This window comes from Nocardia sp. NPDC060249 (assembly GCF_042728755.1).
GTDB lineage: Bacteria > Actinomycetota > Actinomycetes > Mycobacteriales > Mycobacteriaceae > Nocardia.
On sequence record NZ_JBHXAQ010000013.1, the window covers coordinates 1 to 56,981 of the forward strand.

50 protein-coding genes (1 of these 50 running past the window's edge) are annotated in these 56,981 nt (G+C 68.6%); 30 read left to right on the plus strand and 20 right to left on the minus strand.

Annotated elements, in window-relative coordinates; genetic code table 11:
- Window positions 1-261 precede the first annotated feature (261 nt).
- The 5 genes from ACFWFP_RS29695 to ACFWFP_RS29715 form a co-directional block, all read right to left on the minus strand.
- On the minus strand, window positions 262-1,584 hold the full coding sequence (locus ACFWFP_RS29695; protein ID WP_379300492.1) for a S1 family peptidase: 1,323 nt from the start codon (window positions 1,582-1,584) through the stop codon (window positions 262-264).
- A 91-nt stretch (window positions 1,585-1,675) separates the two neighbouring features.
- Window positions 1,676-3,037 (minus strand): S1 family peptidase, encoded by a 1,362-nt coding sequence (locus ACFWFP_RS29700; protein ID WP_379300494.1) that lies wholly within the window; start codon window positions 3,035-3,037, stop codon window positions 1,676-1,678.
- A 118-nt stretch (window positions 3,038-3,155) separates the two neighbouring features.
- Window positions 3,156-4,253, minus strand: coding sequence for a hypothetical protein (locus ACFWFP_RS29705; RefSeq protein ID WP_379300496.1), 1,098 nt, complete (start codon window positions 4,251-4,253; stop codon window positions 3,156-3,158).
- A 44-nt stretch (window positions 4,254-4,297) separates the two neighbouring features.
- Window positions 4,298-6,808, minus strand: coding sequence for a LuxR C-terminal-related transcriptional regulator (locus tag ACFWFP_RS29710; RefSeq protein ID WP_379300498.1), 2,511 nt, complete (start codon window positions 6,806-6,808; stop codon window positions 4,298-4,300).
- Window positions 6,801-8,606, minus strand: coding sequence for an Hsp70 family protein (locus ACFWFP_RS29715; protein ID WP_379300500.1), 1,806 nt, complete (start codon window positions 8,604-8,606; stop codon window positions 6,801-6,803). Before ACFWFP_RS29715 ends, ACFWFP_RS29710 begins: the two co-directional genes overlap by 8 nt.
- 292 nt (window positions 8,607-8,898) lie before the next feature.
- Between ACFWFP_RS29715 and ACFWFP_RS29720 the strand changes: the two genes are divergently transcribed.
- The 3 genes from ACFWFP_RS29720 to ACFWFP_RS29730 are packed head-to-tail and all read left to right on the plus strand — an operon-like array spanning window position 8,899 to window position 15,019.
- Window positions 8,899-11,598, plus strand: coding sequence for an IniB N-terminal domain-containing protein (locus ACFWFP_RS29720; protein ID WP_379300502.1), 2,700 nt, complete (start codon window positions 8,899-8,901; stop codon window positions 11,596-11,598).
- Window positions 11,599-11,615: 17 nt separating this feature from the next.
- Window positions 11,616-13,454, plus strand: a complete 1,839-nt coding sequence (locus tag ACFWFP_RS29725) for a dynamin family protein (protein WP_379300504.1) — start codon at window positions 11,616-11,618, stop codon at window positions 13,452-13,454.
- Window positions 13,451-15,019, plus strand: a complete 1,569-nt coding sequence (locus ACFWFP_RS29730; RefSeq protein ID WP_379300506.1) for a dynamin family protein — start codon at window positions 13,451-13,453, stop codon at window positions 15,017-15,019. The genes ACFWFP_RS29725 and ACFWFP_RS29730 overlap by 4 nt, the downstream gene beginning before the upstream one ends.
- Before the next feature lie 41 nt (window positions 15,020-15,060).
- Here the strand turns inward: ACFWFP_RS29730 and ACFWFP_RS29735 are convergent, their stop codons facing one another.
- The gene (locus ACFWFP_RS29735) at window positions 15,061-15,363 is read right to left on the minus strand and encodes a hypothetical protein (protein WP_379300508.1); all 303 of its coding nucleotides are present in this window, start codon (window positions 15,361-15,363) and stop codon (window positions 15,061-15,063) included.
- A 303-nt stretch (window positions 15,364-15,666) separates the two neighbouring features.
- Between ACFWFP_RS29735 and dnaK the strand changes: the two genes are divergently transcribed.
- The 5 genes from dnaK (at window position 15,667) to ACFWFP_RS29760 (ending at window position 21,506) form a co-directional block, all read left to right on the plus strand.
- Complete coding sequence (gene dnaK / locus ACFWFP_RS29740; protein ID WP_379300510.1) at window positions 15,667-17,532, plus strand: molecular chaperone DnaK; 1,866 nt, start codon at window positions 15,667-15,669, stop codon at window positions 17,530-17,532.
- Window positions 17,529-18,101: a nucleotide exchange factor GrpE gene (gene grpE / locus ACFWFP_RS29745; RefSeq protein ID WP_379300512.1), complete on the plus strand. Its 573-nt coding sequence runs from the start codon at window positions 17,529-17,531 to the stop codon at window positions 18,099-18,101. Before dnaK ends, grpE begins: the two co-directional genes overlap by 4 nt.
- 24 nt (window positions 18,102-18,125) lie before the next feature.
- Entirely contained in the window at window positions 18,126-19,319 is a 1,194-nt protein-coding gene (dnaJ, locus tag ACFWFP_RS29750) for a molecular chaperone DnaJ (RefSeq protein ID WP_379300514.1), read from the plus strand.
- Entirely contained in the window at window positions 19,319-19,720 is a 402-nt protein-coding gene (locus tag ACFWFP_RS29755) for a heat shock protein transcriptional repressor HspR (RefSeq protein ID WP_379300516.1), read from the plus strand. The genes dnaJ and ACFWFP_RS29755 overlap by 1 nt, the downstream gene beginning before the upstream one ends.
- A gap of 616 nt (window positions 19,721-20,336) precedes the next feature.
- Window positions 20,337-21,506, plus strand: a complete 1,170-nt coding sequence (locus ACFWFP_RS29760) for an FAD-binding oxidoreductase (RefSeq protein ID WP_379300518.1) — start codon at window positions 20,337-20,339, stop codon at window positions 21,504-21,506.
- Between the two features lie 32 nt (window positions 21,507-21,538).
- Here the strand turns inward: ACFWFP_RS29760 and ACFWFP_RS29765 are convergent, their stop codons facing one another.
- Window positions 21,539-22,297 (minus strand): FAD-binding oxidoreductase, encoded by a 759-nt coding sequence (locus ACFWFP_RS29765; protein WP_379300520.1) that lies wholly within the window; start codon window positions 22,295-22,297, stop codon window positions 21,539-21,541.
- Window positions 22,298-22,326: 29 nt separating this feature from the next.
- Window positions 22,327-23,484 carry an FAD-binding oxidoreductase gene (locus ACFWFP_RS29770; RefSeq protein WP_379300522.1) on the minus strand — a complete coding sequence of 386 codons (1,158 nt, stop codon included), beginning with the start codon at window positions 23,482-23,484 and terminating at the stop codon, window positions 22,327-22,329.
- 322 nt (window positions 23,485-23,806) lie between these two features.
- On the opposite strand from ACFWFP_RS29770, the gene ACFWFP_RS29775 reads away from it, so the two are divergent.
- The gene (locus tag ACFWFP_RS29775; protein WP_379300524.1) at window positions 23,807-24,703 is read left to right on the plus strand and encodes a hypothetical protein; all 897 of its coding nucleotides are present in this window, start codon (window positions 23,807-23,809) and stop codon (window positions 24,701-24,703) included.
- Between the two features lie 45 nt (window positions 24,704-24,748).
- Window positions 24,749-25,327, plus strand: coding sequence for a DapH/DapD/GlmU-related protein (locus tag ACFWFP_RS29780; protein WP_379300526.1), 579 nt, complete (start codon window positions 24,749-24,751; stop codon window positions 25,325-25,327).
- A gap of 43 nt (window positions 25,328-25,370) precedes the next feature.
- On the opposite strand, the gene ACFWFP_RS29785 is transcribed toward ACFWFP_RS29780, so the two are convergent.
- On the minus strand, window positions 25,371-25,736 hold the full coding sequence (locus tag ACFWFP_RS29785) for a hypothetical protein (RefSeq protein ID WP_379300528.1): 366 nt from the start codon (window positions 25,734-25,736) through the stop codon (window positions 25,371-25,373).
- Between the two features lie 88 nt (window positions 25,737-25,824).
- Between ACFWFP_RS29785 and ACFWFP_RS29790 the strand changes: the two genes are divergently transcribed.
- The 4 genes from ACFWFP_RS29790 to ACFWFP_RS29805 are packed head-to-tail and all read left to right on the plus strand — an operon-like array spanning window position 25,825 to window position 28,833.
- On the plus strand, window positions 25,825-26,352 hold the full coding sequence (locus ACFWFP_RS29790; protein ID WP_379300530.1) for a DUF3558 domain-containing protein: 528 nt from the start codon (window positions 25,825-25,827) through the stop codon (window positions 26,350-26,352).
- A 9-nt stretch (window positions 26,353-26,361) separates the two neighbouring features.
- Window positions 26,362-26,739, plus strand: coding sequence for a hypothetical protein (locus tag ACFWFP_RS29795; protein WP_379300532.1), 378 nt, complete (start codon window positions 26,362-26,364; stop codon window positions 26,737-26,739).
- Window positions 26,740-28,041, plus strand: a complete 1,302-nt coding sequence (locus tag ACFWFP_RS29800) for a hypothetical protein (protein ID WP_379300534.1) — start codon at window positions 26,740-26,742, stop codon at window positions 28,039-28,041. It abuts the gene before it with no gap.
- A gap of 33 nt (window positions 28,042-28,074) precedes the next feature.
- Window positions 28,075-28,833: an ESX secretion-associated protein EspG gene (locus ACFWFP_RS29805; protein WP_379300536.1), complete on the plus strand. Its 759-nt coding sequence runs from the start codon at window positions 28,075-28,077 to the stop codon at window positions 28,831-28,833.
- Window positions 28,834-28,848: 15 nt separating this feature from the next.
- On the opposite strand, the gene ACFWFP_RS29810 is transcribed toward ACFWFP_RS29805, so the two are convergent.
- A complete protein-coding gene (locus ACFWFP_RS29810) occupies window positions 28,849-29,289 on the minus strand; it encodes a hypothetical protein (RefSeq protein ID WP_379300538.1) in 441 nt (146 codons plus the stop codon).
- An 83-nt stretch (window positions 29,290-29,372) separates the two neighbouring features.
- Complete coding sequence (locus tag ACFWFP_RS29815) at window positions 29,373-31,496, minus strand: hypothetical protein (protein ID WP_379300540.1); 2,124 nt, start codon at window positions 31,494-31,496, stop codon at window positions 29,373-29,375.
- Window positions 31,497-31,728: 232 nt separating this feature from the next.
- On the opposite strand from ACFWFP_RS29815, the gene ACFWFP_RS29820 reads away from it, so the two are divergent.
- The gene (locus ACFWFP_RS29820; protein ID WP_379300542.1) at window positions 31,729-32,187 is read left to right on the plus strand and encodes a hypothetical protein; all 459 of its coding nucleotides are present in this window, start codon (window positions 31,729-31,731) and stop codon (window positions 32,185-32,187) included.
- A 45-nt stretch (window positions 32,188-32,232) separates the two neighbouring features.
- Window positions 32,233-33,831, plus strand: a complete 1,599-nt coding sequence (locus ACFWFP_RS29825; protein WP_379300544.1) for a hypothetical protein — start codon at window positions 32,233-32,235, stop codon at window positions 33,829-33,831.
- Window positions 33,832-34,053: 222 nt separating this feature from the next.
- Here ACFWFP_RS29825 and ACFWFP_RS29830 read toward each other — a convergent pair whose 3' ends face one another.
- From ACFWFP_RS29830 to ACFWFP_RS29840, 3 genes are all read right to left on the minus strand, one after another.
- Window positions 34,054-34,371, minus strand: coding sequence for a WXG100 family type VII secretion target (locus tag ACFWFP_RS29830; RefSeq protein WP_379300546.1), 318 nt, complete (start codon window positions 34,369-34,371; stop codon window positions 34,054-34,056).
- 123 nt (window positions 34,372-34,494) lie between these two features.
- The gene (locus ACFWFP_RS29835) at window positions 34,495-35,208 is read right to left on the minus strand and encodes a DUF6882 domain-containing protein (RefSeq protein WP_379300548.1); all 714 of its coding nucleotides are present in this window, start codon (window positions 35,206-35,208) and stop codon (window positions 34,495-34,497) included.
- A 24-nt stretch (window positions 35,209-35,232) separates the two neighbouring features.
- Window positions 35,233-36,222 carry an NADP-dependent oxidoreductase gene (locus ACFWFP_RS29840; RefSeq protein ID WP_379300550.1) on the minus strand — a complete coding sequence of 330 codons (990 nt, stop codon included), beginning with the start codon at window positions 36,220-36,222 and terminating at the stop codon, window positions 35,233-35,235.
- A gap of 210 nt (window positions 36,223-36,432) precedes the next feature.
- On the opposite strand from ACFWFP_RS29840, the gene clpB reads away from it, so the two are divergent.
- The 8 genes from clpB (at window position 36,433) to ACFWFP_RS29880 (ending at window position 45,479) form a co-directional block, all read left to right on the plus strand.
- Complete coding sequence (clpB, locus tag ACFWFP_RS29845) at window positions 36,433-39,006, plus strand: ATP-dependent chaperone ClpB (RefSeq protein ID WP_379300552.1); 2,574 nt, start codon at window positions 36,433-36,435, stop codon at window positions 39,004-39,006.
- 63 nt (window positions 39,007-39,069) lie between these two features.
- Window positions 39,070-39,882, plus strand: coding sequence for a DUF5666 domain-containing protein (locus tag ACFWFP_RS29850; RefSeq protein ID WP_379300554.1), 813 nt, complete (start codon window positions 39,070-39,072; stop codon window positions 39,880-39,882).
- Between the two features lie 68 nt (window positions 39,883-39,950).
- On the plus strand, window positions 39,951-41,081 hold the full coding sequence (locus ACFWFP_RS29855; protein WP_379300555.1) for a hypothetical protein: 1,131 nt from the start codon (window positions 39,951-39,953) through the stop codon (window positions 41,079-41,081).
- 53 nt (window positions 41,082-41,134) lie between these two features.
- A complete protein-coding gene (locus ACFWFP_RS29860) occupies window positions 41,135-41,941 on the plus strand; it encodes an SDR family NAD(P)-dependent oxidoreductase (protein ID WP_379300557.1) in 807 nt (268 codons plus the stop codon).
- Between the two features lie 5 nt (window positions 41,942-41,946).
- Complete coding sequence (gene pyrE, locus ACFWFP_RS29865) at window positions 41,947-42,510, plus strand: orotate phosphoribosyltransferase (RefSeq protein WP_379300712.1); 564 nt, start codon at window positions 41,947-41,949, stop codon at window positions 42,508-42,510.
- 69 nt (window positions 42,511-42,579) lie between these two features.
- Window positions 42,580-43,638: a beta-ketoacyl-ACP synthase III gene (locus ACFWFP_RS29870; RefSeq protein ID WP_379300559.1), complete on the plus strand. Its 1,059-nt coding sequence runs from the start codon at window positions 42,580-42,582 to the stop codon at window positions 43,636-43,638.
- A 1-nt stretch (window position 43,639) separates the two neighbouring features.
- Window positions 43,640-44,329: a lysoplasmalogenase family protein gene (locus ACFWFP_RS29875; protein ID WP_379300561.1), complete on the plus strand. Its 690-nt coding sequence runs from the start codon at window positions 43,640-43,642 to the stop codon at window positions 44,327-44,329.
- A gap of 103 nt (window positions 44,330-44,432) precedes the next feature.
- Window positions 44,433-45,479, plus strand: coding sequence for an alpha/beta fold hydrolase (locus tag ACFWFP_RS29880; RefSeq protein WP_379300563.1), 1,047 nt, complete (start codon window positions 44,433-44,435; stop codon window positions 45,477-45,479).
- On the opposite strand, the gene ACFWFP_RS29885 is transcribed toward ACFWFP_RS29880, so the two are convergent.
- Entirely contained in the window at window positions 45,463-45,909 is a 447-nt protein-coding gene (locus ACFWFP_RS29885; protein ID WP_379300565.1) for a hypothetical protein, read from the minus strand. The two genes, ACFWFP_RS29880 and ACFWFP_RS29885, sit on opposite strands and share 17 nt — an antisense overlap.
- 75 nt (window positions 45,910-45,984) lie before the next feature.
- On the opposite strand from ACFWFP_RS29885, the gene ACFWFP_RS29890 reads away from it, so the two are divergent.
- The 3 genes from ACFWFP_RS29890 (at window position 45,985) to ACFWFP_RS29900 (ending at window position 48,224) form a co-directional block, all read left to right on the plus strand.
- A complete protein-coding gene (locus ACFWFP_RS29890; RefSeq protein ID WP_379300567.1) occupies window positions 45,985-46,311 on the plus strand; it encodes a DUF4190 domain-containing protein in 327 nt (108 codons plus the stop codon).
- A gap of 24 nt (window positions 46,312-46,335) precedes the next feature.
- Entirely contained in the window at window positions 46,336-47,001 is a 666-nt protein-coding gene (locus ACFWFP_RS29895) for a TrmH family RNA methyltransferase (RefSeq protein WP_379300569.1), read from the plus strand.
- A gap of 131 nt (window positions 47,002-47,132) precedes the next feature.
- Window positions 47,133-48,224, plus strand: a complete 1,092-nt coding sequence (locus tag ACFWFP_RS29900; RefSeq protein ID WP_379300713.1) for a glycoside hydrolase family 76 protein — start codon at window positions 47,133-47,135, stop codon at window positions 48,222-48,224.
- A 1-nt stretch (window position 48,225) separates the two neighbouring features.
- Here ACFWFP_RS29900 and ACFWFP_RS29905 read toward each other — a convergent pair whose 3' ends face one another.
- Window positions 48,226-48,891: a DedA family protein gene (locus ACFWFP_RS29905; RefSeq protein WP_379300715.1), complete on the minus strand. Its 666-nt coding sequence runs from the start codon at window positions 48,889-48,891 to the stop codon at window positions 48,226-48,228.
- Between the two features lie 32 nt (window positions 48,892-48,923).
- Window positions 48,924-49,580 carry a DedA family protein gene (locus ACFWFP_RS29910; protein ID WP_379300717.1) on the minus strand — a complete coding sequence of 219 codons (657 nt, stop codon included), beginning with the start codon at window positions 49,578-49,580 and terminating at the stop codon, window positions 48,924-48,926.
- A gap of 212 nt (window positions 49,581-49,792) precedes the next feature.
- Here ACFWFP_RS29910 and fbaA point away from each other — a divergent pair, with 212 nt between their 5' ends.
- Window positions 49,793-50,830, plus strand: a complete 1,038-nt coding sequence (gene fbaA, locus ACFWFP_RS29915; protein ID WP_379300571.1) for a class II fructose-bisphosphate aldolase — start codon at window positions 49,793-49,795, stop codon at window positions 50,828-50,830.
- A gap of 30 nt (window positions 50,831-50,860) precedes the next feature.
- Window positions 50,861-51,979 (plus strand): BTAD domain-containing putative transcriptional regulator, encoded by a 1,119-nt coding sequence (locus ACFWFP_RS29920; RefSeq protein ID WP_378995878.1) that lies wholly within the window; start codon window positions 50,861-50,863, stop codon window positions 51,977-51,979.
- Window positions 51,980-52,038: 59 nt separating this feature from the next.
- On the opposite strand, the gene ACFWFP_RS29925 is transcribed toward ACFWFP_RS29920, so the two are convergent.
- The 3 genes from ACFWFP_RS29925 to ACFWFP_RS29935 all read right to left on the minus strand — a co-directional run bounded on the left by ACFWFP_RS29925 (window position 52,039) and on the right by ACFWFP_RS29935 (window position 55,924).
- Entirely contained in the window at window positions 52,039-53,097 is a 1,059-nt protein-coding gene (locus ACFWFP_RS29925; RefSeq protein WP_379300573.1) for a fused (3R)-hydroxyacyl-ACP dehydratase subunits HadA/HadB, read from the minus strand.
- Window positions 53,098-53,195: 98 nt separating this feature from the next.
- Window positions 53,196-54,512, minus strand: coding sequence for a hypothetical protein (locus ACFWFP_RS29930; RefSeq protein WP_379300575.1), 1,317 nt, complete (start codon window positions 54,510-54,512; stop codon window positions 53,196-53,198).
- 1,067 nt (window positions 54,513-55,579) lie between these two features.
- Complete coding sequence (locus ACFWFP_RS29935; protein ID WP_379300577.1) at window positions 55,580-55,924, minus strand: hypothetical protein; 345 nt, start codon at window positions 55,922-55,924, stop codon at window positions 55,580-55,582.
- 901 nt (window positions 55,925-56,825) lie between these two features.
- Between ACFWFP_RS29935 and ACFWFP_RS29940 the strand changes: the two genes are divergently transcribed.
- Window positions 56,826-56,981: the beginning of a DUF3151 domain-containing protein gene (locus ACFWFP_RS29940; protein ID WP_379300579.1), read on the plus strand. Its footprint extends 279 nt past the window's final position; 156 of the gene's 435 nt are visible here — the first part of the coding sequence; the start codon lies at window positions 56,826-56,828; its stop codon lies off the right edge, out of view.

Here is a 56,981-nt window from a genome sequence, read left to right on the forward strand (position 1 = left end):
CTCCTTCGTCGCCTACGCCCCGGCGCCTGACCGGCGGCCCGGCCGCGGACCGGCCACTTCGTGGCCGCCGCTCCCTAGGGGTCGCGGGTGCGGGGTTGGGAGTGCGGTCATGGCGGAACTGGGGTGTGCGGTGTGGCTGCGGTTGAGCTACTGGGCGACGCGTTGAAGGGTTGGGGGGGAGGTGGGGAGACAGACGAAAGGCCGGTAGCGGGAGTGCTACCGGCCTTTCTGGGCTGCTCTGTGCCTACATCATGGTGGTGATCAGTTGGTGCGGACCGACAGGCCGGGGTTGTCCGAGAGGACGACGGTCAGGGGCTGGGCGAACAGCTGGGGGGTGTCGCCGGTGATGGCGCCGATGATGTTCGGGATCTCGCAGATGGGGAAGTCCGCGACCGAGGACGCGCTGGAGATGCCGAGAGCCAGGCGGCCGGTGACGATGGCGCCGCCGGAGTCGCCGGGGAGGGCGCAGATGTTGGCCGAGAAGCTCTGGGTGAGCTGGCGGTCGCCGACCTGGACGGTCTGGTCGACACCGTTGATCACGCCGCAGCTGAAGCCGGTGCGGGCACCGGACTTGCAGACGGGGGCGCCGACCACGGGGGTGGCCACGCCGTCGACGGCGATGGGGGCCTGGCCGGGGATGCGGACCAGGTTGTTCTCGAAGCGGGCGCGCGCGTTGTCGTTGACGCGGATGATCGAGTAGTCCTGCTCGCCGAGCACCGACTTCTGGAAGGTGCCGAGCTGGGCGCCCGCGCGATCGCCGTTGACCTCGTACACGGCGGCGGCGTTGCCGGTGCCCGCCGACGGGATGTCGGGGTTGCAGTGGCCCGCCGAGATGTTGATGACGTTGCCCGAGCGGTCGGTGCCGTTGAAGCCGAGCGAGCAGCGCAGCGAGCTGCGGCCGATCACCGAGGCGTAGCCGTCGCCGCCTGCCAGCGCACCGTTGCCGTCACCGGCGACGGGGGTGGCGGTCAGGTCGACGCGCTCACCCGCCACCGGCGGTGCGGTGACGATGACGCGGGAAGGGTCGATGAAGCTGGGCAGCGGGAGGCCGGCCTGCTGCACGCGGACCGCGATCGAGTTGTTCACGGTGTCGACGACGACGCCACGCACCAGCGCGGAGATCTCCGGCGGTGCGGCGGCGAGCCAGTTCTCGAAGGCGGTCTTCTCGCCGCGCAGGGTGGACTCGCTCTTGGCGACGTTGCGGACCTCGAAACCGGCCGACTGCGCGGCTTCCCTGGCCTGGTCGGCGCCGGGGCCGTGCGACAGCGCGATGACGGCGTTGCCCTGGTCGCTCAGCCAGGAACCGGCGAAGACCTGCGGGAACTGACGCTGCGCGGTGGTGGAGAACGCGGCGACCTGCTGCGCGACATCGGCGCGGCGCAGGTACTCGTCGGGGGAGATCTTCAGATCCCGGGTGACCGCCTCGATGAGCTGGGCGGGCAGGTCTGCGGGCGCGGGCTGCGCGTCGGCAACCGCCATCGTGGGGCCGAACAGCAGAAACGCCGCCGAAGCGGCGATTATCGATTTCCGAGCTCTTCTCGAGCTTCGCGCGGACGGGGTACGACCCATACGTGGCAGGAGCATGGTCCGAACTATATGGGCTCGAGCGACTTATGCCTACTCGGACCGGGCAAGAGATTTCGCTCACCCGGTCCGGTCGGTGATTCTTCCCCGCTCAGCCCGCGTTGGGCTTGGTGCGCACCATGATTCCGCTGCCGAGACCGCCACCGGATGTCGCCTCGATGTCGGTCAGGATGGGCCGGATCGGGACGCCGAGCGACGCCGTGCCGCCGTAGGGGGCGAGCTGGGTGTTGGCCTCGGTGCAGTTGGGCGCGCCGGAGGCGTTCGAGCCGCTGGTGATGCCGAGGGCGAGCGTGCCGGACACGATGGCGCCGCCGCTGTCGCCGCCGAGGGTGCAGGCGGTGCTGGCGAAGCCGCGGATGGTCTTGCTGACGCCCGCTTCGGTGAACAGCTGGGTCTCCACGTGATCGGCCGAGACGAAGCCACAGGTGAAGGTGGAGGACTGGCCGGTCTTGCAGACCGGTGCGCCGGTGACGGGTTCGGCGGTGCCGGTGATCGTCAGGGTGGTGCCCTCGGCGCCGCGCACGCGAGGCTGATCCATGCCGGCGTTCACCGCGCGCTCGTTGAGCTTGATCACCGAGTAGTCCAGCGAGGCGGGGCCGCCGAGCACAGCGCGGGCGAAGGTGCCGACCTCGGGACTGTTGGGGATATCGCGCACGTTCGGGACGTAGACCGAGGCCGTGCCGCCGTTGTCGACGTTCGGGTTGCAGTGGCCCGCGGAGATGTTGAGGGCGTTGCCCGCGGCGTCGGTGCTGTTGAACCCGAACGAGCAGACGTCCACGCCGCGCAGGTCGGCGTCGTGCAGGTCCTTCTTCGCGGTGATGTAGGTGTCGCCGCCCATCGGCTTGTACTCCACCGGTCCGCCGCCGCCGGGCGAGAGCACCACCTTGATGGTGGCGATCAGGGTCGGCAGGTTGAGCATGTGGCCGGTGCCGGTGTTGGCCACGTTGAGCACCAGCTGGCTGTTGAGCGCGTCGATCGCGATCGAGCTGATCGGCGCGGAGATCGCGGGCGGCAGGCTCGCGATCCACTGACTCAGTTGCACCAGCGCGCCTTCCAGTCCACCGGCCGAGATCGGCGCGAGGTGGGTCTGGTAGCCGGCGGCGGTGACGAGTTTGCCCGCCTCGGCGTCGGTGGTGGCGACGACGGCCTTGCCCTCGGGCGTGAGCCAGGCACCGGCGAAGGTGTCGGGGTTCGCGGCGCGGAAGCCGGTCGCGTAGTCGCGCAACTGCTGGGCGCGCGCGGCACGATCGAGGTACTCGGTGGGGGTCATCCCGAGGTCACGCGACAGTGCGGTCACCAGTCCACCGGGTAGCGCATCGGCCGAAAGTTGCAGTGGCGCAACAGGTTCCGATGACGCGATGCCGGATCCGAGCAGGGGTGCGAGAAGAACAGTCGCGGCGAACCCGGCGGAGGCTGCCTTGACCGCGGCGCGACGCGCCACCAACTTGCGCATGAAATCCCTTCGTCGACAACCAGTGACCGAGAACACCGCCGGCGGCGATCATGTCGGTCAGCGCATCACTCTAGGGCACGCTCGCCCAGCTGGCGCGGTTACCGCCCGGCTGCTGGATTCAGCGCTGTCCCGGGATCGTGAGGGGCGCGGGGAGATAGCCCGGCGGGTAGGTCCCGAAGGGCGACCGGGGCCGGGTCGTGGTGGGGCTCGGCGTGGTCGTCGGTGGGGTGGTGGTCGGTTCCGGGGTGGTCGTCGGCGGCGCCTCGGTGGTGGTCGTCGGCTCCGGTTCGTCGGTCGTGGTGACCGGCGGGGGCGTGGTCGGCTCGACGACCGGCGGCGGAGGCGGCGCGGGCGCCGAGGTGGGGGACAGCGTTTCCGGGCCGGCCTCGGAAATCGCCGGCGGTGTGACGGTTCCGGAATCGCGGATCAGAACCGAGACCGCGACCCCGCCGAGCAGCAGTCCGATGAGGGCGGCGGCGGCGATCAGCAGTGGGGTCTTGTTGCGCGCGGGTCCGCGGGCGGGCGCCACCGCGGGCTCGGCGATCGGGGCGGGCGCGATCGGCGCCATCGCCTTCGTCGGCAGCGGCGAGACCGGCAGCGCCGCCGAATACGCCTGTGCGGTCACCGAGGGCGGCTGCAGCGCGGGCATCACATCGGTGGCGACCGTGGCGTTCTCGGTGACGATCGGGTCGGGCGGGGTCGCACCCGCCGGGGTCGCCAGCACCGCGACCAACGCGGCCTGGGCGGCGGCGTTGGCGAAGGTCTTGCCGGGATCGGCGCCGTCCTCGGGCTGGGGCAGCTCGTCCTCGCCGAGCAGGGCCACCGACTTCAAGCCCAGGTAGTCCAAAGCCTCGCGCACGCCGCGCACGACCTCGGTCGACCAGCCCGCGGGATGGGTGGCGTAGAACTCGGCCGGGCCGCTGAGGTGCTCGGTGGTGAGGTCGATCAGGCAGAACATGGCCGTCGCGAGGAGGTCTTCGGCGCGATAGGCCTCGCCGCCGTCGACATCGACACCGGCCGGATCACCGATCGCACGCACGAAACCGGCGATCGAGTGGGCATGCCCGGTGGGAGCCGGCCCGCCGAGGGCGGCGTCACCGTCGTCGGACATGTGCAGAACCGAAGCACGCTCGATCACCTGAACCGTGCCGTCCTCGGTAACCACCGCGGCGATGCATTCGTCATCGGCGATACGCAGGCCGACCCCAGTGGCCATCGGCGGAACACCCCTCACTTCGGCGTCGACATCGTGTGCGCGAGTCACACCAGCAGTTGGCCGTGTCCCATCGCGCGCAGCATTGACAGTAATTCCGATCGTGAGCGCGCGCCTAGTCGACGTCGGATCCGCGCGACGTGATGCTCCACGGTCTTCGCGGAAATGTACAGCCTCGCGCCGATCTCGCGATAGGTCAGACCGAGCAGGACCAGTTCGGCCACCTCGCGTTCGCGGTCGCTGAGCGCACCGGCCTCGCTGGTCAGGGGCGTGGGGCCGGCCGCGGGCGGCTGCGGTTGTGCGGTCGGTCGCAGCGGCTCGACCGGCTGGGCTTGTGTGCGTACCGACCGTGCGAGCTTGAGCAGGGCGGTCGCGGTGGTCGAGTCGCTTGCCGCGAGGGCGGCCTCGCTGGCCAGGCGGGCGGCGTCCCAGGTGAGGCCGAGTTCGGCCAGTGCCGAGACCGCGGCCTGCACATCAGCCGCGACCACTTGTCCACGCAGCACGAGCACCCAGGTGCGCCCGGCGTCGGCCAGCACGGTCGCCTGCCGGTCACCCGCTTCCGCCGCCGTCTTCAGCGCGTGGGCGTGCGGCAGCAGCGCGCGGGGCGACTCGTCGGCCAGCGCGGCCTGCACCCCGTACCAGTGGAACGAATTGGTCCACGCGGGTGCGCGGCCCAGTTTGCGGACCAGCGCCCTGGCGGCATCCACGAGCGGCTCGATCCGGCGCGCGTCTCCCAAGCGGATGCCGGCCAACCACAGCTCGCCGATCGGCAACAGGCTCAACAGGTCGGCTTCCAGCTCGTCGAACAGTGGGCAAGCCGCTTGCCACGCGCGAGCCAGGGCGGCGTGATCGCCGCCACGACGGGCCAGTCCCACGGTCAGGGCATGGGCGAGGAGCTGATCGCGAGGCGCGAGGGCGGGGATGTCGATCTCGGCGAGGATGTTCGCGGCGCGGCGTTCGTCGCCGCCGAGCAGTGCGGTCCAGGCCGTCAGCACCGGAAGCTGCCGGCCACCGCCCATGCCCGCCGCCCGGCGCAGCGCGTCGCCGGCGCGACGGGGCTCGCCGCTGCCGAGGCAGAGCAGCGTGGCGATCGAAACCGCGGAGCAGGGCAGGTAGCGATCCTCGCCGGTGTCGGTGTTGCCCGCCTGGATCAGGGCGGAAATCGCCGCGGCCGTGCCGGTTCCGTGCGGGTCGAGCGATTCGTCGAGCGCGCTCGCGATCAGCCGAGCGCCCGCGTCGGCCTCGGTCGGGGGCCAGTGCCGTGCCGCCGCGGACATGCGCGCGGCGCCTGCCTGTTCACCGGCCAGGGTCAGGACTATGGCCGCGGGTGCCCAGTCGGCGCCGATTCGCTCGGGTCCGAGCCAGTTGTACAGCGCGGCCGCACGGCTCACCAGTCCGCGGCGGATGAGCACGCTCGCGCAGATGCGCACCGCGGCGACGAGGTCGGGGCGTGCGACGTTCTCGGCGGTCAGCAGCGGTTCGGCCAGGCGGAGCGCGGTGTCGGTGTCACCCGCGTGCGCGGCGGCCTCGGCCCAGCGCAACGCGATCGATTCCACCGCGGCGCCCGCCGCGGCCGCCGCCGCGTAGCAGCGGGTCGCCTCGTCGGACTTCTCGGCCGCGCGACAGAGGAACTCGGCGAGCCGGGCATCGACGACGCCGGACTCGGCCAGGATCAGCGCGGTGCGATCGCGCAGCAGACCGGCGTCGAGGCGCGCGGTGAGCAGCCTGCGCTGCACCTCGACATAGCGCCGATCGCCGAGCAGCGTCCGCAGCGGACCGACGGCGGGCGCGAGGAGCAGGTCGGCATCGGTGACCAGGGCACCCGACCTGGCCCGGTCGATCAGCTCGTGGGCGGTGGTGGTGTCGACACCGAGCACCTCGGTGAGTTCGGTGGCGTCCAAGCCGGTGCCCGTCGCCGCGATGACCAGCGTTTCGAGCAACTCCGGCTCGACCGCTTCCAGCAGCGTCCGCGTCCAGACGGTGACAGCTTCGTCGACCGCTGCCCGGCAGGTCTCCAGCGACGCGGCATGGGCACCCTTCAACGCCGCGACGACACCGCCGGGGATTCCCGCCGTCAGCTGATGGATGTGCGATGCGAGCGGCTGGGACACGGCCACGCCGAGTTCCCTGGCGAACGCGGTGATGTGGGCACTTCCCAGTGCCCGAAGATCCACCGTGCGGCCGTTGCGGGCCACCGCGTCGGCCAGTGCGCGCAGCTGGGGATCGTGTGGCCGAGGCTGGGTGGTCAGCACGACGGAGCGTCGTCCGGTTTCGATTGCCTCGCAGAGCGCGCGAAGCTCGTCGTCGCTGTAGCTGTGGACATTGTCGGCGACGAGCACGGCCCGGTCGGGGACCCCGTTCTCGACGTCGTCGGCCGCGGATTCGAGGACCGGTATGCCGTGGCGACGCAGACGCGCGCGAACGGCGTCGAGCAGGAACGTCTTTCCGGTCCCGGCCCGGCCGCGGATCAAGAGCAGCACTGTCTGCTGGTCGGCGGTGTCGAGATCGCGGAAAACGGTTCGGGCATGCGGGAAGGTGTCGTGAGCGATCTCAGCCACCATTGCCTCCGAGGACCTTGCCGGGCAGTTGCGTACCTGATTCGAGGGTTTCGCCGACCGCGCCGCCCACGTCGTCGAGTAGGCCGCCGGGGTCGACCTTGATCGTGGGGACCTGCGGCCGGGTCGGTGCGGGAGCGGGCGCCGGTGCCGGAGCCGGGGCGGGTGCTGGTGCGGGGGCAGGCGCCGGAGCCGGGGCGGGTGCCGGGGACTGCCCCGCGGGCGGTGCCGGGGCCGGTTGCTGCTCGGCGGGGCCCGGCTGGCCGGCGGTCGCCGGTGTCCCGTCGGCGGGTGCTCCCGCGGTGGGTGCGCCGGGTGCCGGAGTTCCCGCCGCCGGCGTGCCGCCAGGAGCCCCGGCGTCGGTCGTGCCGACCGGGATCGCACCCGATGGCGCTGGTGTGCCGGCCGCGCCTGGCCTTGCCGGGTCGGTGACCACGGAGTTCGTGGCATTCGCTGTCCCGGCCGCGCCGCCCGTGCCGGTCGCCGCGGGGGCGCCGGGGACCGGTGGGGCGACGGAGGTCTCGGCGGGTCCGGTGGGTGAGAACTGGGTGGTGCCGCCGAGTGCGAGGGTGCCGGTGGCGAGCGCGGCCATGGTCAAGGCCGCCGCCGCGACGATCGCCGAGCGTTTGGCCGTGAACATCTTGGTCCGTACCGGCTCGGACGGTGGCAGCGTGAGTCCCTCCACGGCCGGTGCCGCGGCCGCCGAGGCCGGTGCTACCGGTAGGACCGGGATGGCCTCGGTGGGCACGCTGATCGCGGCGACGTCGAGGGCGATCTCGGCCGCGCCGCGGGCCGTGCAGGTCGCCGGGTCGGCGCAGGCGATCACCGGCAGGCCGAATTCGGTGGAGATCAGCTCGGCGACGAGGGGAATCGCGCCGCCGCCGCCGGTGAGCAGGACCCGGCCGACATCGCCGAGGGTGAGGTGGGCGCGGCGCACCGCGTCCTGGAGCAGGCTCATCGAGTCGAGCAGGGTCGGGCGCAGCAGATCTTCGAGTTCGCCCCGGGTCAACCGGACCTGTTCGGTGTGGACCGAGGGGCTGACCATGCCGACCGGAATCGCCGTTGCGGTAATTCTGGACAGTTCTTCTTTCGCAATTCTGCAGCGTTCCCGCAATGCCGACAATTCTTCTTCGACAACGGGATCGAATGGATCGATGTCGTTTCCGTTCAGAACATTTGCCAGCACATAGCGCATGGTCAGTAGATCGAATTCGGAACCGGCGATCGCGGTGCTGTGCGCCGGGGTGCCGAGCAGACCGGCCTGCTCGCCGGTGCGCAGGACCGACACGGTCGACCCGCTCGCGCCGAGGTCGTACACGACCAGCGCGCCGTCGTCGAGCTGTCCGTGCTCGATCTCGTATCGGCGCACGGCGGCCAGCGGCTCCGGCACCAGTGTCACCTCGGGCAGGCCCGAGCGCGCGAGCGCGGACCTGGCGGCCTCGACGGTGTGCTCCGGCCACCATGCCGGGTAGCACGCGACGGTGGTCGGCGCGTCGGTGGCGTCGCCGGAGAGTTCGGCGATCAGCGCACGGGTCGCAGCGGCGGCCAAATCGGCTGCGTCGTGGGCGGAACCGTCCGCTGCCAGCAGATCCACCGGATCGCCGACCCTGGACACGTAGTCGTCGACGACCACTCCGTGACGGTGACGCGTGGTGTCGGCGAAGCTCACCGATCCGTCAGCGCCGAGCATCAGTGCGCTGCGGTGGGTGACAACGGTGGCACCGGTCCCGTCGGCTGTCGTGGCCGCGGCGGCCGAATTCGCCGCTCCGACAGTGATGCCGAGCGCCAGACGCTCTGTCATTGGACAACCCCGTTCGCAGGACTTCCGGCGGGCCGGTAAACGCTTGTGTACAGCGAGATCGCCGATGGCAGCGTCCCACTCGATCTGTCGGTTGCTAGCGGGCAGCTGTTACTCGTGCCGGGGCAAGTACGGGGAAATTCCCCTAATCGGTGGCCGGCCCCTAATGGGGCATGCCCGGCGGGACTAGGTATTCGCCCCGTTATCTGTAACGGCGAACCCGCCTAGCGTGAAAGACATTCCAACGACAAACAGGTCGGGCATCACTGCCGATGATCTGGAGGAGCTGATCTCGATGACACCGAACGCGATTCTGGAGTTCATCCTCAATCTGCTGCGCGACCCGGAAGCCGCGGCGAGCTACTGCGCCAACCCGTGCCTCGCGCTGGCTGAGGCAGGCCTCGCGGTGACCCCGGAGGATATTTCCGCCGTCGCCCCGATGGTGGCGGAATCCGCGCTGGTCAGCGGCGGCTCTCAGCTGCAGGCGATCGTTGCCGCGGGCGCCGCGGCGAGCACGAGCGCGGCCCTGGCAGGCACGGCCACCGCTGCCGCCGCCGTGACGGCGGCCGCGGCAGCCGATGCCGAACTCGACCTCGGTCTCGACGTCGGCCTCGGCGCGGTGGCCTCCGTCGTCGCCGACGCCGCCGCCCAGGTAGGCGCTGGCCTCGATGTCGCACTCGGCGCCGTCACCGGCGCGAACGTCGATGTGAACGCCGGCCTCGGCACCGACCTGGCCGCCGATGTGACCGGCGCCCTCGGTGCCGGCCTCGGCCTGAACGGCGCGATCGACAGCGCCCTCGACCTCGGCGCGAACCTCGGCGGAGCGTTGACCGGCGCGGTCGGTGTCGGTGGTGACCTGGCTGCTGGTCTGGGTGGTGCTGTGAACGGTGTGGTCGGTGTTGGCGGGGACCTGGCCGCTGGTCTCGGCGGAGCGTTGACCGGAGCGGTCGGCGTAGGTGGTGACCTGGCTGCTGGTCTGGGTGGTGCTGTGAACGGTGCGGTGGGTGTTGGCGGGGACCTGGCCGCTGGTCTCGGTGGTGCCCTGAACGGTGCGGCCGGTGTTGGTGGTGATGTGGCTGCTGGTCTGGGTGGTGCTGTGGGTGTTGGTGGTGACCTGGCCGCTGGTCTCGGTGGTGCCCTGAACGGTGCGGCCGGTGTTGGTGGTGACGTGGCTGCTGGTCTGGGTGGTGCTGTGAACGGTGCGGTGGGTGTTGGTGGTGACGTGGCTGCCGGTCTGGGCGGCGCACTGAACGGCGCGGCCGGTGTCGGTGGAGACCTGGCTGCTGGTCTGGGTGGTGCGGTCGATGTGGGTGGAGACCTGGCTGCTGGTCTGGGTGGTGCGGTCGATGTGGGTGGCGATCTTGCCGCCGGGCTCGGTGGCGCGCTGAACGGCGCGGGCGGTCTCGGCGCGGATCTGGGTGCGGGTCTCGACACCACGCTGGCCGGTGGAGTCGGTGCCGGTCTCGACGGTGCCCTGACCGGTGCGGTCGGTGCGGGGGCGGACCTTGCCGCCGGTCTCGGCGGCGACCTGGCCGGCACGGTCGGCGCGGGCGCTGGTCTCGGTGCGGCGCTCACGGGTGCGGTCGGCGCCGGTGCCGAACTCGAGACCGGCCTGGATGCCGCGCTGGGCGGCGCGGCCGGTGCGGGTGTGGGTCTGGGCGGTGTGCTCACGGGTGCGGCAGGCGCGGGCGCGGATCTTGCCGCTGGGCTCGACGGTGCGGTGGGTGCCGGAGCCGGTCTCGGTGGCGCGTTGACCGGTGCGGCCGGTGCCGGTCTCGGTGGCGCGTTGTCCGGCGCGGGCGCTGGTCTCGACGGTGCGTTGGCCGCTGGTGGTGATATCGACGCCGGCCTGGATGGTGCGGCGGGTGTCACCGCTGGTCTGGGCGGTGGCCTCGAAGCCGGTCTGAGCGGTGCGACCACGGCCGCGGGAGGACTCGGTGCCGGCGTCGGCGGTGGGCTCGGTGCGGTCGCCAACGCGGGTGCGCAGGCTGCCGGTGGGCTCGGCGCCGCAGCCAACGTGGGTGCGCAGGCCGCCGGCGGGCTAGGCGTGGCCGCCACCACGTCGGCGATCACCGGTCTCGACGGTGTGGTCGGTGCGGGCGCGGACCTGGGCACCGGCCTCGAAACCGGGTTGGGTGGCGCCGTGTCGGCGGGTACCGATCTGACCGGTGGCTTCACGGGTGGGGCGGAGGCCGGCGCCGGACAGTTCACGACCGGTTTGGAATCAGCGCTGTCCACCACGTCGGGTATCGGGCTGACCACCGGTCTGCAAGGCGGCCTCGAGACCGCGACGACTGCCGGCACCGACGTGACCGCCTCGCTCACCTCGGGTGCGCAGGTGGGAGTGAACGGCGCCCTCGAGTCCGGTGTGGATCTGGCCGGTGGCGCCCACGCGGGCCTGACCGGTGTCGCCGACGCAGGCGCGGGGCTCGCGGGTTCCGCCGTAGGAGGCGCGCAGACCGGGCTGACCGGTGCCGTGGAGTCCGGGCTGACCGGTGCCGCACAGACCGGGCTGACCGGTGCCGTGGAGTCCGGGCTGACCGGTGCCGCGCAGACCGGGCTGACCGGTGCCGTGGAGACCGGATTGACCGGTTCCGCCACCGGCGTCGCCGAAACAGGAACCGGCCTCGAGACCGGCCTCGGCGACACGGGACTGTCGAGCGCGTTCACCGGCGGCACCCAGGTGGCGGGCGGCTTCACCTCCGCCGTCGACGGCACCGCGCAGGGCGGCGGCACCGCCGCGGTCGGTGGCCTCTCCGGCCAGACCACGGCGACCTCGACAACTCAGGTCGACGCTTCCGGCACCGTCGGCGCGACGACCCAGGGTGCGGTGACCACCGCGGCCGACACCTGGTCCGGCGTCGACGTCGCGAGCGCGTTCGGTTCGGGTCTGCACGGTTCCAGCCTCGGCGGTGCCGAGACGTCGCTGTTCGGTGAATCGAGCACCGCCGCCGACACCGGTGCCGACGTGCACACCGACGGACTGTTCCACTGAGCGAAACGGGCAAAGGGATGACGGTTCTCGCACCGACCGCGGTGCCGCTGACGACGGTGTTGTCCGACACCGTCGCGGCGGCCCACGCCGCGGGCCGTGACGACCTGGTCGGCCGCCTGGAGAAGGTGGCCGTGCGGGTGCGCGACCCGCGCCACCGGATCGTCGTCACCGGTCAGCTGGGTCAGGGCAAGAGCAGGTTCGTGAACGCGCTACTCGGGTTGGATGTGTGCCGGGTCGGCGACGACGCGACCACCGTGTTGCCCCTGCAGCTGTCCTACGGCGCGCAGCAGCGGGCGTACCTGGTGCTCACCGCGCCGGGTACCGACGAATCGCGGGTCGAGATCCCGTTCGACGAGATCGGCGCCGTCGATCCCCGCACGCCGCTGGCGCAGGGCAGACAGGTGGTGCGGATCGAGGCGGAGCTCCCCAGTCAGCTGCTGGCCGACGGCATCGTCCTGATCGACACCCCTGGCGTCGGCGGACACGGAAGTGCCTGCGCCGCGGGCGTGCTCGGCCTCGCGGCGGCCGCCGATGCCGTGCTCGTGCTCTCCGATGCCTCCACCGAGCTCACCGAACCCGAACTCACCTTCGTCCGGCAGATCCGTGAAATGTGTCCCGCGGTCGCCGTTCTGCTCACCAAGACCGACCTCTACCCGCATTGGCGTCAAGTGCTGGAGGCCGACCGAGCCCATCTGACGCGCGCGGAAACCGATGTCACCCTGATCCCGGTATCGGCGCTGCTGCGTGCGCACGCCCTGCGTTTGCAGGATGCGCAGCTGGGCCTGGAGTCCGGGTTCGGCGTGCTGTTCGGTTTCCTGCGCGATCGGGTCGTCGCCCGTGATCAGGCGGTCACTCGGCAGGCTGTGGCTCGTGAATTGCATTCGGCGGCGGAGCATCTGGCGCTGGCGCTGGGTAGCGAGCTGGTCGCGTTGCGCGATCCGGCCAGTGGCGCGGCGGCGGTCAACGAGTTGCAGTCGGCGCGTGCGGCGGCCGAGGAGTTGCAGCGGCGCACCGCGAGCTGGCAGCAGACCCTCACCGACGGCATCACCGACCTGGTCGGCGACGTGGACCACGACCTGCGCGAGCGCCTGCGCGGCGTCGCCCGCACGGGCCAGGAGTGGATAGACGAGAACGACCCGGGCAGGCATTGGGGCGCGATCACGGAATGGCTGACCGGCTCCGTCGACACCGCCCTCGGCGACAATCTTCTGCTGACCCACCGCAGAGCCGAACTGCTCGCCGAACGGATCGCGGGCCATTTCGCCGAGGTCGGCGCGGTCGATCTGCCGGAGGTGCACGCCGGGATGGACGATGAGAGCGTCCTGGTGAGCTCGGGTTCCTTGGCCGATCTCGAGCCGGATATCGGGTTCACGAGCAAGGTGCTGGTCGGTATGCGCGGTTCCTACGGCGGCGTGCTGATGATCGGCCTCGCCACGACCTTCGCGGGCCTGGCCATGCTGAACCCGATCTCGCTCGGCGCGGGTCTGATCGTCGGCGGCAAGGCCTATCGCGACGACAAGTCCGCCCGGCTGGCGCGCCGCCGCATCGAGGCGAACGGTGAGGTGCGCCGGTTCCTCGACGACGTGGCGTTCCAGGCCGCCAAGGACACCAAGGACCGGTTGCACCGTATCCACCGCGCGCTGCGCGACCACTTCGCCGGTGTGGCCGAGCGCAGTCTGCGTTCGATCGACGCTTCCCTGCGGGCCGCGCAGGAGGCGGCGGCGATGGCTGCCACACACCGCGCCGAGCGCACCGCAGTGCTGGAACGCCAACTTCACGCGGTCGCCGAGCTGCGTCGCTACGCGGAATCGATGCAGATCGAACCGAGACGGGCCGACGGTACGGTATCTGGGTGACCCACCGTTTCGACACCGCCGCGCCCGGCGACCGGACCACACCGAGGATCCTGGCCGAAGCGCACGAGCTGATCGGCGCGGCGGCGCGGGCGTTCGGCCGCGACGAGTACGTGCGCGCGCTGCTGGCCGAATGCGAGTACCGCTTGCGCGAGCCGCTGCGGGTCGCGCTGGCCGGTTCGATCAAGGCGGGCAAGTCGACGTTGCTGAACGCGCTGGTGGGTCAGGCTGTCGCCCCGACCGACGCCACCGAGTGCACCCGCGTCGTCACCTGGTATCGCGACGCCGCTACCCCCACGGTCACCGCGCACGCGGCCGACGGTTCGCGCGCGAATGTGATCGTGCGACGCGGCGGCGGCGCGCACGGACTGACCTTCGACCTGAACGGTCTGAGCTGGAATGCGCGCGGCCCCCGTGAGGTGGATCATCTCGAGGTCGGCTGGCCGTCGGCCGCGTTGTCGCAGACCACGATCATCGACACTCCCGGCACGTCGTCGCTGTCGCGTGAGGTGTCGATGCGCACCGCACGACTGCTCACTCCCGCTGAGGTCGAGGATGATTCGCGCGCCGCGCCGCTGTCGGTGTCCGGCGCCGACGCCGTCGTCTACCTGTTGCGCCGTCTCGATGCCGCCGATGTGCGTTTTCTCGAGCAGATCGGCGCGGGCGCCGGTGGCGCGGGGCCGCTCGGGGTGATCGGGGTGGTGTCGCGCGCCGACGAGATCGGCTCCGGCCGCATCGACGCGCTGCATTCGGCCCGCGATGTCGCCGCTCGGTTCGCCGACGAGCTGGAACGAACCGGCCTGTGCCAGGCGGTGATTCCGGTGGCCGGTCTGCTCGCCTTCGCCGCGGCGACCCTGCGACAGCCGGAGTTCGCGGCTTTCGAGGCGCTGTCCACGGTGCCCGCGGAGGACCTCGGGATCGCGTTGCTCTCGGCGGACCGTTTCGCCCGCGCCGATATCGCGCTGCCGGTCGCACCGGAACTGCGCGCACAGCTGGTGGATCGCTTCGGTCTGTTCGGTATTCGCATGGCCACCATGCTGATCCGGCTCGGTGCCCGCGATTCTTCCGCGCTGGCCGCGGAATTGGCGGCCCGCAGCGGCATCGAGGAACTCCGGTCGGTCTTGGAGGTCCAATTCGGCCAGCGCGCCGAGGAGTTGAAGGCGCATTCGGCGCTGAGCACGCTGGACCGGATCCTGGCCGCCTACCCCGGCACCGAAGCCGATCGCCTGCGTCCGCGTGTGCGTGCCCGGCTCGCCGATGTGCACGGTTTCACCGAACTCCGGCTGCTCGGCCGCTTGCGCACCGACGAATTGCCTTTGCCGCCACCGGTACTCGCCGACCTGTACCGCATTCTCGGCGGTGCGGGCGTGGCCGCGCATCTCCGCCTCGGGCTACCGGCGGAGTCCGGCCCGGATTCCGTGCGCGCCACGGCTTTCTCCGCCGTTCGCATCTGGCGGGCCCGAGCGGCCCATCCGCTCGCGGACCGAGCCACCGCCACCGCCTGCCGCGCCGCGGCCCGCAGTGCGGAGGGAATCCTGGCCGAACTCCCTGCACCGCGGGCCACCTAGCCGGTCGGAGGAACTGTTCGCACCCCTACCGGCAGGGTTGATCAGTCACCCAGCATCGGCACAACCTCCTCCGCGAGGTACTGCTCGATCCCGCGCCCGGCCCGCTCCGCCTGGATGACGGTGGCGCCGTGCCCCTCGGCCGCGGCGGTCAAGACCTGCCGGGACTCGGCTTCTACCCCACCGCCGATCACCAGCAGGCGAACCTGCTCACGCGCGAGAATCGCGAGCGCCTCCTCGTCGGTGGTCGATCCGAGGGCGCGATATCCGAGCCCGCCCACATAGCCGAGTGCGGCATCGACAACGTCGCGCCCGCGCCCGACGGTCAGCAGATCAAGTGTGTACATGTGCTCCACCCTTTCGTGTTCGAACCGTGAGCTCATCGATAGTCCCCGGACCGTCACGATCGCGCATCGGGGGCTGCAGTTGAGCGCACTCGTGGCAAGAATGGCTCGGGGGCCGGGAAATTTTTTCGGGTGGCGGGAATGAATCGCCGCAGCTGCTGGTTGTGCCGATCAACAACATGAGCGAACCTGACTCAACTTTGAGTTGACTCACGGCGGACCTCGCAGGCAAGATTGAGCCCACTACGCTCAGTTCGTCAAAGCTCAGCGTTGCACTAACCGAACGTCAAACAGGAGGAAACCACTATGGCTCGTGCGGTCGGAATCGACCTCGGGACCACGAACTCCGTCGTCGCCGTGCTCGAAGGCGGCGAGCCGGTCGTCGTCGCGAACTCGGAAGGCTCGCGCACCACCCCCTCGATCGTCGCCTTCGCGAAGAACGGCGAGGTTCTCGTCGGTCAGCCCGCGAAGAACCAGGCGGTCACCAACGTCGACCGCACCATCCGCTCGGTCAAGCGCCACATCGGCACCGACTGGAACGTCGAGATCGACGACAAGAAGTACACGCCGCAGGAGATCTCCGCGCGCACGCTGATGAAGCTGAAGCGCGATGCCGAGGCCTACCTGGGCGAGGAGATCACCGACGCCGTGATCACCGTCCCGGCCTACTTCGAAGACGCCCAGCGTCAGGCCACCAAGGAAGCCGGCCAGATCGCCGGTCTCAACGTGCTGCGCATCGTCAACGAGCCCACCGCCGCCGCGCTGGCGTACGGCCTGGACAAGGGCGACAAAGAGCAGACCATCCTGGTCTTCGACCTCGGTGGCGGCACCTTCGACGTCTCGCTGCTGGAAATCGGCGAGGGCGTCGTCGAGGTCCGCGCGACCTCCGGTGACAACCACCTCGGTGGCGACGACTGGGACGAGCGCGTCGTGTCCTGGCTGGTCGACAAGTTCAAGGCGTCCTCGGGCATCGACCTGACCAAGGACAAGATGGCCATGCAGCGTCTGCGCGAGGCCGCCGAGAAGGCCAAGATCGAACTGTCCTCGGGTCAGTCCACCTCGATCAACCTGCCCTACATCACCGTCGACGCGGACAAGAACCCGCTGTTCCTCGACGAGCAGCTCACCCGCTCGGAGTTCCAGAAGATCACCTCTGATCTGCTCGATCGCACCCGCGCGCCGTTCCAGTCCGTGATCAAGGACTCGGGCCTGAACGTGGCCGACATCGACCACGTCGTGCTCGTCGGTGGTTCCACCCGGATGCCCGCCGTCTCCGAGCTGGTCAAGGAACTGACCGGTGGCCGTGAGCCGAACAAGGGCGTGAACCCGGACGAGGTCGTCGCCGTCGGCGCCGCCCTGCAGGCCGGCGTGCTCAAGGGCGAGGTCAAGGACGTCCTGCTGCTCGATGTCACCCCGCTGTCGCTGGGCATCGAGACCAAGGGTGGCGTGATGACCAAGCTCATCGAGCGCAACACCACCATCCCCACCAAGCGCTCGGAAACCTTCACCACCGCTGACGACAATCAGCCTTCGGTGCAGATCCAGGTGTTCCAGGGTGAGCGCGAGATCGCCTCGCACAACAAGCTGCTCGGCTCCTTCGAGCTCACCGGCCTGCCCCCGGCCCCGCGCGGCGTGCCGCAGATCGAGGTCACCTTCGACATCGACGCCAACGGCATCGTGCACGTCACCGCGAAGGACAAGGGCACCGGCAAGGAGAACAAGATCAAGATCCAGGACGGCTCCGGTCTGTCCAAGGAAGAGATCGACCGCATGGTCGCCGACGCCGAGGCGCACGCCGCCGACGACAAGGCACGCCGTGAAGAGGCCGAGACCCGCAACCAGGCCGAGTCGCTGGTCCACCAGACCGAGAAGTTCATCAACGAGCAGAAGCTGAGCGAGGGTGGCGCACAGGTCTCCGCCGATCAGCTGGCGAAGGTGGAAACCGCGGTCGCCGAGGCCAAGTCGGCGCTCGAGGGCACCGACATCTCCGCGGTGAAGTCGGCCGTGGAGAAGCTGGCCACCGAGTCGCAGGCCCTTGGCCAGGCGATCTACGAGGCCACCGCCGCCGCCGACGCGCAGTCCGGCAACGGCGCGGGCCCCAGCCAGGCCGATGACGATCAGGTCGTCGACGCGGAGGTCGTGGACGAGCCGGTCGACACGGACAAGAAGTGACCGAGGCGAACTCCTCGGAGCAGGAGTTGGTCGAAGACATCCTCGACGACACCGCGGACGAGAACGCGGAGGCCGCCACGGCGGACTCCGCCCTCGACGCCGACGTTGTCGAGCCGGAGCACGACGAGCTGGCCGAGCGCACGGCCGACCTGCAGCGGTTGACCGCGGAATACGCGAACTACCGCCGCCGGGTCGAGCGTGACCGTCAGGCCAACATCGACGCCGCCAAGGCGTCGGTGGTCACCGAATTGCTCGCGGTGCTGGACGATCTGGATCGGGCGAGGGCGCACGGCGACCTCGATTCCGGCCCGCTGAAGTCCGTCGCCGACAAGCTCGAGACCGCGCTGACCAAGCAGGGTCTCGTCGAGTTCGGTTCCGCCGGTGACCCGTTCGACCCCACGCTGCACGAGGCAGTGCAGCACGAGGGTTCAGGCGCCGACCCGGTGATCGGCATCGTCATGCGCAAGGGCTATCGGTTCGGCGACCGGGTGCTTCGGCACGCGCTGGTCGGGGTAACCGATGCCGAGGTCGCGGGGGCATCGGATCCGGATGCCGGCGACAGTCAATAAGAACGCGAAAGGAGGAGATGCCCGGTGAGCCAACGGGAGTGGATCGAAAAGGACTTCTACAAGGAGCTGGGTGTCTCCTCCGGCGCCTCGCAGGACGAGATCAAGAAGGCCTACCGCAAGCTCGCCCGCGACCTGCACCCGGACTCCAACCCGGGTGACACCAAGGCCGAGGAACGGTTCAAGACCGTGAGCGAAGCCAATGCGGTGCTGTCGGATCCTGCCAAGCGCAAGGAGTACGACGAGACGCGCCGCATGTTCGCGGGCGGCGGCGGTGGCGGACGAGCCTACGGCGGCGGGTTCAATCCCGGTGCCGGTGGCGGCTTCTCGCAGGACTTCAACATCGGCGACATCTTCGGACAGGCCGGTAACACCGGTGCCGCGGGCGACGGCGGGCTCGGCGATCTGCTGGGCGGGCTGTTCAACCGGGGTGGCAGCGGTGGCCGGGGGGCGGCTCGTCCGCGCCGCGGCTCCGACGTGGAGACCGAGACGACCCTGGGTTTCCGTGAGGCGGCCCAGGGCGTCACCGTTCCGCTGCGGATGACGAGTCCCTCGCCGTGCACCACCTGTCACGGCAGCGGCGCCAAGCCGGGCACCAGCCCGCGTGTGTGCCCGCACTGCAACGGTGCGGGCGTGGTCAGCCGGAATCAGGGCGCGTTCGGTTTCAGCGAGCCCTGCGACGACTGCCGCGGCACCGGGTCGATCATCGACGACCCGTGCACCGACTGCTCGGGGACCGGTATCCAGAACCGCACCCGCACCATCACCGTCCGGATTCCACCGGGCGTCAGTGACGGTCAGAAGATCCGGCTGGCCGGTCAGGGCGAGGCGGGTCTGCGCGGTGCGCCGTCGGGCGATCTGTATGTCACGGTGCACGTCAGCCAGGACAAGGTCTTCGGCCGTCAAGGCGACGACCTCACCCTGGTGCTCCCGGTGAGCTACAGCGAATTGGTTCTGGGGACAACAGTTTCCGTGCCGACGCTGGACGGCCGGGTCGGCGTGAAGGTGCCCCCTGGCACCGCCGACGGGCGTATCCTGCGAGTCCGTGGTCGTGGCGTGCCCAAGCGCGGCGCGGCGGGCGGCGCCGGTGACCTGCTGGTCACGGTGAAGGTCGCGGTGCCGCAATCGCTGGACTCCGACGCCACCGATGCGCTCAAGCGCTATCAGGAGGCGGAGAAGGCCAGTGGCTTCGAACCGCGTGCAGGATGGGCGGGTGCTTGATGTCCGATAATCCGAAGTCTGTTTCGGGTGCCGCCGCGCGTGCCGAGTTCTTCATGATCTCGGTGGCGGCTCAACTGGCGGGGATGCACGCGCAGACGTTGCGTACCTACGACCGGCTGGGTTTGGTCACCCCGCAACGGACCTCGGGTGGCGGACGCCGTTATTCGGCCCGCGACGTCGAGGTGCTGCGCGAGGTGCAGCGCCTGTCGCAGGACGAGGGCGTCAATCTCGCCGGCATCAAGCGCATCATCGAGCTCACCAACCAGGTGGAGGCGTTGCAGCAGCGCGTGGAGGAGATGAGCGCGGAGTTGGAGCGGTTGCGGGCGGGCTACCGGCCCGACCTGTCGCCGCCGACGCGCAGTACCGCGCTCGTGGTGTGGCAGCCACGGCATCGGCGCTGAGTCGTCTTCGATTCGACGAGCCTCCGGTTCGCCCATCCGCTGTGGTGGATGCGAGCCGGGGGCTCGTTCGTCTCCGGTCAACCCCCGGCGACCGGCTGGTGACTCTCCAGCAACCCACTTATTCGTGATCTTGCTGATCGGAAGTAGCGTCGCGGCGCGCTGAGGTGGGGATTTATCACCGTGGACGTCCAAAAGTTTGCTGCACGGATGCTGAATTCGGATCAATCGGAAGGCATTTCGCTGCCGCCGACCAGTCACTCCGGTGCGCCGCCCCCGCGTGTCATGGCTCGGCGCGTCGGTTTGCCGCGTGTGGCCGACATAGCGGAAGGGTCGCTCTACCAGGGCCATTGGTCACCAATTGCCTGATACGCCGGGCGGTTTCGAGAATCGTGAGCGGCTGTTCACCGTCGATTAACGGGCCACAGGTATGTTTTCATGGGACAATACTGGAAACCGCCTGGTATTTCGTGAATTACATGCGTGATGTTTAAGAGTACGATTCCTAAGCTGGCAAACCTCGCCTAGACTTCTCGCATCGGCTGCTGACGAGTGTCCTCCCAGCCCGTCACTCGCCGGCGCGGCTAGCGTTCGATGGCGAAACGAGGTTGTGACACATATGGATTCGCGGACTATCGCTTTGATCCGTACTACGTTCAAGGCGGTTGCTGCGGAAGAAGGTGGACCCGAGAAGCTGTCGAGGTCGTTCTACTCGATCCTCTTCACGGACTACCCCGGTGTCCGCGACTACTTCCCGGCTGCCATGGATTCCCAGCGCGACCGACTCGTCACGGCGATCTCCTACGCCCTCGACCGGCTGGAGGAGCCCGACAAGCTGCTGCCGTTCCTGGCCCAGCTCGGGCGCGACCACCGCAAGTACGGCGTGCAACCGGCGCACTATGTGGCCGTGGCCAACTCGCTGAAATCGGCCATGCGGTTGTTCGCCGGTGCGGAGATGTGGACCGACGAGGTCGCCAGCGCGTGGGACGAGGGCCTGGCCACCATCAGTGGCGCGATGATCAGCGCCGCCGACAAGGAGACCACCCCGGCCACCTGGACGGGCACCGTCGTCGAACATCGCGAGGTGCTGCGCAATCTCTCGATCGTCCGGGTCCAGCTCGACGTGCCGATGCAGTACGCCGCCGGTCAGTACCTCAGCGTGCAGATCCCCTCGCGGCCGCGGATGTGGCGCTATCTCTCGCCGGCGAACCCGGCCAATCCCAACGGCGAGATCGAGTTCCATGTGCGGGGTGTGCTCGGCGGCTGGGTCAGCCCCGCCATGGTCGCGCATACCGCCGTCGGTGATCAGTGGGCGCTCGGCTCACCCCTCGGCGGTCTCGGCGTGCCGCGCAACACCAAACGCAAGATGCTGATGGTCGGTTGCGGCACCGGCATCGCCCCCCTGCGCGCGCAGATCATGGCGATGGCCCAGCGCCGGGTCAACCCGAAGGTCCACCTGTTCGTCGGCGGCCACCACCCCTGCGATCTCTACGACCTCCAGGTTCTGAGCCAACTCGCCATCGCCAACAAATGGCTCTCCGTCACCCCCGTCAGCGAGAGTGACGAAAACCCCTGGTGGTACTACGACTCCGGCGAGCCCCACCCGGATCTACCCGGCCTGGAACCCCGCATGACCGGTCAAATCGGCAAGGTCGTCGCCAGCTACGGCCCCTGGGCGGACCGCGACGTCCAAATCGTCGGTTCCCCCTCGATGGTCCAGACCACCAAGTTCCGCCTGATGGCCGCAGGCACCCAGGCCCAGTCGATCCGCCACGACCCCTTGTTCTGATGGCGGGCAGGCCGCGACGCCGTCCGTGGTCTTCATGCGCCTTCGGAGACGATGTTGGCCGCGGGGGTTCCTGATTCGATCAAGCGGTCGACGGTGGTGCCGACCATCGCGGGCGAACCGCAGACCAGGACTTGGTGTTCGGTGAACGGGCCGTGGGCTGCGGCGACGTCAGCGAGGGTGCCGTGGAGCATTTCTTCGAGTCCGAAGCCCACATCGGAGCGGGTCTGCTCGTGCCATTCATCGCGCACCGCAGGATCTTCCGGACTCTCGACAACCGGAATGACCGAAAGCCACGGCAATTCGCCCGACAGCAGGAACAGCATGTCGTTGGCGTAGAGGTCGCGGGGTGAGCGGCCGCCGAAGAACAGGTAGGTGCGCGGCGGAGTGTCGCGGCGGGCCAGGTCCAGGATCTGGGCGCGCATCGGCGCCAGCCCGGTACCGCCGGCGATCATCACCACCTCGACAGCGTCGGGGTCGACCGCGAAAACACCATGGGGCGCGTTGATTCGCCACTGATCACCGGGTTTGGTGTCGGTGACGATGGAACTCGAGCACCACCCACCGGGCACCGTCCGGACATGGAACTCGAGCTTGCCGTCCAGCGAGGGCGGCAGCGCGGGGGAGAACCGCCGCCGCACCCCCGGATGCTGCGGCACCTCGACCTCCACCGAACCGCCCGCCTCGAACGGCACGAAATCGCCGATCAGCCGGATCACGGCGAGGTCGTGGCGCAAGCGGTGGTGGCCGACGACGGTGGCAGTCCAGGCGGGGTCGGGAAAAGCGTTGCTCATCAGCCTCTTTCGCGATGTCGCAGGCGGGTTCAGACGGGGTCGGCGGCGATGATCTCGAGCGGTGTACCGGCCCGCTGGAGCGCGTAACGGGTATTGGCGATCATCGACGGCGATCCCGCGATCTGGATCTGACGGTCCGACCACGCGCCGAAGCTGGTCACCACCGCTCCCAGGTTACCGACCAGGCGGCGCGGCATGCCCATCGGCGCCGCACCCGAATCCTGGGGATACCACCAGGGATTGGTGTGCTCCTCGCAGACCGGCACCACCGTCAGCCACGGGTTGGACTGCGAGAGCTGCCACATGTTGTCCACGTCGTAGAGGTCGCCGGGGTAGCGCCCGCCGATGAAGAAGTGCACGCGCGGATTGATCCCCCGCTGGCTCATCTCGATCAGCTGCGCCCGCAACGGCGCGATGCCGGTGCCGGAGCCGATCATCAGGACGTCGCGGCCCGACTCGCGGTCCACGTGCAACCCACCGAGCGGGCCGGCGATCTTCCATCGGTCCCCGACCTTGGTGTCGTTGACGATCGCCGGACTCACCCAGCCGCCACTGATCCGCCGCACATGGAACTCGATCTCGCCATACGGGTTCGCGGGGATGGCCGGGGAGAAGTAGCGCCACATGTTCGGCCGCTGCGGCACCGCGACCGGCACATACTGTCCGGCCTTGAACGGAATGGGCCCGTCGGCCTGTAACCGCACGATCGCCAGATCGTCGAGCACCCGGCGATGACCGACCACGGTCGCGTCCCAGTACGGCTGCGAGGTGTCCTCGTTGGCGCCGATCGCCATCGACGCCGAGATCAGCAGCGTGATGTCACGCCAGCCCTCATCGAGTTCTCTGGTCCAGCGGTTGCCGTGGAAGGTGCGCAGCGCCGCGAGCAGCGCGCGCCCGGCCATGTCGTAGTGGTCGGCCTCGACCCCGTACTTGCGATGGTCGCGGGCCAGTTGCTCGAGGAAGCGCTGGGCGCGTTCGAAGTCCTCGAGATGCTCGAGGACGAACTGCACCGCCGTCGTGATCCGCTTGGCCTGCATGTCCATGGCAGGCGGAAACAGCTCACGCAACCTCGGGTCCTGCGCGAACAGGTGACCGTAGAAAGCGCTGATCAGCCGCTCGGACCCACCGGGTGTCTCCGACACCCCGCGGAAATCGGCGCGGACCAGCGCAAGCGAACGCGCATCCACGTCGTCAAGCTCCATTTCTCTGCAATTGCCGCAATGTGGCTCACCCGTCGGTGCCGCCCGTCCCCAGTATCCCCCGAAACCGTCGTCTCGGTGCAGGGATGCTCGTCACGCATCGTGTGCGCAGCCGCGAGGGCGATCCGCGGCCGCGCACGGCCGGAGCGAATGCGCGGGGTACGCCTGTTCCCAGCCGCACGGATCGTAAACCCCCCGTCTCCGATCGGCGCGATCTCCCCATCATCGATACGCGTCAGTGATCTTGTGCGAACCGGGGCCGCCCCGCCGACTACGCTGCGATCGCGAAGGTGACAACAAGGGGGGCGCGATGACCAGCCAGGATCCGTGGGGCCGTGATAAGGGTCAGGCGCACTGGCCGCCGCCGGATAATCCGTACGGTCCGACCCCGCCCGCCCCCGGATATCCGCCGCAGTACGGTCCGGGGGCTCCCTATCCCGGACAACCGTGGCAGGGCCATGGCGCGCCACAGAATCAGTGGCCCGCGGGCATCCCTGCGCCGAGGTCGTCGAACAACGGGCTGCTGATCGGCGGCGCGATCGCGGCGATCGTCGTGGCCGTGGTCGTGGCGGGAGTCGTCGTGCTGGTCCGGTCGAAGTCGCCGGAAACCCCGACCGTGTTGCCGCCGCCACTGCCTGCCACCACCTCGGCGGCCGCGAGCGCAGGCCCCGAGCCGTGGCACGGTCAATATTCGGTGGATCGGGTGGCGAACGCGTGCGACGTGATGGACACGGCGATGATGGCGCCGTGGGGTGGTGAGCTCGCGCAGCTCTCCACGAACAAGAAGACCCCGCCGATCGCTTCCTACGGTGGTGGCGAGCTCGCGTGCAACGCCGACTATCGGGGCGGAGTGGTCCAGAGCCCCTTTCCCACGATGCCGATGTTCGGCATCACGGTGTGGTTCGCCGACAAGAGCACAACCAGCACCGCGAAATTCGCGACGCGCCGTGACCGCGGCATCAGCGTGGTGGCGCGCGGCGGAACCAGCACCCCCGTGACCGGGATCGGCACCGAAGCCGTGTCGGTCGATTCGCCGATGAAGGGTTCGCCGTCCCTGCTGATCCACGAACTCACGTTCGTCGACAGCAACATGTGTGTGGAGATCCGGATGACGCTCGACCTGCCCGACCCCGGCGCGCTGGGCGAGGTCGATGCCGCCGCGCAAGCCGCCGCCCACCGGGTGATCGAGATGCTGCGCACCGGATAGCGCAGCGCCGCTCGGAGCGGGTGCGGGGTGCGTGAGAATCGGGGGATGGCGAGCGACAACTTCATGGATATTCACGATCCCGAACTTTTGGCCAGGGGTGAGCGGGTTCTCGGGGCCGGGTTCAGGGCGATGCACGAGCGGGTTCTGCAGGTCAGCGCGTTGACCTCCCGTCTCAACGTCTTGCCCTTCGACGACGAGACGGGGAAGGCGGCGCTGCTCGCGGAGATCTTGGGCCGTCCGCTCCCGGCGGGTCTCACGATCTATCCGCCCTTCTATACCGATCACGGCCTGAACCTCGAACTGGCCGAGCGCGTGTTCATCAATCAGGGCTGCACGTTCCTCGACTACGCCGGAATCCGGTTGGGCCGGGGCGTGATGGTCGGCCCGAAGGCCACTTTCATCACCATGGGCCATCCCGTCGACCCGGAGGAACGGCGCCGATTCCTCACCGGCGCGCCGATCGACGTGGCGGACAACGTGTGGATCGGCGCGGGCGCGATGATCCTGCCCGGCGTGCGCATCGGCCGCGACGCGGTGATCGCCGCGGGCGCGGTCGTCGCCGACGACGTTCCGGCGAACAGCTTGGTAACCGGTTCGAAGGCAACTGTGCGGCGCAGCTGGTAGCGCGTCGCCCGCAGATCCGCGGAACCTCCCGCCGTGACCCGCGTCAGCCGACGACCTTCTGCACCGCTGCCTGCCGCGCCCCCTCGTCGACCTCCCCGATCTCGAACCCCTTGCCGACGATGTGCTGGACCAGCGCGGCCTCCGGCGGCAGGCCGTACTTGCGCAGGTAGTAGGGGACAGCGCCCGGCCAGACGAACACGCCGTCGGTGTGGAAGTTCAACGGCACGTCGCGCTGGGTGGGGTCGAACTCGTCGGCGTCGTGGCTGCGCGCGCTCAGAATCACCGGCGCGTGCTCGAGGTAGGACAACACTTGATCCTGGATATCGGAGTCCACCGCCGACCGGTTCACCACCGGTTTGCCCTCGGGATTGCGGCCGTCGAAGGGCGCCGAAAGTCGAAGTTCGCTCATGCTCGAACAACCTACGCGCCCCCGGCTCTGGTCGGCTGACCGTGCTAATGTGCCTGGTCAAGGCAGTACTCGGCCGGAAGGGGTGGGGATGAAGCGCGCAGGTACGGCGATCGTGGTTGCCGGTTTGGCGGTTGTCGGGCTGGTGGGGTGCGGCTCGGGGGAGTCCACGTCGAAGGGGGCGACGACCACGGCCAAGCCGGTGTTGTGGAATCCGTGCACGGAGATTTCCGATGCTGCGTTGAGTGAGGCTGGGGTGGATCCGGCGACGGAGGAGAAGGGTGTCGCGGGGGTTCCGCAGCCGGGATGGGAGATCTGTGGATGGGAAGGTTCCAACTACGCCCTGACCGTCTACACGACAGCGCAGCCCGTCAGCTATTTCGAGCAGAAGCCGGGGAACATCAACTTCGCTGACGTCACCATCGCGAATCGTCAGGGGCGCCAGTTCCGGGTACAAGGTGACACTCGAAACCTATGGTGCGATGTTGTCTTCCCGTCCGAACAGGGTGTTGTTCAGCTCGCGGTTGGTAATTCGGCAATCGCCGACGGACCGCTGGAGGACCCTTGCGTCTACCTCCAGCGTGCCGGTGCCGTGCTAGTGCCGACGTTCCCGAAGTAGGGGTCGGGCATGGCGGGAAATACCCCATACAGCCAGTTGGTCGCACAGGCGAGGGCCGGCGAGGTCTATCTGAACGACGAAGCTGCCGCGTTCCATATGTTCAAGGCCTGCGATACGCGACTGGCCGACCTCCAGAAGCTGATCGGCGTCACGCAGCGCGTGCAGAACGTCACCGGGTTCGGTGATTTCGACATTGCCAGGCAGCTCGAGGCGAAATTCCGCGCTCAAGCCGTCGGTGAGCCGAACTCGATCTACGAAGTCATCCTCCAGGACATCGAGGCGGTGAAGCAGTTGCGCGAGGTCTTCTCCCTCTCCTTCAAACGCATTGCGGGCAAAGACATCGAGAACGCCAACGCCCTCGACTACGTCACCGAGCAGGTGAGCTGAATGACCGGCATGCAGAGCATCAGCGGCGTGGACCTGTTCGGCAATCTCCGCAACTTCGTGATGTCCCCCTTTTCCGGCGACGACGGTGAACTCGACAGCTCCGAAATCGCTGACATCCAGAACCAGTACAACGCCCAGCGTGATCGCAACCGCCAGAAGGCGGGCGACCTCGGTTTCGACGGCGAGTACCGTCCGACGGCGGTGACGAGGAACGACCTGTTTCCCGGAACGGTCGAGGAACTGCGCGCCAAGGTCGACAAGATCGATCTCGATTCCGTCTCCGCCCTGATCAGTGCCTGGAACGAAATCTCCACCCGCAACAGCACATCCCTCGACGAGTTCCGCAAGCAGATAGCCCGGGGCATGTCCCCCGACGTCTGGTCGGGCTCGGCAGCGAACGCGGCAGCGCAAACCGTTGCGGCATACGACGCCACCGGCAAGAAGGTCACCACCGCCGCCGCGCTCACCAGCACCAAACTGGACGAACTCCGCACCGGCCTCGAGCCGACAAAACGCCTCGTCCCCCATGAGCCCGAGCACCGCAGCGGTCTCGACAATGTCGGTGCCCTGCTCACCGGCCGTGGGTGGCGCAATGATGATGTCGCGCAAGAGAACGCGCGAGTCGAAGCCGTTCGCATCCTCCAAACCGTGTACGCCCCGGTGATTTACGAGTCCGACAACAAAGTCCCGGTGATCCCCATCCCGAAGACCGTCGAAGACGGCGGCGAGCCCGAAACAAAGCGCAGCACAACACAACCCACCACTCAGGGTTCGACGACGCAGCCCACCACCCAGGCGACGACGACCGAGCCCACCACCCCGGCGTCGACCACTCCCACCACCGATCCGGACGACACCGACGACTCGACAGACGATTCGACCACCCCTGAATCGACCACTCCCGAGTCGACGGAGCCGAGCTCGACCACTCCCGCCTCGACCACCCCGAGCTCGACCGTCCCCGGTTCGGGCTCGCCGTCCGGATCACCGGGTGGCGCGGGCTCGCCCGGCGGCGGGTCGCCGGGTTCGGGCACACCGGGCGCGGGCACACCGGGTGGCGCGGTTGCCGGAAGCCCGGCGTCTGCCGGGGGCACCGCGGGGGGCCGCGGAACCGGCGCGGGCACAGCGGGCCGTTCCGGCATGCCCGGCATGATGAGCCCCGGTGCGGGCAAGGGCGGCGGCAAGGACGACGAATCGACCAAGGCAATCCCCGACTACCTCATCACTCAGGAGAACGGTGACGAGCTCACCGGTCTGGACACCCTGCCCAAGATGGTCCCGCCCGTCATCGGCGCCGACTAGTCGCCAATCCTGATGGAACAGAGTAGATCTCCCGTGCGTACCTGGCATTTCACCGCTTTAGATTTCCGCACTCTCTGGGAAGCCGCGGGCCGCGACGTCCTTCCGTACCCCCTGCATCACCGCCATACCGATGTCGAAACCCACGCCGAGGTCCTGCGCCTGCGCAGCAAGGCGGCCGAGAACCTGATGGCCGAGTTCGACAGCGATCTCGACCGCGCCATGGCCGCCCTGCTCGCCCCGCACGCCCGCGTCGAAGTGGCGGGCGCGGCCAAGGGCGTCAAAACGATCAGAGCCCACGGCGGCACCCGAGACACCTACGCCTCCCTCGCGGTCCAAGCTCCCGGCGACGAAACCAACCCCGGCGACGTCACCCTGCACCTGTTCGACCCCGAGGCCCTGGCCGCCGCGGTCCTCTCCACCCTCCCCAAGGTCGCCCCCGGCAAGGGCCGCGAAATCCGCGTCACCGCAGCAGAACTCGCGGCCCCCCGCCCTCACGTGCGCGACCGCTGGAACCCGACCCCCCGGGAACAACTCGAGTCCTTCCTGGCCAAACCCACCACCACCCTCACCCACATCGGCGTCTACGCCCATGCCAGCGTCGACAACCGTCACACCGAAGGCCGCGACGACTTCCAGCTCCACGACATCCCCGGCGACGGCCGCTACGTCTTCTACGGCGAAACCACCTTCATCGCCAAACCCACCACCCCCGCCCGCATCCAGTCCACCCTCGCCGCCATCCTCACCACCACAGCCACCAAGGCCCGCACCGGCACCTACCTCCCCCGCTGAGCCTGGGCCTGGTCTCTAGTGGGCTGCGCTCAAGCCGTTTCGAAACCAGTCCGGGATGTATTGTGGCGAACGGGGATACCGCTGATTCTCCAGCGCGAAGTCTTCGGCCTTCGGCGCAACCGCGAATCCGGGATAGTGGTCACGATTGTATCTGATATTGAATCGAGCGGGTGGTTCCAGAACGTACTCGAACTCGAACCATGTACCGAAGCCTTCTGTGTACATGCCCTTGCGGAGATCTTGGAATCTGCGCCATACCGGTGTTGGAAACTGCCACGGCAGAATCGATCCATTCGGCATCGTGATGCCGGTTTCCGCATCGGTATGGCGGCCGATAAACATGCCCCGGGCGGTCAGTCGGCTCCATTCGTGTGGCAACGTCGGCAGTATCTCGCGTGTAATTTCGTCGAGAATTTCCTGCTGCTCCATGATGTGCAGCGGCGCTCGGTTGGACATCGATCTCCTCGTCGTACGTCAGGCTGTCAATTATGTCGGATAGTTCTAGCCCAGTGTATCCGGCTATGCAATAGTGGGTGTGTCTATCTGCCGTAGTAGCGCGTCGGCGGACCGAAGTGGGCGCTGCCGGCAATATTCGTAAATACTCGCTCCCTGGTCTCAATTGATTCGACAACCGGTTCGTTGTCCGGGCCTATTTGTACCGTACCATCAGGGTTTCTGGAGAATATTACCTCTTGCCAGCGCATGACGACCTCATCGGGAACACCGTTGGAAGCCCGCGGTGCGCTGACTTGATAGTTCCTGATGTCCTGGTGGGCTTCGCCCGCAAAATCTGCCAAAGCGCTCTCCTGGGCTCGCCATGAGGCTGCATAGTTCCAGCCGTCGCGGTCATTGCCGGAATTCGATGCAGCCATCTGTCCGTGCATATTGAGATATTCGCCGATCCCGCCGAGTTCATTCGCGAGCAGGTGACCTCCCGCCCACTTTATTCGAGAATCCTCGATTTCCTCCGGTGTCAGATCGCGGCCTGACGGGTTGCTTGGATAGGCTGCCTCGCCTTCTTGATAGGCACGCTTCTGCGCGCCCTTCTTCGAGTCGTCATCACGGTACTTGGGGTTTTGTCCGCCTGCCTCTACCTCGGCCGTCATTGCATCGGGCTGGCCGTGTCGATCGGTGTGGACATCTATGAATTTTGCATCGTTGTGGGTATTCGGAACTCGATATTGGACGTCGGGCAGCAGTGGGTAACCGAGGTCGGGATTAAATCCTGACCAGGCCCCGTGTGGGTGCACTGCTTTGTCTTTCGATCCTCCCTCGGCCTCAACCCACTTAACAGTCCCATTGCCGTCGGTGAAGAATGTCGTCCTGGTTCCGTTCTCATTCCGAACGGGATAGGCGGTCCACGGACTCAGCGGTTGATGATCGCGCAGCGGCAACGGTACTGGATTCGGGTTTTCGATCGGTTGTAGTTCCTCGGGACGAGTATTGCCGTCCGGTACATTCTCTCGATCTCGATGCGGTGCGGAGATCTCGTCGTGGACGTCGATCGGCCGCGGAGGCGCACTCGGGTCAGCAGGATCCGGTGGCCGGTGGGTCGGCCGATTCCAGTCGACGAAACGTCGGTCATGACCGGGCTCGTCCGGTGGAATGGTTCTGGCAGGGGGCGGATCGTCGTAGTCGTCATCTTCATCAGTGCGACCGGTCGTTTCATCCGCACTTCGGTCAATGGCCGTATTGGGGCGCAGTGGGCCTGCTGTGCTGCCCGGTGCCTGGGGATCAGTGCCGTGCGACCTTGTCGTGGTGTCCGGGTTGTGAGTCGTCCATTGCCCGTCAGGTGGTATTCGGGGGCTGCGGGTGCCGTCGGGGTTGGTGACGGCGGTGGCGCTGAACACGTTTCCGTTGCTATCGGTCCAGGCGGCTTGGGTGGGGGCTAGGACTTCTACACCGAGGTGCTGGGCGAGGCGGTCGGCGAAGCCGTTGGTGGAGGCGTCGCAGCCGATGAGGCGGATGGGGGTTACGCCGTCCCAGCCGGAGCGGCGCAGGAGGTCGCCGTATTGCTCGGGGGTGAGGGTTCGGCCGCCGACGACGGCGTGGCCGTCGGGGGTGATGTGGGTGTCGGCGGTGAAGCGGTTGGGGTCGGCGGGGACTCGGTGGGGGAGATCGCCCATGGTGGGGTCGCCGCGGTGGTGGGAGACGCCGGCCGGGGTTTGTTCGGCGTGGTTGTTGTGGATTGCGTCGAGGTCGACTGTGGTGTCGGTGTCCAGGTCAGGGGTGGTGTTGGGGTTTGTGTCGGGGGTGGCGGATATGGTGCTGTCGACCTGGGTTGTGGGGGACGCGTGTTGGTCTGCCCAGGAGGGGATTGTCGTGCGGGCGAGGTCGGCTCGGGAGATGTCGGAGCCGAGGCGGTGCATGTCGTCGGGGGTGACGGTGGGGTTGTCACGTGGGGGCAGGCCGAGGCCGGTGCGGACCGTGTTGGCCAGGTCGGTCAGGGTGGGGGTGGAATCGGCGTCGATCGTGAGGTCGGCCGTTGACGGGTCGGTGGTGGGGACGACGTCGACCATGAGCCAGTCGCCGAGGGGGAATTGGTGGCCTTGGTTGAAGGCGAGGTCCGTGGCCGTTTGGGCATTGTCGGCGACGGCGTCGATGCTGGTGGGCGGGGTTGTGGGAGAGCCGGTTACGGCGACGGTGAGTCGGACGACTCGCACCGGCTGCGCGAACGTGGTGGGGTAGTCGGCGGCTTGGTAGGGGCGTCCGGTGGGTGGGTTGACCTGTAGGGCTTGGTTGTTGGCGGGCGTGACGGGGCGGAGGGATTCGCGGGCCTGCCGGGCTTGTTTGGCGGCTTCGAGGTTTTGGGGAGTGAGAGCCGGGTCTGTCGGCGGCGTCGCCGACGTTGGGTTGGTCAGGCTCGCTGGATTGGCCGTGTCGGCGGGAGTCGTTGTGGTCGAGGGAACCTCGCGGGAAGTTCCGTTCGATCTGGAGGTCGGCGAGTCGGAGGTCGCGGTCGGCGCGTTCGGGGGTGGCGGCTGCGCGGTGGACGGTGGTGTCGTGTCCCTCGTCGCGCTGATGCCTGTGGATGAAGGGGGAGTGTTCGGTGTCGCCGGCTGCGCGTTCGGTGTCGCGGGTGTGATGCCTGGGGACAGCGGGGGATTGTTCGGCGTCGCGGGTTGTGTGGCGGGCGACTGGGCGGTGTGGGCCGGCGGCCTGGTGGTTGTGGATGGCTGGGGAGTGTTCGATGTCGCCGGTTGGTGCGTGCTCGGGGTGATCGGTGCGCTGACGGGAGGGGGCGACGGCGTCGAGTTGGGAAGGGTTGTGGGGGTTGGTGTTGCAGTGGTCGGAGCCGCGGTGGGAGCGGTGGCGGTGGTCGCCGCAGTGGTTGTCGAGTCCTCTGCCTGTTGAGGCTGGCGAGTCGTGTCCCCGGGGGACTGGATGTTCGGAGATGTTGTGGGCGTGGTTGTACTCGGGGTGCCTGGTTGCGGCGTCGTCCCGGGCACGGACGGCGTGGAGGCAGTCGGGTTGCTGGTGGTCTGCGCCTGGTCGCCGGTGGTCGGCGTCTGGGTGGAGGCCGGGCTCGATGGATTCGTCTGGGCTGTGGGCGAATCGGTAGTAGGTGCTGATGGCGTAGCGGGGGTATCGACCGGTGGGAGGTCGAGCGAGGACGAGGGAGCGGCCGTCGGACTGGGTTGGGCGGTGGGACCGGAGGTGTCGCCCGGAGCTGTTGGGGTTGTACTGCTGGGTGTTCCGTTCGGGTTCGGATTCGTGGTGCCGTTCTCGCTCGGCGACGAGGGTGCGCTGTTGTCCGCCGGTGTCGAGGGGCTGGTCGACGCCGGATCGCTCGGCGAGTTCGGTGATCCAGTGCCGGAAGGGTTTCCGTTGTCGGCGGGCGACGTCGAGCCGGGTGAGGTCTCCCCAGGCGAGCTGGGGCTGGGTGAGTTGTCGCCGGGCGAGCTGGGGCTGGGTGAGTTGTCGCTGGGCGAGCTGGGGCTGGGTGAGTTGTCGCCGGGCGAACTCGGGCTGGGTGAACCGTCCCCCGATGGAGTGTCCGGCCCGCCTGGACTGTCAGTCGATGGCGAGCTGTCGCCAGGAGAGGAAGGTGAACCTGCCCCGGACGGCTGGGTCGCACCGTCCCCATCGGGACTGGAAGGCGCGCCCTCCGACGCCGGTGTCGTGGAACCGGGAGTGTCCGTCGATGCGGGCGAAGCCGATTGCGGCGCACTACTGTTCGGCCGATCCGACGGCGACGATTCCGGATCGCCGGTACCGGCCGGGCTGGTCGGCGCACCGCCCGTATCACCCAACTCCGGCACGGTCGGCGCCGAAGAGTTGCCATTGCCGTGCAGGCTTGATTCCAGCCCGCTCTGCACTCCACCCGCACCAGCGCTGGTAAACGTATCCACGCCGATATCGAGTTTGAATTCCTGGTCCATCAGCAAAGACGCGGCGCTCGCCGACGCGACCTGCGCGGACAGATCCGCACCGAGCTCGGTCGCCGCGCCTGCCGCGGATTTGGCGGCCAACTTGCCGAGGCCGGAGGTGACGTTGTCGCCGACACCGCCGAGCTTGTCCCCGAGACCACCACCGACGGCACCGCCGACCGCGCCGCCGAAGGTCGCCAAACCCAGATCGGCCCAGCCGAATTCATCCATCGACCGATCACCTTTGGCGACCTGGATGGTCCGGGCGAGCGCGTCGATACCGCCCTCTTCCAACGCCTCGAACGCCGCTCCACGAATCGCGGCGCGAGCCGCGGCTTTGGCGATTCCGCGCGCGATCATGCGGGTGATCAGCTGTTTCACCGCGATTTTCACCGCTACTTGCGCCGCGACGCGTGCCGCGACACCCGCCGCGGCGCCGATCCCGGTCCAGGCGGTGGCGATAGCGGCGCCGATCTCGACCGCCGCCACGATCATCGTGCCGATGATCACGAGCTTGGTGTGCTCGATATCGTTGGCGCCGTCGTCGAGCAGCTCGGCCTGCTTCTCGCACCATGTGCGGATCGCGGTGAAGGCAGCCTCGTCACCGGCCAGAAGTTTGTCGCGATAGGCGGCGATCGCGTCGTGCGTCTCGCCCTCGGACAACGCCGTCAACGCCGCGGTCAGTGCCTTGGCGGCATCGTCATCGACGGTGTTGAGCGTGTTCGCGGTGGTCGTCCACGCATCGGCCAGACGCCGCATCGCGGTCTCATCGCCCTCGGGCCAATCACCCGCACCGAGAATGTATTTCGCGACCCACTGGAGGGAATCGGGGATCTCGATACCCACGAACTCAGGACCCCGTCGACTGCTTCAACTGGGCTGCGCGGGCGGTGTCCTGCTCCACCAGCTTGTCGGCGACAGTGACCATGTTCGTGCCGAGCTGTGTCATCGACTTCGCGAGATTGCCGACCGAGGTCTTGCCCTGCTCCACACCCGGTGTGTAGTTGCCCGCGAATGCCTGCCCGATCTCGTCGCCACCCCAGCATTCACCCTCGGCGGCCAGTGCGGCAGTGAGCGTCGTCAGCGCCGTGGACAGCGTCGAGGCGACCGAATCGAACGAGGTCTGTGTACTGCGCAGCGCGTCAGGATCGGCCTTGATCGAACTCATCGCACACCCCAACCTCGCCCAACAGTGCTGTCGAGATATTGGACGCACGAGGCCGTGCCGCGGATCCCTATTGTGCCGTATGTCTCATTTGTGGCGATATAGCTATTGCCTTGTGGGACAGGGCTATCCGTTGCCCATCCGCAATTCCATGCTGGTCATCCTGGCCGATTCGTCGAAGCCGATCTCCCCCGTGATGCCCGGCCCGGTGACCGTTGCCCGGGAGTGGTCGCCGGACCACTGGATGCCGAGTCCGCGATGACCGGCGTAGGCGTGGAGTGCGCGGCGTCGGTCGGTGAGAGGGAACTCGGTGAGCCCCTCCTGGATCACCCGGGCCACGCGCGGCGCGAAGGGCGCGGGCAGCACGAGCGACGGATGCTCGATCAGAAACGCGGCCCTGGTCCCGCCGCCGACCGGCCCGCTGTAGGAGGTCCACACACCGGAGATCGCCTTGGCCGCGTCCATGAACACATTCACCACGCCCTCGGCTCGATCGGGTGAACCGGGAAGCGCGGCGAACGGCACTTCCGCATCAGCGAGTTCGCTGATCCCATAACGGGTTCCGAAGTCGCGCACGGACTGCGCGAGCCCGGTGACCAGATCTGGGTAGCCTGCCGGGTTGGCCCACGCCCACAGCCAGGACTGTGGTCCAGGAGCCGCCGACCCGAGCAGATGCATCCGCTCGCATTCGATCGGCTGGTCCCCGGTCAACGTGAACCGGCCGGCCGCCAGGTCGACACTCCACCCACGATCGCCGGCGATATCGGCGAGGTGTAATTGATGCTCGAAGGAATACAGTGCGGCATCGTCGAGCAGGTTCGCCACAGTCACGTCAGACATGACGACGACCCTATCGGCCGCGGCTCAGATGGCGAGCACGGTTTTTCCGCGTGCACTGCCCTGACCGAGAACGGCGGGGGCGGCCTCCAGCGGCACCGTCATCTGCACCGGGACGACCACATCACCGGCGGCGACCCGCGACAGCAGGCGGCTCAATTCCGGTGAGCGGCCTTTGGATTCGAAGTTGCCGCCGGTGATGTCGCGCTCGCGCAGCACGGCTTCATCGGCGGCCCAGGTCGTCGAGTAGGCGTGGCCGCCCTGGCGGACGAGCGTGGCGTGCGAGGCGAAATCGCTTGCTGCGCTGATCAGGTCGAACAGCACGTCGATGCCGTCGGGGTGGGTGAAGCGCACGGCGTCGGTGACGCTCGAGTCCTGGCGGGCGGCCGGGTCCGGATCGGCGAAATTCGGGTCGGTGGGACGGATCTGGGTGTAGTCGACGGTTTCGGCGGCGCCGAGGCGCGCTACCTGGTCGGTGGCGTCGCCGCGGGCGGTCGCGATCACGTGGGCGCCGGCGATATTGGCCAGCTGGACGAGGAAGGAACCCACGCCGCCGGTCGCGCCGACGATCAGTACCGTCTGGCCGGGCTGGATCCGCGCGGCGTCCACCAGATCCTGGGCCGTGACCCCGGCGACCGGCAGCGCCGCCGCGGCCACCGTGGTGACGCCGTCGGGGATGGGGACGAGGGTCGCGTCCTCGGGCACCGTGGCGTACTGCGCCCAACTGCCGTGTCCCGCGGGCGCGGTCAGGAATTTGCCGACCACTTTGTCGCCGACCTTGAACTTGGTGACGCCCGTGCCGATCGCCGAGACGGTGCCCGCGCCGTCGACGCCGAGGATCATCGGGAAGTCGGTGGGCATCTTGCCCTCCAGAATCCCGTCGGCCATTTTCAGGTCGAACGGGTTGACCCCGGCCGCGTCGAGCGCCACTTGAACCTCACCGGGACCGGCGTCGGGTACCGGCACATCGGCGAGTTCGGGTGTGGCGCCGAACTTCTGAACCACGATCGCGCGCATGGGGGTGAACTCCTCGCATCGGGGGTGAGCCGGGCATCGCAATCCTAGGCGGATAGCCGTTCGACATGCGGTGATTGATCGTCTTCGGTGGTGTCGCGGCGTACCGTGAAGCGCGGATTCGAAGTCCGTGAAAGTTTTTGGAGTTGAGCGGAACAGACTCAACTTTGTGAGCGTTGAACAAGTCGATACCGGACACACACAAGGAGATTCGTGGACTCGTTCAATCCCACCACCAAGACGCAGGCGGCGCTGACCGCTGCTCTGCAGGCCGCTTCCGCCGCAGGCAATCCGGAGATCCGTCCGGCGCACTTGCTGGTGGCGTTGCTCGACCAGACCGACGGCATCGCCGCACCGCTGCTCAAGGCCATCGGTGTCGACCCGGCGACCGTCGAACGCGAGGCGGGCGACATCGCCGACAAACTGCCGCGTGCCACCGGCGCCACCACCACACCCCAGCTCGGCCGGGAGTCCCTGGCCGCGATCACCGCCGCTCAGCGACTGGCCACCGAACTCGGCGACGAGTACGTCTCCACCGAGAACCTGCTGGTCGGGCTGGCCGACGGCGATTCCGACGTGGCGAAGCTGCTGCGCAAGCACGGCGCCACCCCGGAGGCCTTGCGCGACGCGTTCGCCACGGTCCGCGGCAGCGCCCGCGTCACCAGTCCCGATCCGGAAGCCAGCTACCAGGCGCTGGAGAAGTACTCCACCGACCTCACCGAAGCGGCCCGCGCGGGCAAACTCGACCCGGTCATCGGACGCGACACCGAGATTCGTCGCGTGGTCCAGGTGCTGAGCAGGCGCACCAAGAACAACCCGGTCCTCATCGGCGAACCCGGCGTGGGCAAGACCGCCATCGTCGAAGGGCTGGCGCGGCGCATCATCGAAGGCGACGTGCCGGAGTCGTTGCGCAACAAGAAGGTTGTCTCGCTCGATCTCGGCGCGATGGTGGCGGGCGCGAAGTATCGCGGTGAATTCGAGGAGCGGCTCAAGGCCGTGCTCGACGACATCAAGAACAGCGCGGGCGAGATCATCACCTTCATCGACGAGCTGCACACCATCGTCGGCGCGGGCGGCACCGGCGACTCGGCGATGGACGCGGGCAACATGATCAAGCCGCTGCTGGCCCGCGGCGAGCTGCGCCTGGTCGGCGCGACCACCCTCGACGAGTACCGCAAGTACATCGAGAAGGACGCGGCGCTCGAGCGGCGATTCCAGCAGGTGCTGGTCGGCGAGCCGTCGGTGGCCGACACCATCGGCATCCTGCGCGGCATCAAGGAGCGCTACGAGGTGCACCACGGCGTGCGGATCACCGACTCCGCGCTGGTGGCGGCCGCGACGCTCTCGGACCGCTACATCACCTCGCGATTCCTGCCCGACAAGGCAATCGACCTGATCGACGAATCGGCGTCGCGGCTGCGCATGGAAATCGACTCGCGGCCGGTCGAGATCGACGAGGTGGAGCGGGCGGTGCGACGCCTCGAGATCGAGGAGGTGGCGCTGGAGAAGGAGACCGACGCCGCGTCGAAGCAGCGTCTGGAAAAGCTGCGTCAGGAACTCGCCGACGACCGGGAAAAGCTCGGCCAGCTCACCACGCGCTGGCAGAACGAGAAGAACGCGATCGACTCGGTGCGCGGGGTCAAGGAGCAGCTGGAGGCGCTGCGCGGGGAGTCCGAGCGGGCCGAGCGGGACGGCGATCTGGGCAAGGCCGCCGAGCTGCGCTACGGCAGGATCCCGGCGCTGGAGAAGGAGCTCGCCGCCGCCGAAGCCGCCAGTGGCACCGCCGCCAGCGGCGAGGTGATGCTCAACGAGGAGGTCACTCCCGACGACATCGCCGACGTCGTCTCGGCGTGGACAGGTGTGCCGGTCGGGCGCATGCTCGAAGGCGAAACCGCCAAGCTGCTGCGGATGGAAACCGAGGTCGCCGGCCGCGTTGTCGGGCAGGAAGAAGCGGTGCAGGCCGTGTCGGACGCGGTCCGCAGGGCGCGCGCCGGGGTCGCCGATCCGAACCGTCCGACGGGCTCGTTCCTGTTCGTCGGCCCGACCGGTGTCGGCAAGACGGAGCTGGCGAAATCGCTCGCCGACTTCCTGTTCGCCGACGAACGCGCCATGGTGCGCATCGACATGAGCGAGTACAGCGAGAAGCATTCGGTGGCTCGTCTCGTCGGCGCACCGCCCGGATATGTCGGCTACGACCAGGGCGGTCAGCTCACCGAAGCGGTGCGAAGGCGACCGTATTCGGTGGTGCTGTTCGACGAGATCGAGAAGGCGCACCCGGACGTCTTCGACATTTTGTTGCAAGTTCTCGACGAAGGCAGGCTCACCGACAGTCAGGGCCGCACGGTCGACTTCCGCAACACGATCCTCATTCTCACCTCCAATCTCGGCGCCGGTGGCGACCGCGATCAGGTGATGGAGGCGGTGCGGCGCGCGTTCAAGCCGGAGTTCCTCAACCGGCTCGACGACGTGGTGATGTTCCACGCGCTCGACGCGAAGCAACTGGAGTCGATCGTCGACATCAACCTGCGTCAGCTGCAGAAACGGCTCTCACAGCGCAGGCTCACCCTCGATGTCACCGAGGAGGCCAAGCAATGGCTGGCCGTGCGTGGCTACGACCCGGCCTACGGCGCGCGACCGTTGCGCAGGCTGATCCAGCAGGCCATCGGCGACAGTCTGGCCAAGGAACTGCTCTCCGGTTCGGTCGCCGACGGTGACACGGTGAAGGTGAGTGTGGACGACGCCACCGACAAGCTCGTCGTCGAACGCGAAGTTGTCCACAGCTCGTGATTTATCCACAGCCCGGTGCGTAGGGACCTCCCAAACGCACTGGGCTGTCCTACCCTGGAGCCCATGACGAACCCGAACGATCCGTGGGGGCAACGCCCGGAGGATTCGCCGACCGAACGGCTGGGTTCGCCGGGCACCGACTCGACCACGCCGTATGGCGGCAAATCGTTCGACGAGTGGGGGCAACCGTCGAACCCGACGCAGGCGTTGCCGCCGCACGACGCGCAATGGGGTGACTACGAGAGTGGTTATCCAGCAGCTCAGCCCCCGCCGCAGCAGGCGCCGCCCGGGTACGACCAGGGTTACCAGGCGCCGCCGCCCGGCTACGGCCAGGGCTATCCCGCCGCGCCGCCGCCGGGGTATCCGCCGCGTCCGCAGGACGGTGACCAGCAGGAACCGCCCAAACGCCACATCGGTTTGTGGATCGCTCTCGGCTTGGGCGTGCTGGCGCTGATCGCGGTCGGTGGGGTGCTGGCCGGTCTCGTGCTGAGCGGCAACGACTCGGGCGGCAACACCGCGTCGGCGCCGGCGACCAGCCAACTGCTCGTCCCGCCGACGCCGAAACAGACCACTCCGGGCTCCCCGCCGAGCACGAGCGGGCTCCCCGGCTTGCCCGGTCTCGGCGGCGAAGATCTCGGTGCCACCATGGGCAGTATCACCGCCAATACCGGCACCGAGATCACCATGAGCACCCTCGGTGGATCCGATGTGCGGGTGCTCATCGACGATGCCACCCAGGTGATCTCGCTGACCAGCACGAAGGCGAGCGAGCTGCCCGTCGGCGACATGGTTATGGTGCAGGGCGACAAGAACCCAGACGGGTCGATCCACGCCAAGATCATTATCAGTACGGCGTTGCCGGGCGGCCCCCGATGAGCGACCCGCGCGTCGAATCTCCGGTGCTACCGGGCAATCACGGCGACGGCTGGATAGGCTAGGCGACGATGACGGCTATGTGGTTCGGGTTAGCAGCGATCGCACTCGTGGGTGCGGTCGTCCTGTTGTATTTCGATCGGGTCCAGCGCCAGCGCACCGGACACGCCAGACAGGTGTGGGCGAAGTCCCAGGGCTACACCTACGTGTCGGTGGAGCCCGCGCTCGCCTCGACGTGGCGCCGTGGCGCGCTGGCCAAGCTCGGCTACCTCTCGGCGGTCGACGTGGTCTCCGGCATTCGCAAGGGCGAGAAGTTCGTGCTCTTCGACCTGGAGGACGCCGCGACCCTGGTGGCTGTGCGACGCCAGATCGGCTCCGAGATCGATGTCGACATGCGGCTCAAGACCGCGGCGCCGCCGAAGGACCACGATCTGGAACTGCTCGGCGCCATCGGCGACCGGGTCGTGTTCGCCACCGACCCCGAAATCGCGCGCCACGCGGTGGATCAGCGGATGGTCGGCTTCATCGAGTCGCTGTCCGACACCGTGCAGATGCTGTGGAGTGAGGGCAACTGGACCCTCGGCATGCTTCCCGTCGGCAGCGGATCCAAGGACTGGGAGACCGCCATCGACGTGGTGCTGCGCCTGTCCGGCCTGCTGCACGTGCTGCCCCCGGTGGCCGAGCCGAACGAGTTCACCCGGCCTCGGTCGAGTGCCAATCTCGCGCCCGGGTTCCGTCCCGAGTACGACGAAGAAGACGACGATCGCGAATTCGCTTCGGACCGTGCGGAGTACGCCGACGTGGAAGAACGTGGCCGCGCCCGTTTCCCCGGCCCCGACGAACTCGATTCCGACGACGAGCCCTACACGCCCCGCGGCGCCGCGGCGCGCTTCCCCGAAGACGACGCGCCCGCCGCGGCGCGCAAACCCGCGACCCGCGACGTAGACGATCGTGCCCCGATCGGCGGCCGCGCTCCCGCGCTTCCCGCCGACTACGACCCCGATCTCGACGACCCCGATTTCGAAGACCAGCCCGCACCCGGCCGACGCCCGCTCGGCGAGCCGCCGAAGCGCCCGTCGCTGGCCGTCGTCCCCGAGCCGCGTCCGCGCGCCGAGCTACCGCTCGACGACGCGGAATCGGGCCAGCCGGGTGGGCCGTTCCACCCCGGTTTCCGCCCATACCAGGGCCCCGTTCCTAAGTGATCCACCTGCCGCGGTAGTCGTCGCGGCATTCCGTCGACCGGAATCGACCAGTGATGTCTGATAGTCCTTCGCGCCTGCCCGGCGTACACCGTCCTGTCGCGATGATCACCGGACCGACGTCCGGCATCGGGCAGGGTTTCGCCCACCGTCTCGCCGCCCTCGGCTACGACCTGGTTCTCGTCGCCAGGAACGCCGAACGACTGCGTGAACTAGCCGACGATGTGGCCCGCCGTTTCGCCACGTCGGCCGAAGTCGTCGTCGCCGACCTGGCCGATGACGACGATCGCGCTCGCGTCGCGGCCCGAGCCGCCCAGGGCATCGAATTCCTCGTCAACAACGCGGGTTTCGCGCATTCGGGTGAATTCTGGACCCTCGAGCCCACGGAGCTGCAGGCCCAGCTCGATGTCAACGTCACCTCGGTCCTGCAACTCACCAGGGCGGCCCTGCCGCCGATGGTCGCGGCGGGCGCGGGTTCGATCGTGAATGTGGCGAGTGTGGCCGGGTTGATCCCCGGACGGGGGTCGACCTACTCGGCCTCCAAGGCCTACGTCGTATCCTTCACGGAGGGTTTGGCGGGTGGATTGGTGGGCACCGGTGTTCGCATCCAAGCGCTGTGCCCCGGATTCGTGCACACCGAGTTCCACGAGCGCGCGGGCATCGAGATGAGTTCGCTGCCCGAGCGCCTGTGGCTCGACGTCGATCAGGTCGTCGACGGGTGCCTGCAGGATCTGGACTCCGGCCGGGTGATCAGCGTGCCCGGCGTGCAGTACAAGGTGCTCACCGCGGTAGCGGGCTTCGTCCCGCGCACCCTGGTGGCCCGCATGAATCGCGGACTCTTCAACGCACGCGGAAGGACATGACTCAGATGATCGACCAGGCACGTCAGTCGCTCACGAAGGCTGATCGCGACCAGCTGGCCGCCCTCGTGCGCGAGCTCGCGGTCGTGCACGGCAAGGTGACGCTGTCCTCGGGCAAGGAAGCCGACTACTACGTCGACCTGCGCCGCGCGACCCTGCACCACCAGGCGGCGCCGCTGATCGGAACGCTGTTGCGCGAGCTCGCCGCCGACTGGGACTTCGACGCTGTCGGCGGGCTCACCATGGGCGCGGATCCGGTCGCGATGGCCGTGATGCACGCGCCGGGCCGCCCGATCGACGCCTTCGTGGTGCGCAAGGCGGCCAAGGCGCACGGCATGCAGCGCCAGATCGAGGGCCCCAACATCGTCGGCAAGCGCGTGCTCGTCGTCGAGGACACCACCACCACCGGCAACTCGCCGCTCACCGCGGTGCGCGCATTGCGTGACGCGGGCGCGATCGTGGTCGGCGTTGCCACCGTTGTCGACCGGGAAACCGGCGCTGACCAGGTGATCGCCGAGGAGGGGCTGGAATATCGATCCATCCTCGGCCTCGATGATCTGGCCCTGGGATAGCCTGAACAACGCCGAACCCGGACGACGACGTGGTCTGTCCGGAAAGTCTGAAGGACGTGTGAGTCACCTGTGGTGAGCATTGCAGTAAACAAAGGTCGCGACAACGTTGCGATGCTCGGGATCGGTGCCTACCGTCCGCAGCGCATCGTCACCAACGCCGAAGTGTGCGAGACCCTCGACTCGACGCCCGACTGGATCTTCGAGCGCACCGGTATCCACAACCGGCGCTGGATCAGTGGCGACGAGACGATCCGGTCGATCGCCGCGGCCGCCGGTGAGCGCGCGCTGAACAACACCCCGATCGATCGATCCAAGATCGGCGCGGTCATCCTGTGCACGTCGAGCTGGCTCAAGCTCACTCCGCACGGCGCGCCCTCGGTGGCCTTCGACCTGGGGCTCAACGGCGTCGCCGCCTTCGACCTCACCTCCGGCTGCGGTGGCTTCTGCTACGGGCTCGGCGTCGCCGCCGACCTGATCCGCGCGGGCTCGTTCGACTACGTGCTGGTGATCGGCGCCGAGACGATGACCGTCGGCCTCGACCCCACCGACCGCGGCACCGCGATGATCTTCGGTGACGGCGCGGGCGCTGTCGTCGTCGGCCCGGCCGAGGACAACGGCATCTCCCCGACGGTGTGGGGCAGCGACGGCGAGAACGCCGAAGCCATCGCCCAGGACGTCGATTTCCTGGAGTACATGAACAAGGCGCAGGCATTGCAGGGCACCGACCCGGCGGTCGAGGCCGTCGGCCGGATGTCGCTGCACATGGAGGGCCCGAAGGTCTTCCGCTGGGCCGCGGTCACCCTGCCGCGCGCGCTCTCCGCGGCGCTCGAGTCCTCCGGCGTGGCCAAGGACGACATCGAGGTGTTCGTCCCGCACCAGGCCAACGCCCGGATCAACGAGCTGATGAAGAAGAACCTCGGCCTGGCCGAGAGCGTCCCGATCGCCAACGACATCGAGAACACCGGCAACACCTCCGCCGCCTCGGTGCCACTGGCGATCGAGGAAATGCTGGTCACCGGCAAGGCGAAGGGTGGCCAGCTCGCGCTGCTGCTCGGCTTCGGCGCGGGTCTGAGTTACGCGGGCCAGGTAGTGACCCTGCCGCCCGCCCCCAAGGAACCGAGCTTCTGACATGCGAGGGCTGCGCGCCGCTTATCTGGGGGCGGCGGCGGTCACCGTGTTCGGTGCCGTCACCGGCCGCGACCGCCTGCAATGGGTCGCCAAACCACTGCTGATGCCGCTGCTCGCCGCCGACACGGTGACCAGCGGCGTCGAGCTCGATCCGGCCGAACGCCGTCTCCTGCTCGGCTCACTGGCCGCCGCGACGGTCGGCGATGTGCTGCTGCTCGACCCCGACGACGATCGCCGCCTCATCGCGGGCGCGTCCTCCTTCGCGGTCATGCAGACCGGCTACTCCCTGCTGTGGTGGAAGCGCGGTGCCCGGCCTCGCCCCGAGATCGCTCTGCCGCGCGTGGTGGCCTGGGCCGGCGCGGCGGGCTTGATGCGCGCCAAAGCCCCGAACCTCGTGCTGCCGCTCACCGCCTACGGCGCGACATTGGGCACGGCCGCGACCCTCGCGTCGGACCCGGCTCTCGCCCCCGATGCGAAAAACATCGCGGGCCTGAACATTCCGAACGCGGACCCGCGCAGTCGCTACGGCGTCGGAGCCCTGCTGTTCACGATCTCGGATGCGCTGATCGTGGTGCGCCGCCTCTTCGCCCGCGACGACCGCACCCGCCGACTCACCGAAGGTGTCATTCTGGCCACCTATGCCTGCGCGCAATACCTGCTCACGGAGCCGCCTCAGCCCGGTGACCGCTGATTTCGCCGCGCAACTGCCGGCCAGGAGTGGAACGGTTCCCGGTGTCACACGGCGCTTACTCAGATGTTGTCGCGAGGCAACACCGGCCGCGCACGCTTCGTAGATGAGTGGGCAGGCGCAGTTCATCGAGGTGCACGGGTATCGCCGGGCGTTCCGGATGGCCGGAACCGGTCCGCCGCTGCTGCTCATCCACGGCATCACCGATAGCTCGGGGACGTGGGCGCCGGTCTTCGACGCGCTCGCCGAGCACTACACCGTGATCGCACCTGACCTGCTCGGTCACGGTGAATCGGACAAACCGCGCGGCGACTACGCGGTGGCCGCCTACGCCAACGGCATGCGCGATCTGCTCAGCATCCTCGGCATCGAGCGGATCACCGTCGTCGGGCACTCGCTCGGTGGCGGGGTCGCGATGCAGTTCGCCTACCAGTTTCCCGAGAAGGTGGAGCGGATCGCGCTGGTGTGCCCGGCGGGAATGGGTGCCGGGGTGCACCCCGCGTTCCGGCTCGCGACACTGGCGGGCGCGGGCCCGGCGCTGATGGCGATCACCAGCTGGCCGGTCCGCACCGTGGTGACGGCCGCGGTACCGATCGTCACCGCACTCGGCGGCCTCGGTCTCGGTCCCGACGCCGAATACGTGCTCCGCCTCTACGGACACCTCGCCGACACCGGCGCCCGCAACGCCTTCCTGCGCACCATCCGCGCGGCCGCCGACCGCCGCGGCCAGACCATCACCATGCTCGACCGCGGCTATCTCGCCGCGCACCTGCCCACGCTGGTCATCGGCGGCACCCGCGACACCGTCATCCCGTCCGGTCACGCGAATCGCGCGTACCGTGCCTTCCCGGGTAGCCGCATCGAAATCTTCGCGGGCGCGGGTCATTTCCCGCACCACTTCGACCCCGACCGCTTCGTCGCACTGATCCACGCCTTCATCGAAGAGACCGACCCGGCCGTCTTCGACCCCCTGCGCTGGCAGCGCACCCTGCGCCGCGGGCGCCCGATCGTCGCCCTCCCGTCGCCCGCGCCGTCGGACAACCCCGCGCCCACACCGTCGGTCAACCCGGCATCCGCTGCGTCGATCGGCCCGGCGCCCGCTGCTGTCCCGGCGCGGACGAACGACCACGCGCCGCTCACAGCGCCAGGATGATCCGATCCCGGTCCTGCGGGTCCACTCGAATCGGAACTGTCTGTCCGACCACCATTCTCGGTTTGTGCACCGGCATCACATCCACCACGATCGTCCCGTGGTAACTCTCGGACCCCGGCACCGTGAGTTCCACATCGAACTCGGTGAGCTCACTCGCGTGATCGGTCCGGCGCAACGGATGCACCCCATCGATGCGCGCCCATCCCTCCAGCCCGTGCCTGAGCAACCGCCGATCCGCCCGCGTCGGCATCGAGGCCCATGTCATCGCGATACCGCACGCCGAGCCGAACAGCCCGACCATGATCATCACCTGAAACGGCGCGGTCCCCGGCGGTGCGTGCGGAGCCAACCACCCCAACCACACCGCGAGCGCGATCAGATACCCCGCCACGACGCCGATCAGCGCCCGCAACACCCGCGGATGATCCATCCCGCTCACCACCGAAAAGACTCTGTCCCTCCAGGATAAACGGCGATTCGGGGCTGTCGCGATTACGCTTCGGTCATGAGTTTCCCGGACAACGGGCCCCAGGGCTATCCCCAGGGCTATTACGGCCCGCCGCCCGAACATCCGCAGGCCACCACGGTCCTGGTCCTCGGCGTGCTCGGCATGTCGCTGTGCGGATTCTGCGCTCCCTTCGCCTGGCTCAAGGGCCGTGGCGTGCTCGCCGAAATCGATGGCTCCGGTGGGCGGATCGGTGGTCGCACGCAGGTATACGCCGGGTACATCCTCGGCATCGTCGGCACGTGCTTGCTGGCCTTCACCGTCCTGATCTTCGGGGTCGCCCTGGTGCTGATGATCATCGGCGCGACGGCCGATTCCTCGTCGTAGGCAGGCCCCGCCTAGCATTGCCGGGTGAATGAAGCAGAGGTCGCGGGCCCGACCGAGTGGGGCGAGCACCCGCACGGCCTCGGTCCGTGGGAGCAGGAACACGGCACCCCCGTCCCCACCGACGCGCGCTACGACCCTGTTCTGCTGGCCGAGGGCGACCGCCGCAACGTCGTCGACGCCTACCGCTACTGGACCCGTGAGGCGATCGTCGCCGACATCGACGCCCGCCGCTTTCCCTTCCACGTGGCCATCGAGAACTTCGGTCACGACGCCAACATCGGCACCGTGGTCCGCACCGCCAACGCCTTCGCCGCCGCCGCGGTGCACATCGTCGGCAGACGGCGCTGGAACCGTCGCGGCGCCATGGTCACCGACCGCTACCAGCACCTCGTCCACCACAGCGACCTCGCCGAACTGCGTGAGTTCGCCGCGCGCGAGGGTTTGACGGTGGTCGCCGTCGACAATGTGCCCGGCGCGGTTCCGCTCGAGACCGCCGACCTGCCACGCGACTGCCTGCTGCTGTTCGGCCAGGAGGGCCCCGGCGTCAGCGATGACGCGAAAGACGCAGCGGCCCTGACTGTTTCGATCGCCCAGTTCGGCTCGACCCGCAGCATCAACGCCGGTGTCGCCGCGGGCATCGCCATGCACGCCTGGATCCGCCAACACGCCGATCTGTCCGCGGCCTGGTAACGGAATGGGCACGGAATGTCGGTACCACCTGGCACCATGGAGCCATGACCTCGCGCAGCGGCCGGCGCCCCCAGCCCTCTGATCGCGCCGGATCCGTGCCCACCCCGGCGCTGTGGTCCGAGCGTGCCGACATGGCCGAGTCCGCGATCGTGTCGCGGCACCTGCGGACGCTGTGGGGTTGTCCCGGAACGGAATTGGGTGTCGTCGGGTGGCCGGCGACCCGTCGCGAACGGGCGTTCGCGGGCTGGCACTACTGGTGGCAGGCCCACCTGCTCGACGTCGCTGTCGACGCCGCCAATCGCGTCCCCACCCCTGCCCGCCGCAGACGCATCGGCGCGATCGCCCGCGGCATCCGGCTCCGCAACATCACCGGCTGGACCAACCGCTACTACGACGACATGGCCTGGCTGGCCATCGCCCTGGAACGCGCCGAGCGCACCCAGGAACTCACCTCGGCCCGCAGCGGCCTGCTCGCCCTCGAACAGAAGCTCTACGGCGCCTGGGAACCCGAGGTCGGCGGCGGCATTCCGTGGCGGATCAAATCGGACTTCTTCAACGCCCCCGCCAACGGCCCGGCGGGCATCGCGCTCTTACGTCTCGGACGAGTAGAGCGCGCGCGAGAGATGGCCGACTGGCTCGACGCCACCCTCCGCGACCCCGAATCCGGCCTGATCCTCGACGGGATCCACCTGCCCTCGGGCGAGATCGAACGCCCGGTGTTCAGCTACTGCCAGGGTGTCGTGCTCGGCCTGGAAGCCGAACTGGCCGTGCACACCGACGATGACGAACGCCACACCGACCGGGTCAGCAGCTTGCTGGCCGCGGTGGAAGAACACATGACCACCCGGCTGGTGATCAACGGTGGCGGCGGCGGTGACGGTGGCCTGTTCAACGGTGTGCTGGCGCGCTACCTCGCGGTGGTCGCCCTGATGTTGCCCGGCGAGGGCAAGCAGGCCGACATCGATCGGCGCACCGCGGCGGCCATCGTCAAAGCCTCGGCCACCGCCGCCTGGGCCAATCGGCTCGAGTTCGAAGGCGAGCCGCTGTTCGGATTCGACTGGAGCAAACCGGCCAGGCTGCCGGGCGGTACCGCGGGCGCGGGCAAATTCACCGCGGGCGGGTCGGTGACGGCCTCGGCGGTGCCCGAACGCGATCTATCCGTGCAGCTGTCCGGCTGGATGTTGATGGAAGCGGCCTACCAGGTCACCGCGGCCGGTTTGTAGCTCAGCGCTCGGACTCGACCGCGACGCTCGGCTCGAGGTCGTACTCCTCGACCGGCCGCGCCATCTCCTGGCGATAGTGCCGGATACCGAGGACGGTGCCGATGATCAGACCGACGATCAGCGTGCCGATCACCGCGGGCATCAGCCACGGAACCTGCTCGAGGAACTCGCCCGCGTAGTACCCGATCAACAGCAGCACCGGCGCCCAGATCACCGCGCCGAGCGTGCTGGCGACGGTGTAGCGCCGATGATCCATCCCGGCCGCACCCGCCACCATCGGGCACAGCGTGCGCACCCACGGAATCCAGCGGGCCACCAGCACCGCGAGGAACCCGTGCCGTTCGAGCAGATCGGTGACCTTGGCCAGATTCTTGGTGTTGATATACCGGCCGTTCTTGCGCGCCACCAGGCGATGCCCGGTGCGCGCCCCGACGACATAGCCCACCTGATTACCCGCGATCGCGGCGAGCATCGTGCCCACCGACAACCCCCAGACCTGCGCTTCGCCATTGGCGTGCGAGGCGAGCACGATGCCCGCGGTGATCAGCATGGAATCACCGGGCAGGAACAGCCCGATGATGAACGCGCATTCGAGAAAGACGAAAACTAGCACCACCGTGCAGACCACAACGGGGCCTGCTGAGATCAGCGGATCGAAGCTGCCCATAGCGAGGGTCGACGGTACTGCGGTCACAGGGATCAGTGCGTCTCGTTCGTCGAAGCAGCCAGCTCGCCGCTCTGCGCCGGCGCGACCGGTGCGTTGCGGCGCTCGAGCACCTTCTTACCGACCGTGATGATCGCGGGCAGGATCGAGACGAACACGATCAGCAGGAAGATTCCCTCGATGTGGTCGCGGATGAAGGGCACGTTGCCGAGGAAGTAGCCGAGGACGGTGACGCCGCCACCCCACAGCACCGCGCCGACGATGTCGAACGCCACGTACTTGCGGTAGCTCATCTTCGACACACCGGCCAGCACCGGCATGAACGTGCGCACGATCGGCACGAACCTGGCCAGGATGATGGTCTTGGGGCCGTGCTTCTCGAAGAACTCGTGCGTCTCGGTGACGTAGTGCTTCTTGAAGAAGCGGCTGTCTTCCTTCTTGAAGATGGCCGGGCCGATCTTGCGGCCGATCCAATACGCACACTGGTCGCCGAGGAAGGCTGTGAGAATCACCAACGGTACGAGCACCCAGATCGAGAGGGTGGAGCCCGGCTGTGCCGCGAGCATGCCGCCGGTGAACAGCAGCGAGTCACCGGGCAGCAACGGGAACAGCAGACCCGTCTCGATGAACACAATCGCCAGGATGGCCGGTAGCACCGCGTTCTTCAGCCAGGTCTCCTGGAGTAGATACATCGGGTCCAGCAACTGGGTCAGGGCAAGGTTGTTCGTCACCGCATCGGATACCGCCAGCAAAGTCACGGCCCCCACAGTACCGGTCCGATCTGTGACATGAGTGCCCTGCGGGTGAACCTCGCCCCACCGGGTGATCTCGCGTTCGCCTTCCTAATTTAGGGTGTGGCCTGACAGAATTGGTTTTTGCTCCCCACAAGACGGAGGTCACTGCTGTGCCTATCGCGACCCCGGAGGTCTACGCCGAGATGCTCGGCCGGGCCAAGGCGCACTCGTTCGCGTTCCCGGCTATCAACTGCACGTCGTCGGAGACGATCAACGCCGCCATCAAGGGCTTCGCCGACGCGGGCAGTGACGGCATCATCCAGTTCTCCACCGGTGGTGCCGAGTTCGGCTCCGGTCTCGGCGTGAAGGACATGGTCACCGGCGCGGTGGCACTGGCCGAGTTCGCGCACATCGTCGCGGCGAAGTACGACGTCACGATCGCGCTGCACACCGACCACTGCCCCAAGGACAAGCTGGACACCTACGTGCGTCCGCTGATCGCGATCTCGCAGGACCGCGTGAACGCCGGTCTGAACCCGCTGTTCCAGTCGCACATGTGGGACGGCTCCGCCATCCCGATCGACGAGAACCTCGAGATCGCCCAGGAGCTGTTGAAGGCCTGTAAGTCGGCCAACATCATCCTCGAGGTCGAGATCGGTGTCGTCGGCGGCGAGGAAGACGGCGTCGAGGCCGAGATCAACGACAAGCTCTACACCTCGCCCGAGGACTTCGAGAAGACCATCGCCGCGCTCGGCGCGGGCGAGAACGGGCAGTACCTGCTGGCCGCCACCTTCGGCAACGTGCACGGTGTGTACAAGCCGGGCAACGTGGTGCTCAAGCCCGAGGTGCTGGCCGAGGGTCAGCGCGTCGCGGCCGAGAAGCTGGGCCTCGAGGCCGGCGCGCAGCCGTTCGACTTCGTGTTCCACGGTGGTTCGGGCTCGCTGAAGTCCGAGATCGAGGACTCGCTGCGCTACGGCGTGGTGAAGATGAACGTCGACACCGACACCCAGTACGCCTTCACCCGCCCGGTCGCCGGTCACATGCTCGCCAACTACGACGGTGTGCTGAAGATCGACGGTGAGGTCGGCAACAAGAAGGTCTACGACCCGCGCAGCTACCTGAAGAAGGCCGAGACCTCGATGGCCGAGCGCGTGACGGAGGCCTGCAACGACCTGAAGTCGGCCGGACGCTCCGTCAGCGGTTCCTGATTTTCGTACCAGCAAACGGGGCCCGAGCTCATGAGTCTTGATGTCCGTGTGCTCGGGCCCGTACGACTGCTCGTCGGCGGCGAGCCGGTAGCGGTCGGCGGGCCCAAGCCGCGCGCTCTCCTTGCCGCGCTCACCGTCAATCGGCGGCGCGCGGTGTCTTCTGCTGTGCTCGCCGAGATGGTCTGGAACGAGGATCCGCCGGATTCCTACGCGGCCAGCCTGCAGGTGTTCGTGTCGAATATCCGTAAAGCGCTGCGCAACGCGGGGATCGACTCGGCGCAGGTGCTGCGGACCGAGGGCGCGGGCTATCGGCTCGAAATCCCCGATACCGCATGCGATCTCGGACGTTTCGAGAGCGCGCGCGAAGCGGGTTCGCGGTGTTTGGACGTTGGGGACCACCCCGGCGCGGCCAATCTTTTCGGTGCGGCACTGCGGGAATGGACCGGGCGGGCACTGGCCGACCTGGCCGGATTGCAGTTCGCCGACGGGTTCGCCACCGCGATGAACGAGGAGCGGCTACTCGCCGTCTCCGCGCGCGTCGACGCGGAAATCGCCTGTGGCCGGGCGTCTTCGGTGATCGGCGAGTTGGTGTCGATGACCAACGAGCATCCGCTGCGCGAGCCGCTGTGGGGGCAGTTGATCACCGCGCTGTATCTGTCCGGGCGGCAGGCGGACGCGCTGGAGGCGTGCCGGCGGGTGCGCAACGTGCTGGCCGAGGAGCTGGGCATCGATCCGGGGGCCGCGCTGATCGAGCTGGAGCGGCAGGTGCTGCGCCAGGAGCCGTTGAATGTGCTGGCGTCCAGGCGATCCGATCAGGTGGCCGCGGCGATGACCGAGACCGTCACCGAGGTGCCGCAGTCGATCCGGAACGGCAATCTGCGATTCGCTGACGGGCGGACGCTGCCGATTCCCCACGGGGGGATCAGGATCGGCCGGATGACGGACAACGAACTGGTTCTCGATGATCCGAAGGCAAGCCGGTATCACGCGCACATCATGCCCAGCCGTGCCGGACTGCTGATCAAGGATCTGCACTCGGCCAACGGGGTCTATGTCAACGAGGTGCCGATCGACAACGGGGCACTGCTGGCCGATGGCGATGTAATCCGTATCGGTGGAACGGTTTTGGTGTTCATCGCGGTGAAGTAGGCCTGGGACCCTGGGTCTGCCACGGCGAAAGGTCGTGGCAGACCCAGGGTGGGCAGGTGCTATGTCAGGCGGATTTCGGCCGCTGCTCGGCCGAAGAGCTTGCGGCCCTCGGAGACTCCGCTCAACAGCACCGTCGCCGCGCGGCGGCCGGGATCGATCGACTTGATCTTTCCGGAGAATTCGATGACGCCGGCCTCGGCGGGGGGAACCGGAACGAAACCGGAGAAGCGGACGCTCAGCTTCTCGATGGCGGTCGGGTCGCCCAGCCAGTCGGTCAGGTACTGCGCGGTCAGGCCCATGGTGAGCAGGCCGTGAGCGACCACGGTGGGTAGCCCGGCCAGTTCGGCGGCGCGGTCGCTGAAATGGATCGGGTTGGGGTCGCCGGAGACGCCCGCGTAGTTGGCCAGGTCGCCACGGGTCAGGCGGGCGGTGGCGGGGGGAAGTTCGGTTCCCTTTGCCAGCGAGTCGAATTCGGGGATGGTGTTGACCGCGACGGTTTCGCGCACGGGGAGCGCGGGGGCAGGGCCGGTGTGGCGGATCAGGAGATCGCCGGTGCCGACGCCGCCGATGGAGTCGGGGCGCGGGTGCATGCTGATGTTCTCGACGGCCTCGACGATATTGGCATCGACCTCGATGCCACGGCGGGCCACGATCGTGGTGGTGCCCTGCACAGCCACCTGGTCGTGCTGGTTGCGCAGCTTGAAGCCGACGTTGATGAAGTCGTTGTCGCCGAACTGGCGGATCGACTCGATCTCGATCTCGGTGCTGATCCGGTCGCCCGCCAGCATCGGGTGGAACAGCTCGAAGACCTGGTCTGTCTGCAGCACCTGCGACAGGTCGTACTCGGTGAGCACGCTGTCGAGCAGGGCGCGGGTGGCGGTCATGCCGATCACCGAGGCGAAGGTCGGCGGGGCGATCACCCCGTCGTAGCCGAGCTTGCGCGCGTCGACTTCCTGTTGATGGGCGGGGTGCAGATTCTGCACCGCGCGCGCGAATTCCCGGATCTTCTCGCGGCCGACTTCGTAGTGATCGCGGAAAGCGAAGCGCTGACCGACCAGCGTCGCATCCGGGACCACAGCATCGATGTCCGGCTGCTCCACTGTCTGTTCCCTGCTCATGATCCGGAAAACTTTACTTGTTCACCCGTCTGGATCACCAGTTATGTGTGACCCGTCATAGCAGGCAGAAGAGCCCCCTACGACGGGTCGACGCACGATCAGGGAGTTCCCGCGGGGTCACACACCTTCCAGCTACCGTCGGTGCGCTGCAGGTCGAACGTCCGCGCGGTCCGTTTCGACGGATCCGCCGTGGTGTACACCGTGGCCTGGGCGAGGGCGGTGTCACCGGTGATCCGCACCGCGTCCACGCTGTCGACCACCGGAATGGAACCGCGCTCGGTCGAGACCTCGTGCACGCCTTTGAACTGTTCTGGAGTGATGCCCTGATAGAACGTGTGCAGCTCGCCACACGTACTCGCCCGCAGGTCTTCCAGGTCGCCGCTGCGCAGCGCGTCGGTGTAGTCCCCGATCACCGCCTTCACCTGTCCCTCGGGCGAATCGTCCGTACCGCCCATCAGTGCCACGACCGTCGCGATCAAGGCGACGACCAGCACCGCGGCGCCACCGGCGGCCAGCAGCCACTTCTTGGACCGCACGGCCCCGGGCTCACCGGCCTCCTCACCCGGCTGGACCCCGATCCGCTGCGGCGGCGCCACCTGACGCTGCCCCTCGCCCAGCTGATGGGCCGGTCGAGTCGGCTGAATATCCGCGGGCGAAGGAGCCGAACCACCAGTCCGCTGCGGCACACCCGGCCCGCGCGGCGGCGACGGCTGCGTCTCCTCGATTCCCTGCTGGCCGGAATCGGCCGAGGCGGAACCACCAGGCGCTTGATTGCCCGCGACAGCGAGCCCTGACAGACCGGCCGCCGCGGCCCCGAACTGCTTGGGACCAACGGATCCTTGCTCGCCGGCCGCCCCGGGGCCCTGCTGGTTCGAAGCGCCCGATCCTTGCTGACCGGCGAGCCCGTGCTGGCCTTGGCCCTGGTGTCCTGGACCGACCGGCCCTGGTCCGCCGGGCCGCGAGCCCGCAGGCCCTTGCTGGCCTGGCCCTTGCTGACCGCGTGCGGGTCCCTGCTGCCCCGGCCCCTGTCCGAATTGGCCGGGTCCCGGCGGTCCCTGCTGTCCCGGACCCGCGGGGTGCTGCCCCGGACCGCCGAGCCCGGGCTGCCCTGCCTGTCGGGGCCCGGCAGGACCGCGGGGCGTATTCGGCGGCGGCGTCATCGCAGGCCGCCCACCCGCGGGCGGCACCACCCGGTCGGTCCCACCCTGCTCAGCGGTCTTCGCCCGCTGCACCGGCATCGCGGTGGTCGGCGCATCCGCCGAACCCACCGTCCGCATCGCTACGGTCCGGTCCTCGAACCCGGACCCGGGGCCTCCGTCCTTCGGCGCACCGGTCTGAAACTTCTCGGTCGCGTCGACATCAACCGGCTTGTCGCCCCGCGAGTCACCCTGTCCCGCAACGGCACCGGCCTTCACAGCTTCGGATCCTGCTGGCCCGGATCCTGCTGGCCCGGATCCTGCTGGCCCGGATCCTGCTGGCCCGGATCCTGCTGGCCCGGACCCGGCTGGCCCGGACCCGGCTGGCCCGGACGCTGCTGGCCCGGACGCGGTGGCTGCGGATGCCGCTGGCCCGGACCCTGTGGCTGCGGATGCTGCCGGCCCGGATGCTGCTGCCGCGGCCACGGCGGCTGCGGATCCTGTCACTGCGGACCCTGACGCTGCGGGGCCTGCCGCGTCGGCGTCTGCCGCTTGCTCGGTAGTCGAGGGCCCGGTGCTTGCGGGCTTTGTAGCTGTGTACCCGCTGGCCGAGTCGGCCTCGGTGTTCGTGGTCGTAGCGGCAGTCGTGTCGTCCTTCTGCTCTGCGGTCGCGGACGCGCTCGAATCAGCTTCGGCTGCGGTGCCTTCCGTGGAGCTGTCGCCGTCTTGCGCCCGCGTGTCGGCGCCGCCATCGGCGTTCGACTTCGAGCCACGCTGTTCCGCGGCCTCGTCGGATCCGGCGCCCGCTGTGGCCGCCGCTGCGGCACCTGTGGCCACAGCACCGGCCGCCGCAGCTCCGGCAACCGTGCCACGTGCGGTTGTGTCGTTCGGTGCGGATTCGTCGCCGAACTCCGCATACGTCGCCGCTGCGAGTTCGGCCCTGTTCATCGCGGCAGTCGGCACATCGGCCTGAGCCGACTTCGACTGGGCGCCACCCATTTTCACCGTGCGGTCATCCGCCGAACCTCCGCGCCCCGCCGCCGGATTCCGTCCGGGAATCGGCATCGCGGTCGTCGGCGCGTCCGGTCCGGCGAGGTCGGCGCCCTGATCGTCGCGGGGTGCTCGGCTCGAAACATCGGCTCGGTCACCCCGGCTCCCGCCGGGCAACCCCGTCGACAACCCGGCCAACGGCGACCCGCCGTCAGCTGAATCCTGTTCCGCCCCTTGCTCACCAGAGCGGCCATTCGAACCCGAGGGCGCGTTCCCCGGCCGTCCACCGGAAGGCGAGCTGCCGGGCCCACCGACTCGCGAATCGCCACCGGGTCCGGCGGGCTGCGGTCCACCACTCACAGTGCCGGGCCCGCCCGGCTGCCGAGCCCCGGCATTTCCGCCCTCGACACGGGGTCCACCGGCCTGCTGAGACCCGGGGGCACCGCCCGGTCCGTATCCCGCGTGCGGCCCACCACCCTGCTGAGAACTGGGCCCACGACCCGCTTGCGGCCCACCTGCGTACTGCGAACCCGGCCCGCGCCCCGCGTGCGGTCCACCTGCTTGCGGGGAACCGGGCCCTCCGCTCGGCCCGCGTCCGGCTTGCGGGGACCCGGGCATCCCGCTCGGCCCGCGTCCTGCTTGTGGCCCACCCGCTTGCTGCGAACCCGGCCCACCCGGCCCGCGTCCCGCTGAGAGCGCACCTGTCGGTTGCGAACCCGGCCCGCGTCCCGCTTGCGGCGCACCTGTCGGTTGCGAACCGGGACGACCGCTCGGCCCGTACCCCGCCTGGGGTCCACCGCTCGGTCCGCGTCCCACCTGTGGTCCGCCGCCCTGTGGCGAACCGGACCCGCCGACCGGACCCGCGGGCCGCGGGGCGCCCTGACCCGAATGCGGTTGTGCACCAGGAGCATTGACGCCCGCCCCCGGCGCACCGCCCGGCCGCGCCCCGCCGGGCGTGAACCCCGGCCGGCCCCACGACTGCTGTGCACCCGGTCCCGAAGGCTGTTGTCCGCCGGGCACATTGCCTTGTCGCCCGGCGCCTTGTCCCGCGCCGGGCGCAGTGCCACCCGACCGCCCACCAGCGGCGTTACCCTGCGGTGCGCGAGGCCCATCTTGCGCAGACCCACTCTGGACCCGCGATCCGCCGGAAGCCACGGGTCCACCCGGGCGCTGAGCACCACCGGGCTGATCGCCCTGCCCCGCGGCGGCCTGCGCCCCACCGGAACGCGCGTCCTGCACGCGCGCACCGGCATCGGGTCGACCCGGCAGATCTTCTCGCCGGATCACCACCGTCGCGTCAGGACCCACCGGCTGTCCCGTCGGCCGGTCCGGCTCGGTGACCGACTCCGGTGCGCCGGGAGGGGACGCGGACGAATCGTCACGCCGGCCGGGCGCGCCGGGACCGGCAGACTCTGCTGCCGGGTTGTTCTCGTCGGTCGGGTCGGACACCTCTGTACCCCTCGCTCAGGCTCGAACGTTGCACTCTGCGCTCAGCCTAATGGGCACAGCCGCGAAGCGGTCCCAAGTCTGTCGCGCACGGCCGTGGCGAAGGTGAAGGCGGGCCGGTCGGCGTCTGCCACAGCCTCGGTGCACAATGAACCCATGACCTCCTTCGGTGACCTGCTCGGACCGCAGCCGGTCCTCCTTCCTGAACTGATCGACGCCGAAGACGCCATTGCCGCGGGCACCGACCCGGTCGAGGTCGCCGCGCAGTTCCCGGCCGCATCGATCGCGTGGGCCCAGCTGGCGGAGGGCGCT

What these genes read in the sequence shown, in the direction of transcription:
- ACFWFP_RS29695 (WP_379300492.1), bottom strand. Translation starts at nt 1,584, where the DNA reads ATGCTCCTGCCACGTATGGGTCGTACCCCGTCCGCGCGAAGCTCGAGA.
- ACFWFP_RS29700 (WP_379300494.1), bottom strand. Translation starts at nt 3,037, where the DNA reads ATGCGCAAGTTGGTGGCGCGTCGCGCCGCGGTCAAGGCAGCCTCCGCC.
- ACFWFP_RS29705 (WP_379300496.1), bottom strand. Translation starts at nt 4,253, where the DNA reads ATGGCCACTGGGGTCGGCCTGCGTATCGCCGATGACGAATGCATCGCC.
- ACFWFP_RS29715 (WP_379300500.1), bottom strand. Translation starts at nt 8,606, where the DNA reads ATGACAGAGCGTCTGGCGCTCGGCATCACTGTCGGAGCGGCGAATTCG.
- ACFWFP_RS29720 (WP_379300502.1), top strand. Translation starts at nt 8,899, where the DNA reads ATGACACCGAACGCGATTCTGGAGTTCATCCTCAATCTGCTGCGCGAC.
- ACFWFP_RS29725 (WP_379300504.1), top strand. Translation starts at nt 11,616, where the DNA reads ATGACGGTTCTCGCACCGACCGCGGTGCCGCTGACGACGGTGTTGTCC.
- ACFWFP_RS29735 (WP_379300508.1), bottom strand. Translation starts at nt 15,363, where the DNA reads ATGTACACACTTGATCTGCTGACCGTCGGGCGCGGGCGCGACGTTGTC.
- dnaK (WP_379300510.1), top strand. Translation starts at nt 15,667, where the DNA reads ATGGCTCGTGCGGTCGGAATCGACCTCGGGACCACGAACTCCGTCGTC.
- ACFWFP_RS29755 (WP_379300516.1), top strand. Translation starts at nt 19,319, where the DNA reads ATGTCCGATAATCCGAAGTCTGTTTCGGGTGCCGCCGCGCGTGCCGAG.
- ACFWFP_RS29760 (WP_379300518.1), top strand. Translation starts at nt 20,337, where the DNA reads ATGGATTCGCGGACTATCGCTTTGATCCGTACTACGTTCAAGGCGGTT.
- ACFWFP_RS29765 (WP_379300520.1), bottom strand. Translation starts at nt 22,297, where the DNA reads ATGAGCAACGCTTTTCCCGACCCCGCCTGGACTGCCACCGTCGTCGGC.
- ACFWFP_RS29775 (WP_379300524.1), top strand. Translation starts at nt 23,807, where the DNA reads ATGACCAGCCAGGATCCGTGGGGCCGTGATAAGGGTCAGGCGCACTGG.
- ACFWFP_RS29780 (WP_379300526.1), top strand. Translation starts at nt 24,749, where the DNA reads ATGGCGAGCGACAACTTCATGGATATTCACGATCCCGAACTTTTGGCC.
- ACFWFP_RS29785 (WP_379300528.1), bottom strand. Translation starts at nt 25,736, where the DNA reads ATGAGCGAACTTCGACTTTCGGCGCCCTTCGACGGCCGCAATCCCGAG.
- ACFWFP_RS29790 (WP_379300530.1), top strand. Translation starts at nt 25,825, where the DNA reads ATGAAGCGCGCAGGTACGGCGATCGTGGTTGCCGGTTTGGCGGTTGTC.
- ACFWFP_RS29795 (WP_379300532.1), top strand. Translation starts at nt 26,362, where the DNA reads ATGGCGGGAAATACCCCATACAGCCAGTTGGTCGCACAGGCGAGGGCC.
- ACFWFP_RS29800 (WP_379300534.1), top strand. Translation starts at nt 26,740, where the DNA reads ATGACCGGCATGCAGAGCATCAGCGGCGTGGACCTGTTCGGCAATCTC.
- ACFWFP_RS29810 (WP_379300538.1), bottom strand. Translation starts at nt 29,289, where the DNA reads ATGTCCAACCGAGCGCCGCTGCACATCATGGAGCAGCAGGAAATTCTC.
- ACFWFP_RS29830 (WP_379300546.1), bottom strand. Translation starts at nt 34,371, where the DNA reads ATGAGTTCGATCAAGGCCGATCCTGACGCGCTGCGCAGTACACAGACC.
- ACFWFP_RS29835 (WP_379300548.1), bottom strand. Translation starts at nt 35,208, where the DNA reads ATGTCTGACGTGACTGTGGCGAACCTGCTCGACGATGCCGCACTGTAT.
- ACFWFP_RS29840 (WP_379300550.1), bottom strand. Translation starts at nt 36,222, where the DNA reads ATGCGCGCGATCGTGGTTCAGAAGTTCGGCGCCACACCCGAACTCGCC.
- ACFWFP_RS29850 (WP_379300554.1), top strand. Translation starts at nt 39,070, where the DNA reads ATGACGAACCCGAACGATCCGTGGGGGCAACGCCCGGAGGATTCGCCG.
- ACFWFP_RS29855 (WP_379300555.1), top strand. Translation starts at nt 39,951, where the DNA reads ATGACGGCTATGTGGTTCGGGTTAGCAGCGATCGCACTCGTGGGTGCG.
- ACFWFP_RS29860 (WP_379300557.1), top strand. Translation starts at nt 41,135, where the DNA reads ATGTCTGATAGTCCTTCGCGCCTGCCCGGCGTACACCGTCCTGTCGCG.
- pyrE (WP_379300712.1), top strand. Translation starts at nt 41,947, where the DNA reads ATGATCGACCAGGCACGTCAGTCGCTCACGAAGGCTGATCGCGACCAG.
- ACFWFP_RS29875 (WP_379300561.1), top strand. Translation starts at nt 43,640, where the DNA reads ATGCGAGGGCTGCGCGCCGCTTATCTGGGGGCGGCGGCGGTCACCGTG.
- ACFWFP_RS29880 (WP_379300563.1), top strand. Translation starts at nt 44,433, where the DNA reads ATGAGTGGGCAGGCGCAGTTCATCGAGGTGCACGGGTATCGCCGGGCG.
- ACFWFP_RS29885 (WP_379300565.1), bottom strand. Translation starts at nt 45,909, where the DNA reads ATGGATCATCCGCGGGTGTTGCGGGCGCTGATCGGCGTCGTGGCGGGG.
- ACFWFP_RS29890 (WP_379300567.1), top strand. Translation starts at nt 45,985, where the DNA reads ATGAGTTTCCCGGACAACGGGCCCCAGGGCTATCCCCAGGGCTATTAC.
- ACFWFP_RS29900 (WP_379300713.1), top strand. Translation starts at nt 47,133, where the DNA reads ATGGCCGAGTCCGCGATCGTGTCGCGGCACCTGCGGACGCTGTGGGGT.
- ACFWFP_RS29905 (WP_379300715.1), bottom strand. Translation starts at nt 48,891, where the DNA reads ATGGGCAGCTTCGATCCGCTGATCTCAGCAGGCCCCGTTGTGGTCTGC.
- ACFWFP_RS29910 (WP_379300717.1), bottom strand. Translation starts at nt 49,580, where the DNA reads ATGTATCTACTCCAGGAGACCTGGCTGAAGAACGCGGTGCTACCGGCC.
- ACFWFP_RS29920 (WP_378995878.1), top strand. Translation starts at nt 50,861, where the DNA reads ATGAGTCTTGATGTCCGTGTGCTCGGGCCCGTACGACTGCTCGTCGGC.
- ACFWFP_RS29925 (WP_379300573.1), bottom strand. Translation starts at nt 53,097, where the DNA reads ATGAGCAGGGAACAGACAGTGGAGCAGCCGGACATCGATGCTGTGGTC.